41 protein-coding genes and 2 pseudogenes (1 of these 43 running past the window's edge) are annotated in these 57,671 nt (G+C 62.0%); 11 read left to right on the forward strand and 32 right to left on the reverse strand.

Going from position 1 to position 57,671, the window contains the following annotated elements; genetic code table 11:
• Positions 1–428 (reverse strand): LysR family transcriptional regulator (locus MFF62_RS19400; protein ID WP_238264765.1); only part of this gene is annotated, 428 nt, incomplete at its 3' end.
• Positions 429–650: 222 nt separating this feature from the next.
• Between MFF62_RS19400 and MFF62_RS19405 the strand changes: the two genes are divergently transcribed.
• From MFF62_RS19405 to MFF62_RS19420, 4 genes are all read left to right on the forward strand, one after another.
• The gene (locus tag MFF62_RS19405) at positions 651–1,604 is read left to right on the forward strand and encodes a tripartite tricarboxylate transporter substrate binding protein (RefSeq protein WP_238264766.1); all 954 of its coding nucleotides are present in this window, start codon (positions 651–653) and stop codon (positions 1,602–1,604) included.
• A 7-nt stretch (positions 1,605–1,611) separates the two neighbouring features.
• Positions 1,612–2,700, forward strand: a complete 1,089-nt coding sequence (locus tag MFF62_RS19410) for a maleylacetate reductase (RefSeq protein ID WP_238264767.1) — start codon at positions 1,612–1,614, stop codon at positions 2,698–2,700.
• 92 nt (positions 2,701–2,792) lie between these two features.
• Positions 2,793–3,779, forward strand: coding sequence for an MBL fold metallo-hydrolase (locus MFF62_RS19415; protein ID WP_238264768.1), 987 nt, complete (start codon positions 2,793–2,795; stop codon positions 3,777–3,779).
• 380 nt (positions 3,780–4,159) lie between these two features.
• Positions 4,160–4,474, forward strand: a complete 315-nt coding sequence (locus tag MFF62_RS19420) for an H-NS histone family protein (protein WP_238264769.1) — start codon at positions 4,160–4,162, stop codon at positions 4,472–4,474.
• Positions 4,475–4,713: 239 nt separating this feature from the next.
• On the opposite strand, the gene MFF62_RS30915 is transcribed toward MFF62_RS19420, so the two are convergent.
• The 6 genes from MFF62_RS30915 to MFF62_RS19445 form a co-directional block, all read right to left on the reverse strand.
• A complete protein-coding gene (locus tag MFF62_RS30915) occupies positions 4,714–5,508 on the reverse strand; it encodes a competence protein CoiA (RefSeq protein ID WP_404990794.1) in 795 nt (264 codons plus the stop codon).
• A gap of 241 nt (positions 5,509–5,749) precedes the next feature.
• A complete protein-coding gene (locus MFF62_RS19425) occupies positions 5,750–7,336 on the reverse strand; it encodes a hypothetical protein (protein ID WP_238264770.1) in 1,587 nt (528 codons plus the stop codon).
• Between the two features lie 176 nt (positions 7,337–7,512).
• Positions 7,513–8,598 carry a helix-turn-helix transcriptional regulator gene (locus tag MFF62_RS19430; protein ID WP_238264771.1) on the reverse strand — a complete coding sequence of 362 codons (1,086 nt, stop codon included), beginning with the start codon at positions 8,596–8,598 and terminating at the stop codon, positions 7,513–7,515.
• A 323-nt stretch (positions 8,599–8,921) separates the two neighbouring features.
• On the reverse strand, positions 8,922–9,434 hold the full coding sequence (locus MFF62_RS19435) for a GIY-YIG nuclease family protein (protein WP_238264772.1): 513 nt from the start codon (positions 9,432–9,434) through the stop codon (positions 8,922–8,924).
• 84 nt (positions 9,435–9,518) lie between these two features.
• A complete protein-coding gene (locus MFF62_RS19440) occupies positions 9,519–9,836 on the reverse strand; it encodes a hypothetical protein (protein WP_238264773.1) in 318 nt (105 codons plus the stop codon).
• 43 nt (positions 9,837–9,879) lie between these two features.
• Positions 9,880–10,221 (reverse strand): hypothetical protein, encoded by a 342-nt coding sequence (locus MFF62_RS19445; protein ID WP_238264774.1) that lies wholly within the window; start codon positions 10,219–10,221, stop codon positions 9,880–9,882.
• Positions 10,222–10,359: 138 nt separating this feature from the next.
• Here MFF62_RS19445 and MFF62_RS19450 point away from each other — a divergent pair.
• A pseudogene (locus MFF62_RS19450) lies at positions 10,360–11,019 on the forward strand (IS256 family transposase); the annotation flags it as partial.
• 283 nt (positions 11,020–11,302) lie between these two features.
• Here MFF62_RS19450 and MFF62_RS19455 read toward each other — a convergent pair.
• The 14 genes and pseudogenes from MFF62_RS19455 to MFF62_RS19520 all read right to left on the reverse strand — a co-directional run bounded on the left by MFF62_RS19455 (position 11,303) and on the right by MFF62_RS19520 (position 24,349).
• Positions 11,303–12,313, reverse strand: coding sequence for a tripartite tricarboxylate transporter substrate binding protein (locus MFF62_RS19455; protein WP_238264775.1), 1,011 nt, complete (start codon positions 12,311–12,313; stop codon positions 11,303–11,305).
• 27 nt (positions 12,314–12,340) lie between these two features.
• A pseudogene (locus MFF62_RS19460) lies at positions 12,341–12,499 on the reverse strand (3-oxoadipate CoA-transferase); the annotation flags it as partial.
• Positions 12,500–13,420: 921 nt separating this feature from the next.
• Positions 13,421–13,882, reverse strand: coding sequence for a type II secretion system protein (locus tag MFF62_RS19465; RefSeq protein WP_238264776.1), 462 nt, complete (start codon positions 13,880–13,882; stop codon positions 13,421–13,423).
• 35 nt (positions 13,883–13,917) lie between these two features.
• Positions 13,918–14,328, reverse strand: coding sequence for a type II secretion system protein (locus tag MFF62_RS19470; RefSeq protein ID WP_404990795.1), 411 nt, complete (start codon positions 14,326–14,328; stop codon positions 13,918–13,920).
• Positions 14,328–14,852 (reverse strand): type II secretion system protein, encoded by a 525-nt coding sequence (locus MFF62_RS19475; protein WP_404990788.1) that lies wholly within the window; start codon positions 14,850–14,852, stop codon positions 14,328–14,330. Before MFF62_RS19475 ends, MFF62_RS19470 begins: the two co-directional genes overlap by 1 nt.
• Entirely contained in the window at positions 14,853–17,294 is a 2,442-nt protein-coding gene (locus MFF62_RS19480; RefSeq protein WP_238264778.1) for a secretin N-terminal domain-containing protein, read from the reverse strand.
• Positions 17,291–17,800, reverse strand: a complete 510-nt coding sequence (locus MFF62_RS19485; protein ID WP_238264779.1) for a hypothetical protein — start codon at positions 17,798–17,800, stop codon at positions 17,291–17,293. Before MFF62_RS19485 ends, MFF62_RS19480 begins: the two co-directional genes overlap by 4 nt.
• Positions 17,797–18,432, reverse strand: coding sequence for a hypothetical protein (locus MFF62_RS19490; protein ID WP_238264780.1), 636 nt, complete (start codon positions 18,430–18,432; stop codon positions 17,797–17,799). Before MFF62_RS19490 ends, MFF62_RS19485 begins: the two co-directional genes overlap by 4 nt.
• The gene (locus MFF62_RS19495) at positions 18,429–19,040 is read right to left on the reverse strand and encodes a PilN domain-containing protein (protein WP_238264781.1); all 612 of its coding nucleotides are present in this window, start codon (positions 19,038–19,040) and stop codon (positions 18,429–18,431) included. The genes MFF62_RS19490 and MFF62_RS19495 overlap by 4 nt, the downstream gene beginning before the upstream one ends.
• On the reverse strand, positions 19,037–19,807 hold the full coding sequence (locus MFF62_RS19500) for a hypothetical protein (RefSeq protein ID WP_238264782.1): 771 nt from the start codon (positions 19,805–19,807) through the stop codon (positions 19,037–19,039). The genes MFF62_RS19495 and MFF62_RS19500 overlap by 4 nt, the downstream gene beginning before the upstream one ends.
• Positions 19,788–21,392, reverse strand: coding sequence for a GspE/PulE family protein (locus MFF62_RS19505; protein ID WP_404990796.1), 1,605 nt, complete (start codon positions 21,390–21,392; stop codon positions 19,788–19,790). Before MFF62_RS19505 ends, MFF62_RS19500 begins: the two co-directional genes overlap by 20 nt.
• 119 nt (positions 21,393–21,511) lie before the next feature.
• Complete coding sequence (locus MFF62_RS19510; RefSeq protein ID WP_238264784.1) at positions 21,512–22,702, reverse strand: type II secretion system F family protein; 1,191 nt, start codon at positions 22,700–22,702, stop codon at positions 21,512–21,514.
• A 30-nt stretch (positions 22,703–22,732) separates the two neighbouring features.
• Positions 22,733–23,176: a type II secretion system major pseudopilin GspG gene (gene gspG / locus MFF62_RS19515; RefSeq protein WP_238264785.1), complete on the reverse strand. Its 444-nt coding sequence runs from the start codon at positions 23,174–23,176 to the stop codon at positions 22,733–22,735.
• Between the two features lie 45 nt (positions 23,177–23,221).
• Complete coding sequence (locus MFF62_RS19520; protein WP_238264786.1) at positions 23,222–24,349, reverse strand: cytochrome-c peroxidase; 1,128 nt, start codon at positions 24,347–24,349, stop codon at positions 23,222–23,224.
• Positions 24,350–25,183: 834 nt separating this feature from the next.
• On the opposite strand from MFF62_RS19520, the gene MFF62_RS19525 reads away from it, so the two are divergent.
• Genes MFF62_RS19525 through MFF62_RS19535 form a run of 3 tightly spaced genes read left to right on the forward strand, consistent with a single transcriptional unit; the run spans position 25,184 to position 41,078 of the window.
• Positions 25,184–34,816, forward strand: coding sequence for a beta strand repeat-containing protein (locus MFF62_RS19525; RefSeq protein WP_238264787.1), 9,633 nt, complete (start codon positions 25,184–25,186; stop codon positions 34,814–34,816).
• A 26-nt stretch (positions 34,817–34,842) separates the two neighbouring features.
• Entirely contained in the window at positions 34,843–40,605 is a 5,763-nt protein-coding gene (locus MFF62_RS19530) for an RHS repeat-associated core domain-containing protein (RefSeq protein WP_238264788.1), read from the forward strand.
• Positions 40,602–41,078 carry a hypothetical protein gene (locus tag MFF62_RS19535; protein ID WP_238264789.1) on the forward strand — a complete coding sequence of 159 codons (477 nt, stop codon included), beginning with the start codon at positions 40,602–40,604 and terminating at the stop codon, positions 41,076–41,078. The genes MFF62_RS19530 and MFF62_RS19535 overlap by 4 nt, the downstream gene beginning before the upstream one ends.
• Positions 41,079–41,978: 900 nt before the next feature.
• Here MFF62_RS19535 and MFF62_RS19540 read toward each other — a convergent pair.
• The 4 genes from MFF62_RS19540 to MFF62_RS19555 form a co-directional block, all read right to left on the reverse strand.
• Positions 41,979–42,356 (reverse strand): hypothetical protein, encoded by a 378-nt coding sequence (locus tag MFF62_RS19540; RefSeq protein ID WP_238264790.1) that lies wholly within the window; start codon positions 42,354–42,356, stop codon positions 41,979–41,981.
• Positions 42,357–43,813: 1,457 nt separating this feature from the next.
• A complete protein-coding gene (locus tag MFF62_RS19545) occupies positions 43,814–44,119 on the reverse strand; it encodes a hypothetical protein (protein WP_238264791.1) in 306 nt (101 codons plus the stop codon).
• Positions 44,120–45,195: 1,076 nt separating this feature from the next.
• The gene (locus MFF62_RS19550) at positions 45,196–45,420 is read right to left on the reverse strand and encodes a hypothetical protein (protein ID WP_238264792.1); all 225 of its coding nucleotides are present in this window, start codon (positions 45,418–45,420) and stop codon (positions 45,196–45,198) included.
• A complete protein-coding gene (locus tag MFF62_RS19555) occupies positions 45,401–45,970 on the reverse strand; it encodes a hypothetical protein (RefSeq protein ID WP_238264793.1) in 570 nt (189 codons plus the stop codon). The genes MFF62_RS19550 and MFF62_RS19555 overlap by 20 nt, the downstream gene beginning before the upstream one ends.
• Between MFF62_RS19555 and MFF62_RS30920 the strand changes: the two genes are divergently transcribed.
• Positions 45,969–46,328, forward strand: a complete 360-nt coding sequence (locus tag MFF62_RS30920) for a MerR family DNA-binding transcriptional regulator (protein ID WP_404990789.1) — start codon at positions 45,969–45,971, stop codon at positions 46,326–46,328. The genes MFF62_RS19555 and MFF62_RS30920 overlap by 2 nt on opposite strands.
• A 165-nt stretch (positions 46,329–46,493) precedes the next feature.
• Here MFF62_RS30920 and MFF62_RS19560 read toward each other — a convergent pair whose 3' ends face one another.
• The 7 genes from MFF62_RS19560 to MFF62_RS19590 all read right to left on the reverse strand — a co-directional run bounded on the left by MFF62_RS19560 (position 46,494) and on the right by MFF62_RS19590 (position 55,292).
• Positions 46,494–47,603: a CaiB/BaiF CoA transferase family protein gene (locus tag MFF62_RS19560; RefSeq protein ID WP_283205362.1), complete on the reverse strand. Its 1,110-nt coding sequence runs from the start codon at positions 47,601–47,603 to the stop codon at positions 46,494–46,496.
• A gap of 91 nt (positions 47,604–47,694) precedes the next feature.
• Entirely contained in the window at positions 47,695–49,266 is a 1,572-nt protein-coding gene (locus MFF62_RS19565; RefSeq protein WP_238264795.1) for an acetyl-CoA acetyltransferase, read from the reverse strand.
• Entirely contained in the window at positions 49,253–51,412 is a 2,160-nt protein-coding gene (locus MFF62_RS19570) for an acetate--CoA ligase family protein (protein ID WP_238264796.1), read from the reverse strand. The genes MFF62_RS19565 and MFF62_RS19570 overlap by 14 nt, the downstream gene beginning before the upstream one ends.
• A gap of 41 nt (positions 51,413–51,453) precedes the next feature.
• Positions 51,454–51,879, reverse strand: coding sequence for a Zn-ribbon domain-containing OB-fold protein (locus MFF62_RS19575; protein ID WP_238264797.1), 426 nt, complete (start codon positions 51,877–51,879; stop codon positions 51,454–51,456).
• A 3-nt stretch (positions 51,880–51,882) separates the two neighbouring features.
• Positions 51,883–53,052 (reverse strand): thiolase family protein, encoded by a 1,170-nt coding sequence (locus MFF62_RS19580; RefSeq protein WP_238264798.1) that lies wholly within the window; start codon positions 53,050–53,052, stop codon positions 51,883–51,885.
• Between the two features lie 45 nt (positions 53,053–53,097).
• Positions 53,098–54,105 carry a Bug family tripartite tricarboxylate transporter substrate binding protein gene (locus tag MFF62_RS19585; RefSeq protein WP_238264799.1) on the reverse strand — a complete coding sequence of 336 codons (1,008 nt, stop codon included), beginning with the start codon at positions 54,103–54,105 and terminating at the stop codon, positions 53,098–53,100.
• A 116-nt stretch (positions 54,106–54,221) separates the two neighbouring features.
• Positions 54,222–55,292 carry a phosphotransferase family protein gene (locus tag MFF62_RS19590; protein WP_404990790.1) on the reverse strand — a complete coding sequence of 357 codons (1,071 nt, stop codon included), beginning with the start codon at positions 55,290–55,292 and terminating at the stop codon, positions 54,222–54,224.
• Positions 55,293–55,598: 306 nt separating this feature from the next.
• On the opposite strand from MFF62_RS19590, the gene MFF62_RS19595 reads away from it, so the two are divergent.
• A complete protein-coding gene (locus MFF62_RS19595; protein WP_238264800.1) occupies positions 55,599–57,227 on the forward strand; it encodes a long-chain-fatty-acid--CoA ligase in 1,629 nt (542 codons plus the stop codon).
• Positions 57,228–57,338: 111 nt separating this feature from the next.
• Positions 57,339–57,671: the start of an acetyl-CoA C-acetyltransferase gene (locus MFF62_RS19600; RefSeq protein ID WP_238264801.1), read on the forward strand. It continues 873 nt past the right edge of the window; the window shows 333 of its 1,206 coding nt (coding positions 1–333); the start codon lies at positions 57,339–57,341; its stop codon lies beyond the right edge, outside the window.

The raw sequence follows: 57,671 nt of genomic DNA on the forward strand, positions 1-57,671 counted from the left end.
TCGAAGCGTTCCAGAACAGGGTCAACTACCCGCTCTGTCAACTCAATCTCTACCGTCAACTCCGGGTATCGCGAATAAAGCGAGCCTAGGTGGGGGATGACGTGTCGTCGCGTGAACGCAGGAAGGCAAGCGATGCGTAAGCGACCACTGACACCCTGTTCCAGCGCCGTCACGGCATCGCGTGCTTCGTTGAGGTCTTGCAGAATCCGGGCGGCGCGCTGGTAAAGGAGCTCGCCGGCCTCAGTGAGTGCCAAAGCGCGAGTTGATCTCGTGAGGAGCGCCACGCCCATTTCCCGTTCCAGTACATCGATTTGTCGGGACACTGACGAAGCGGCCATGCCCCGCTGCCTGGAGACGGCCGAGAAGCTGCGGGTGCGCGCGACATCGACGAAGAAAGCAAGGTTTTCTGCGAAGTGGATGAAGTCCATGGGAACCCCGTTTTTGCGTCAGGCGCAAGAGCGTTACGCGTGGTGGCCACCTTCTCGTGCGGACGTCCAGAGAATACTATCAATCCAGCTGACTTGCATGGGGTTATCTTTTGCGAACCCCGCAAAGCTCGGAGCGAAAATTGATAAACCTTCCTTGAAAGGTGGTGTGACGTGGAGGCGACTCGAGGTTATGCAGAACGGTTGGTAACAGGTATGGCGAGAATGAGCCTGGCTGTCGGCATTCTGGGATGCTGTGTGGCAGCCAGCGTGCCGGCGAATGCTGAGACCTGGCCTGCCAGGCCAATTGCAGTAGTAGTGCCCTATGCCGCAGGTGGAACCGTGGATCGCGTGGCTCGATTGGTGCAGGACGGTTTGCACACGCGGTTGTCCCAGACCGTCATCGTCGACAATAAGCCGGGAGCCGGCGGCACGATAGGAACGGGTCAGCTTGCTCGTAGCAAGCCGGATGGCTACACAGTCGGCATGGTGTTCGATGGCTTCGCCGCCGAAGGTCATATCTATCCGAAGCTGCCGTATCACGGGCAGAGAGACCTGACCGGCGTGTCCTACATGGTGCGTTCTCCTATGGTTTTGGTGGTGCCAGCCGCCTTTGCCTATCGGAACCTGGATGAGTATGTCGCCGCGACGCGCTCGACGAAGGCAGTGTCGTATGCATCGGTGGGGCCAGGCAGCTCCAACCATTTAGTTGCGGAAGCGTTCTTCGAGGCTGCCGGAACGAATGGCGTGCACACGCCTTATAAGGGTGGTGGTCCGGCAATCAATGATCTGCTCGGAGGGCACGTTGATTCCATGATTGCAAGTTTGCCGCTGATTCTTCCCTACGTGCAGTCCGGAAAGCTCCGAGCGCTCGCCGTTACGTCCCCACAGCGCGATAGCAGGTTGCCGTCCGTACCTGCTCTGGCAGAACGCTATAAGGGCTTCGAGGCGTACTCCTGGGTCGCAATGATCGCGCCGTCTAAGACGCCGCAACCGATTCTCGAGAAGCTCACCTCTGCCGCTACGGCGACGCTGCGCGATCCAGGCGTATCGAAGCAGCTTGGAGATGCGGGGTTCGATGTGGTGGCGGGCGATGCCTCACAAACCAACGCCCTCATCCAGGCTGAATCGGCTCGCTGGGGCCGCCTCATCAAAGCACGCAAGATCACGCTCGAATAACTCGGAAATGGACACCTTTTCATATCGCTCTCGCCCGCAGGGAGTCGTGTTCGGCGCTGGCTCGTTGAAGCGCCTGGCTGAGGAAGCTGACAACCTTGGGATGCACAGGGTGCTGGTGCTGTGCACGCCGGGCCAGCGTCCGCTTGCGGAACTCGCGGCAGACCTTCTCGGTACCAAGTGCGTGGGGATATTCGACAAGGCCGTCATGCATGTGCCTATCGAATCCGCAAGGCAGGCTGTGCAAAGTACTATATCGAAGGATGCCGACGGTGTGGTCGCTATCGGAGGCGGTTCGACCATCGGCCTTGGCAAAGCCATTGCGCTCGAATCGAATTTACCTGTTTTGGCAGTACCCACTACGTATGCCGGCTCGGAGATGACGCCGATCTACGGACTTACGGAGGCGGGCGTCAAAAAGACGGGCCGTGACGCACGCGTCTTGCCGCGCACGGTGATCTACGACCCAGAGCTATCTCAGGAGCTACCTTTGGCGGTCAGCGTTACGAGCGGGATAAACGCCATAGCGCACGCTGCCGAAGGTCTCTACGCGCACGACCGTAACCCGGTCAGTGACTGGATGGCGCGCGAAGGCATCGCGGCACTGGGTAAGGCGTTACCGGTCATTGCTCGTCGCTCGTCCAGCACCAACGAAGCCTATTTCGAGGCGAGGCACGATGCACTCTACGGCGCCTGGCTATGTGGTGCAGTCCTGGGAAGCGTGACAGTGGGCCTCCACCACAAGCTTTGCCATACGCTGGGAGGGACATTCAATCTCCCTCATGCGGAAGTTCACACCATCATCTTGCCTCACGCTCTTGCCTATAACGCACGAGCAGCGTCCGGTGCGATGGCGGATATCGCAACGTCACTCAGAGCAGAAGGATCATTTGCGCCTGCCGCCATGTTTGACTTTGCCGTGTCGCTAGGTGCGCCAACCGCGTTACGGGACTTCGGCTTACACGAACGTGACTTGGCCCGCGCCTGCGAACTGGCGTTGCGCGACCAGTACCCCAATCCGCGCCCGCTCGAAGCTGAGGGAATTAAGCAGCTGTTGAGCGACGCCTACGCTGGACGGCGTCCAGATCGTGCAGACTGAGCAGTGACCGTGCGGTTTTGATGGGACACATTGGAGAGATCATTAGGCTATCCACTATCATTCTTCATCTCCTAAGAGCAATGCAATCAGCCATGCGTCAACTTCTCTCGCCTATCGCCCGTATTCTTGCCTTGACGACCCTTGGGGTTGCAGTTTCCCTCGCGGTTGCGCCAGGCGTCGCAGTCGCTGCGGCACCTCAAGTTCAAACGCAGGGTCCGGGCTTCTACCGCGTGATGGTCGGCGATTTTGAAGTGACGGCGCTTCTCGATGGCACGCATGCTTTCCCAATCGATACGGTCGTGGAGGGTATGCCGAAGGCGGACATCAAGAAGGACCTGGACGATGATTTCCTTCAGCCGCCCGTACAAGGCTCGATCAATGCCTTCCTCATCAACACTGGAAGCAAGCTTGTTCTCATTGATGCCGGCGCCGGTAGTCTGTATGGACCGTGCTGCGGTCGCCTCCAGCAGAACCTCCGTGCGGCAGGCTACAAGCCGGAACAGGTTGATCTTGTCCTGCTGACCCACCTGCACAAGGACCACGCCGGTGGCATCGCGGCGGATGGAAAGATGGCTTTCCCGAACGCAACGGTACGTGTTAGCAAGCAGGAAGCGGCATACTGGCTGGGCGCTGGAAATAAGGCGAAGGCTCCCGAGTTTCTGAGCACTTTTTTCGACGCGGCGGTCGCTTCCGTGCAGCCTTATCAGGCGGCTAAGCAGTTCAGTACTTTTGACGGCGAAGGAGAGATGGTCCCGGGTATCCGGGCGTTTCGCACTCCGGGGCACACTCCAGGTCATTCTTCGTACCTCGTCACGAGCCGCGGTAAGACGCTTGTAGTTTGGGGTGATATTGTCCACGTCGCTTCGTTGCAGTTCCGCGAGCTGGACGCGACGGTGAAGTACGACAGTAGCGCGCAGAATGCGAAGACGTCGCGCTGGGAATTGTTTGAGAAGCTGGCGAAGGACCGAGCACTGGTTGCTGCGGCGCACATCTCGTTCCCTGGCCTCGGTCACATCAGGAAGAAGGATGGCGCCTTCACTTGGGTGCCGGTCAATTATGAAGGTGACCCGGCTGAATGATGCGTCAATTGCGAAGTCAGCAGGACTAGCTAAGCAATGAATCCAAAGCTGAGGTCGCCGCCCACAGGAGGCGGTGACCTCAGCGCGTTCTTCAGTTGGTAGGAGCAAGTCGGGCATGTGCTGCCCTCGAGGATCGGCGAAATCCCTGTAGGTGAGCGGGTGGTCGTTTCGCCAGCTACTGACGCTTCAAAAGCAGGGAGATGGCGAAGTTGGCGATTCGTTAGGTATGGCGGCGAGCACCATGCGCTGCACGATGCGCGAGCCAATGCATACGCTTACTGCTTCTATCTCAAAAATCGTCCACAGATATCCCTATCTTCGCGCTTGGCGAAGCTTTCGGGTCGCCAAGCAATCAATAAGAATTTCAAGGAGAACACTGTATGGCGACCTATAAGCAATTGCTGGCCCAAAAGGAAGCGCTGGAAGCTCAACTCGCAGAAGTACGTGCAAATGAAGTCGCTGGTGTCATCGAGCAGATCCGCACGCTGATGGAGCAATACGGCCTGTCCCTGAAGGACATCCACGGAAAGCGCCGTCGCGGTCGACCCGCGGGAAGTGGCGTGGCGAAGGTAGCCAAGAAACCGGCGCCGCCGAAATATCGTGACCCGAGGACCGGCAAGACTTGGTCGGGCCGAGGCCGTGCGCCGGCATGGCTGGGCAAAAATCCGAATCGGTTTCTGATTGGCGAAGAGTAACGAAACGGCTCTCTGCTTCTGACGCGGGCAGAGCATGCGCCCGGACATAAGTGGCTGGCCGGGAGGGCAGCTCATCCGCGAACCGTCGCGATATAGCACTTCAATTTACACGGGCGACGACCGACGTTCCGGCCAATGAGATCTTCGGGTAGCCGAGCTGGCGCTTTGCCAAATGCGGCCCCGAGATCTGCCATGCGCCGCCTTCTGGAAACTCCGCCCGTTTCGAAGGGGAGCGCATCCTAGTGCCGGCGACCGAGGGAGTACTCGTAGCTCGTGACAAGCTGCCCGAGGTCATTCACGAATGATTGAAAATTGGCCGCCGCCTCGGTAGGGCCATTGCGGTGGATTGCCACGAACTCGGCACGTAAAAACGGTGCGACATAAGCGTACCCACCTGAGCCTTTAGCGAGCAGCCACCAAAGCGGTGTGTCGTCTCCGAAATCAAAGAGGACTGGGGCCGCCGTGTCAACCCACTCTCGTCGTAGGCGGCAAGCGTCGTGCGGAATCCTACGTACGAAGGACTTCGAAGAAAGTCGTAGGCCCTCATTCCACGCGTCATTGAACCGCTTGCGGTCTGTCTCGCGTCTAGAGCCGTTTACTATCCAGGCGAGTTTCTTGTAGAAGGCATTCCTGGACCGACGCTCCTCTGGTTTGAGGTAGGAGTATTGCAGTTCGATTACCCAGCCGGCATCGGTCTTCACATCTGCGATGTGCTTCTCGCCGTCTTCGCTTCGTTGGACGACTTCCTGCCAGCTGCTCGGGAACTCATTCTTCCATGCTCGGTGCCATTCCCCTTCGTTTTCCCAAGGATCGCAGGTGCGTCTTGCCTTGTGAGCCCAGTGCCGGATCTTTACTTCTCCGCACTTCGCGACCATTGGACCCGCACAAACGGGGCATGCTGCGTCTTTCCCCCCGGCCGTTTCAAAATCGACCCAGCCAAAGCTGGGATATTGATGGAGGTGGAAGCGCCGGTTTGTTCGGCCTGTAGTTGAGGATGTTTTTGCATCCTCAGTATAGGTGCGCAGAGCCCTCACGCCGGGGCAAGAAATCAGTGCTAAGGCATTGGGTAGGACTGCCAAGTTGGTAAGCGGCGCGGAATCAGCGGAAGACTGAAATGTGGCGGAACCTTACATTGCCGCTCCCGAGACCTCGAGTATCGGTCTGGATAATCGCCCCATGGATTGAGAGAGTCCGCCCGCGACAAGAACTTGCTGGTGGGGCAGACATGACCCCGACGCGCCATGTATCGCTCAACTGCCGTCCGGAAATGGAAGGTCAATTTTGTGGGCGAAGCAAAACAACGCCCTTGTTGCTCAATGCGACGATTGCGCCGTTGTCACCGACTGCAAGCGCAGTGAACAGGATGATCCCGGATGGGGGATTCACCAATTTGGAGTTGAGGTCGATTGTCCCGTTGGTAGCGCTCCACAAGACTGCCCGCCATTCCCCGCTCGTCGCTTGAGCTGTGCCGACGATATCGCCCCTCTGATTGATGGCAACCGCCGAGCTTCCATTTCCCCCGAGCGTACCCAGGTCCGTGATAGAACCTCCCGTTTGCCAGGAGAATGCTCGGGGTTGCCCAGAGGCATTGGTGGTCGAACCAATTACTTTTCCTGCGTCATTCAATCCCACAGCTAAAGACTGCTTCCCGCCCAGAGTACCGATGTCGACCATGTTTGTCCCCGGTCGCCAATAGAAAGCGTGAGGCTGCTTGGAAGCGGTCAGAGAACTGCCGACTACCGCGCCATCGACGTTCACCCCAATGGCGGCTGATGTCGTACCGCCGAGCGTTCCCAAGTCGACCATGCCTTCTGAGGCTGTCCAGGAGAAAGCGCGTCCTTGGCCAGCTCGGTTTTCCGCCCCTCCAACCACTCGTCCCCCAGTATTGATGGCAACAGCAAATGAGTTCTTTCCCCCGAGCGTTCCCAAGTCCGTGAGACCCCCTGCGGTCCAAAGGAAGGCATGCTGCTGGCCATTGCGAGTCTCTGAGAATCCGACGACCTGGCCGCTAGCATTTGCCGCTAGCGCATCCGAACTGTTCCCACCCAGCGTTCCGACGTCTGTCATCCCCGTACCTACCAACCAGGAGAATGCATGCCATTGCTTCCGGCTAGTTTGCGCCGTACCCAGAATTTGCCCTTGATTCGTGATAGCGTGAGCCATCGACGAGGGCCCACCAAGCGTCCCTAGATTCTGTATGGATGCCCCGGAGATGGTGAACGCCTGGATAACGCCTTGAGCCGTTGTTCCGAAGCCCGCGACTGCACCGGATCCATTGATGCCTTGCGGAAGCACGACGGTTGGGGATTTTCCGAGGGTGAGGGGGATGACGTTGTAAGTTGACTGTGTAGGCGCCCCTATGAATGACAAGTCGTCAATTGCAAACGATGCGCCACCATTATGGATTTGCACCGTCGCGATAGCGGCGGATGACGAGGTCACAGACAAAAGGGTATTTACCGAGGCCGAGGACGTGACTGCTTGTCCCAATAAGTTGTTCGACGAGTCGTACGCAAATATTCCAATGTTGACCGGTCCGGTCATATACGTAGACACCGACTTTATGTCTCCTACCGTTAAGGTGAAGGTCATGAGCCCGCTTGGTGCATAGGCGACTTGGGTCCCGGAATGTGCGCCGAAACCAAGAGCTCCGGCATTGATGGCGTTGGCGCCGGTCACCAGTACCCCGCGCGACTGATACTGGTTAGTTATAGCAATGTCATCGCCGATTTCGTCAAACGACAGTGTAGTCGTCGCTGCATTTGGAGACTGCGAGACTAAGAGACACTGCAGGCACAAATAGAGTGATAGTACTCTCGAGGTGCGTGCGGAAACGCTAGCGCATACTTGGCCAGTCTTCATGGTTCGCTCCCCGAAATTTCTTCGATACCACGCTCTCCGACGCCATATTGGCCACCAACGAGTGGTGTTTCAGATCGACGTGCTTCCTGAAATGTATGCTGGCGCGCCTATCCCGCCATACTAAGAATTGGGTATGTCGATGGTTGGTACCGAGGGGGCGATGCGGCGTCGACTGCTTACAGAAGGGATGCGAGCCTTACGAGTTCGGCTTGGCGACTACATTGCATCTTCTTCATCAAGCCATCGATTTGTTTCCGGACGGTTAGAACTGATGCGGCACGGAGTACAGCGATCTCCGCAGCGCTATGGCCGGCAACAAGGTACGAGAGCACGGCCCCTTCCGCCTGCGTCAGGCCAAACACAACCATCAGCTTTTCCACATTCGGTTCGCAGAATGAGTCTTTTCGACGCATCCGGCCGAGTACCAGTTTTCCACCGAAAAGGCTGAAGCTATCGGGCGCTGGCCCCAAGTCAAACGTCGTTACCTCCCCCCAATTTGTTCGCGTTGCAAGAGAACGGCGCTGCCCGTCTGAAGCTGTGGCTGAACAGTAGGATTCAAATATCGATTGCACGTGCGAGTCTGGGTGCTTCAACTGACCACTTCGCACAATCCAACCGCCATCCTCGGCAAGGTAGCGCGTCGCCAGAGGCGATATCCGTACCACGGTACCCTTCGCCGTGAGAAGAAGTGCCGCTTCTTCCCAAGCGGAAAAGACGGACTCCACCGATTGGATACCGATACTGAGAGCGTACTGTCTCTTGAGCATTTGACTACGCAACGTTCGGAAAAACTCCGCATTTGGCTCTGTTTCCTGCCGGGCCTTCAATCCCGAATCGATAGTTGAGCGTTGGAACCCGATGGCGGCGCGGAAGACCGGTCCAGCTTCCAGGACAAGAGCCAGAATTTGCGCCATTCGGTGCTTGTGCATGAAGTCCGTAAAGAACTCCGTCCGCTGGAGTGCCGCACTGCTGTACATCTCGGTAGTATCCAACCACGTACCGGTTGCGACTGAACGAGAGTTTTGCTCAAGGACATCGAGGCTATGGTAGTAGCCGTTGTAGTCAGCGGAGCACGCGTTGGAAAATCCGGACGCCGTCAGTTGAGCGAGATTTCCAGCGGAATCGAAAGCGATTAGGGTTCCGGTATCGGCGCCGACAAGCTCGCTCGCACATGCGAGTACTTCGCCCCAAGGTGGGGCAGGGTCCGTCAGATGATTTGCTGCATCAATTGCCCTTCGTAAGGCTATAGAGCTGCGAGCCATCAGAGCCCTCCGTACCAGTCAAAAGGCCCATGCATAAAGGTTCACGCGCCCCTTAAGACACATGCGGGCCACGGGACAAATTTTCCAAGCGACCCAATCAATGTAGATCATTACGGCGATGTTTCCCGTCGCACGTTAAGGTTTTGGCGCCCCAACCATTGCTGTTCGCTTTTCTGAATCACCGTCAGTTTCGTGCGGCGCACAGCCACGAAGAGTCATTTGTCCGCGATGGTGGTCGGACGCTCGGATGTCCGCTCCACTCAATCGCCTGTCGTTCAGACCGCCAACCCGACTATCCGGGGGTCGGATAGTGAGCCAACTGGTCAGTGGGTGCGGAAGGTATTCCATGTATCCGTGTCGAAGTGCATTGCCGCCATTACCTCAAACAAATACAACTCGAGATCGTTGTCGATCTGAATGAACGCGACCGACATCTCGCGTAGGCGCCCTTGGGCGGTCAGGAAGACCTCGCGGAATTGGTCGTCCTTCATTGCCTGATCGCGCTTCATTTCGTGCGGGAAGTCCTCGCTGGCCATTTTGTAGACCAAGCTTGCGGTGAAGTGGGATTCGAAGTTGAGATGCTGCACTAGGCGTTTCACTACTCCGCGGGAGATCCCAACGTACACCGGGCGGTCGACGTCGATGAACACATAACAGCCGGGGAAGTCGGTGCTATGCCCGAGCTTAGTTAACAACTCGCGCCGGGCGCTCTTGAATCCTACGAAGTCGATGGCCGGCATCGGCGCTTGCAGCGCGGTGTTCAACTTTTCCAGGTGGGCGGGCAGGATCGTGGCAGCGAGTTCGTCGAATGTGTGGGTGCAGTTGTCGATTGGCATCGAAATATCAAGGGCTGGTGGCGCAGCCGTGGCCGACGAAGGCGGCCTGGCAATAAGAAGTAGGGCGGGAGGTAGCGGTCTGACTCAGCCCACGACGGTACGGGCGTGCTTCGTGTAGGTATGGCTTGGTCCTTTGGATATCGCTCTGCGTGGCCGCCCTCCCAACATCTCAACATGCCAATTGGAGCGCACGAGAAGCGCGGCACGGCCAACAATCTGGTGTACGCGATGCTGCTGTTTTCTGGTCAATCTGAGGTATGCCGGGTTGGCCCGAATCGCCAGCAAGCCAGCGTCGGTAGCATCGGATGAAGCGCTGGTGCGTACGACCTCCAAAGCCAAAACGCAAACTTCGACTACCGACGAGGGCGCATCCGCCCACAAATTTCTGACGATCTTATGCATGGTTTTTTCCTCGCAGTCCCGACAAATCGATGGCCCTCGCAGTTCACTCGAGCGGCATCTTGACTCGATCCGCCCCTCCCAGATGCTTCCACGTGTGGTATCGATTGTCCGCAGAGTTAAAGGCGATACCCATCAAGGCAGCGACTTTGTAGCGCGTGTACCCAGCCTCGAAAAGTCGATAGCAAACCTCGATACCGCGCGCGGTCAGCTTTCCATCTGGGTACTTGTTAGACGGATCCTTGGGATCAAATTCGGGCTTGGGCTCCGACTCGGATAGAAGCGCCTTCAACTCCTGCATCCCACTCATCGCCCGCTCGAGACCCGCGATGACATTGTCGATGGCTTCCGATACCTTAATTCGTTGGCTTTCTGCAGTGGCATTCATGTTATGTTGGTGCTTATCTAGTCATGGTGACTGAATAGTACCTACAAGAGCGTGGAGGTGTCAATGCCCCTATTTGGACAGTCCGCTGGGACGGTGTGCGCCTCCGAGGTCATGAGATGCTTATAAGCAAAATTGACCATGACCGTGTCGATGTCCACCAAGAAGAGCACGAAATCGAAGGCACCCAAGCTCGTTTCCGACGATCTGATTGACCAGTTGCTGGCCCAAGTTAAGATCTCGGCGAGTCAGGCCTGGCCGGCCTGCTCAAGAAGCGGTTGGCCGAGCGCATGCTGGCCGCCGAACTGACGCACCATCTGGCTGTTGAGGCAAAGGGAAGGCGGGAGTGGCAATCACCGCAATGGCACCAGCCCAAAGACCGTCCTCACGCCCAACGGCGAACTGGAATTGGACATTCCTCGCGGCCGGCAGGCCACCTTCGAGCCGCAACTGGTCACCAAGTACCAGCGCCGGCTGCCCGGCTTCAACGACCACGTGATCAGCATGTATGCACGCGGCATGGGCGTGCGAGAGATCCAGGGCCACCTGTAGGAACTGTACGGCCTGCAGGTCTCGCCCGACCTGGTCTCCACCGTCACCGACGAGATACTGGCGGAGGTCGAGCAGTGGCAGCAGCGCCCGCTGGAGGCGATGTACCCCATCTTCTATTTCGACGAGCAGCGCCTGAAGATCCGCGATGAAGGCACCGTCAGAAACAAGGCCGTCTACCTGGCCTTGGGTATCCGCGCCGACGGGCGCAAGGAGGTGCTCGGGCTGTGGATCGAGCAAACCGAGGGCGCCTAGCGCGTTGTCGGAGATGCTCCGCAGCCTGTCTTCAATGATCCGGTCAGTATCACCCTCGAGTTCCCATCCTGCCACGACAATAGAGGCGCCTGGGATGTCCCCGGCAAGCTCGGCTGTTGCCAGCAAGCAAGGCGTAATAAAGGCGAGATCGAGTTCGCGGGGTGTTGAGTTGCATCCAGAACTGACCCCTAGACCCGGTAATTCAATGCAGCACCGCAGCGGCGACGCGTCTAGTTGGCCAGCAGGCCAGCCCAGTCGAGCGCGGCAGATGCCGTCCCGGCTATTCCAGTTTGACCCCCGCGCCAGTCACCACCTTGTTCCACCGCACGAGCTCCGCATCGATATGCGCGCCGAGCGCCGCCGGCGTCGAGCCCACGGGCTCGTAGCCATTGGCTGCGATCTGCGCACGCAGTTCGGGCTGGGCCAGCACGGCGGCAATCTCGGTGCTGAGCTTATCGACGATGTCGCGCGGCGTACCGGCCGGCGCCAGGATGGCGTACCACCCGTTGATATCGAAGCCGGGTACGCCGGCTTCGGCCAGTGTGGGTACGTCGGGCGCCATGGCCGCACGTTTGGCGCTGGTCACGGCCAGCGCGCGCATCTTGCCCGCGCGGATTTGCGGCATTGATGTTGAAATGCTATCGAACGTCAGCTGGATATCGCCCGCCAGCATGGCATTGACTACCTGCGCGCTGCCCTTATAGGGCACATGGGTCATTTTCACACCCGTCATCGAATCGAACAGTTCACCGGCCAAGTGTCCTGTGTTGCCATTGCCGGCTAAGCCGAACGTGATCTTGCCGGGCGCCGCCTTGGCCTGCGCAATCAGATCGGCCACGTTTCGTGCCTGCAATGACGCGCTGCCGGCCAGGATAAGAGGCAGGTTGGCCACCAACGAGACCGGTGCGAAATCTTTGCGCGTGTCGTATGGCAGCTTCGGATACAAGCTGGGATTGATGGCGTGCGCGGCCAATACCATGATCAGCGTATAGCCGTCCGGTTTGCTACGCGCCAGTGTTTGCGAGGCGATCGTGCCGCCGGCACCGGGACGGTAGTCGAGCACGATCGGCTGCCCAAGGCGCTCTTGCAGCTTCGCGCCCAGTGGGCGTGCCAGGAGGTCGGCACTGCCGCCTGGCGGATAAGGAATCAGGAGTTGGATCGGCTTGGCCGGCCATGCGTCGGCAGCGTATGCGATACGTGGTGCGGCCACCACCACCGCCGCCACAGCTAGCAGCGCGCTCAGCATGATAGCCGCCGTGGAGCGCGGCTTGCCAATGGTCCTTGTTGTCATGGTGTCTCCCCTTGGTGAGCGGCCGTATCAGCGGCCCCTGCGAAGCACGCGATGATCGTTGGCCAGCGTCAATGGCGCCGCCGACAATGCCTGAACCGTCTCAAACGAAACGACCTTGACCAGTCCGGTCACCATCAGGCCGCCGCCGGGCTGCACGTCGATCACGGCAAGGTCCGTGTAAATGCGCTACCTGCCATGCCGACCGAGAAAACCGTGGCTGTAAGCCATGCGGCCGCCAGACGGGGTATACCCATCGTCATGGTCATTCATGCCTCCTTGTGCGGCGCTGGCCCACCTGGATACGGTGGCGCTTGTCGTCATTTTTTAATTGTGATGCGTGACCTACGATAGGCCCGAGCCCCGGACAAGGGAATTCATGATTCACAAAACTGGGCTTCGGGTTCGTGGAAGGCGGTGCGCTCGATGTGGGTTGGGGATGGCCGGGACCGGGCTCTATGATCTTGAAGCCGTCCAGAAGCAGACTCATTAGCCCACGGCCTTCTCCGATCTAGATCACGGCTCTCGACAGGAAGAGCCCGATTGCCTAGGTCGGAGAACCCCGCGGCGACAGGCTGTAGGCGACCCATCTGTGACGCTGGCAGCATTCCATTGCGATGGCCGTTCTCGATTCCGATGCGGCCACTGATAAGTCAGCGCGAAGAGTAGACCAACACCCTCGCACGGGGCAAACTGAACTGGCGCCGCGCCTGGCGGCTGGACGGCGCGTAAATACTTGCGAGCTCGGCCTTGCGTCAGCGATCTTTGCAGAGGAAGTACCCAGCGAAGAACGAAGTTTCCGATAGCGGAAAGGCTGTCAGGGAAAGGTGTAGATAAAGCTCGCTGCCGCGTTGGGTTCGGGTATTGCGGAGTAACAGCACAACGGACGAGTTTTGGTCGGGGGACGGTCGAGGTGGCGACCATCGGTGATGGTTCACGAAGCTCTCGGCCATCCCATTGCTCTGCGGGCTGCAAACCAGCGTGGTCAGTGGCTTCAGGCCAATTGCCTACGCAAACGCTTTGGTCTTGTCTGCTGATAGTGGAAGGTGAGGGAGCCTGTCAGCCAGCTTCGCTCAGGTGGGCCGCAACGCCCAGGCGCACGCCACTGTGCTATGGGCGCGGGACGGCAGTCACCTGCACGGCGTCGGGGTAGTAATAGAAGACCCAGTCCGAGTATTTCTTCAGCCGATTGAAGTTCTCGAATGGCGCGGTGAAATTGGCCTGGCGAATCGGCTCCAGCTCCGAGCGACTGTGTATTCCCATGACCCCACCTTCCGGGGATAGCAGCAACACCCAGTCATTGCGCCGCGTGATGGGGTCCGCGTAGAGCGAACGCAGGTAGCGGCGCGGCAGGGGATATCGCGGATCGCGCAGCAATGCCTGCAGGGTCAGAGGAAAGCGTGGCTGTCCCGGCGGTGTGGCATCGACATACAGTTGAAAGGCGCGGCGATACTGTGTGCCCACGTCGAGCAACTGCTCCTCGGCCTCCCGCCGATCGGCCACGGCGCCGAGCCGGGCCGCAGACAGACTCGCCAGGCCCAGTATCGCAATGATGATCAGCAACGCGATCAATGCAAAGCCCGATGGACGCCGGTATGGCATTGAAGTCATAAGGCACCGAACGGTGTGCCGTCGCGTGTGGCCCCGGGTGCGCCGCTACGCAAGTCATAGACCTTGCCGAGTTCCGGATCACTGGGCGCGACCAGCATCCAGGTGGCGGTGCTTTCCGTGATGGGATCGACGGGCAGGGCATGGAGGTATCGCCGGGACACCAGTTCCTGCAGGTCGTTCGGATAGCGCCCGGTATCACGAAAATACTGATCGATGGTCTTGCGCGTGATGCTCAGGTTTTCCTTGAGGATGACTTCCTTGGAGGCATCGATGCTGCGGAAATAGCGCGGCAGTGCCAGTGAAAGCAGCAGCGCCACGATGCTGAGTACCACCAGCAGTTCGATGAGCGTGAAGCCGGCAATGCGGGGCCGTGTCCAGCGGATGCGGAATGGTGTTGTCACGGCCATCACCAGCGCATATAGGGAATGCCGTTGAGGCCGGTAGCGGACGAGCGGGAGTAGACGTCGAAAACATCCCGTCCTTCGGCGGGCGCATCGGGCTCGCTTTCGTAGCTGCGTTTCCCCCATGTCTCGGCGTCTTTGAGCGATGGATCTCGCGCCAAGGGATCCCTGGGGATCCGGCGTATGAAATAGATCTTGCGTTTCTCGGGGCTGCGCACGTCCTCGACGCCATCGACCAGGAGCTCCAGCGTCGCGGGATATCCGCTGTCGCCGACGGAACGCAGCATGTGCCCGGTATCGTAGGCCTGCTTGTAGGCGTCGATGCCGTTGCGGATCTCGCGTAAGGCGAGCCGAAGGTCCTTTTCCCGCGCCCGCTGTACCTCCAGCTGCGTGACCGGGAGCACCAGCATCGCCAGGATGGACAGGATCGCCAGGCTCACCAGGAGTTCCATCAACGTGAAGCCTGCAACGTGGCGCGCCGCATGGTTCATGGCGGGGATGGGGCCGGAACCCGGCGCGGAAATTGCCATCTACTGCCCCCCGCCGGAGATGGTGAGCGTCTGCACTGGCGAAGGCAACGAGACGCTGGCGCCGTTGAATCCGGTCGGTGTGACCGACAGCACCCTGAGCTGCGTCGACGCTGTGGCCTTGAGCGGCATGAACGTCAGCGTGACCAGCGGTCCCTGGCCCGTTGCGCCAGCCGTGGCGCCCGGCGCGCGGGTGTCGCTGACGAAGATCTGGCCAGTGGATGCATCCACGCGGTGCGAGAACGATGTCTGCGTGCCGTCCGCACCGAGCGCGGTGCCCTCCGCAACGTTCAGCAACTGCAAGGCGGCGGGATCGTAGCCAAGCATGAGAGTTGTCCCCCTGAGCGGCTGTTGGGTGCTGAGCATGAGCTGCTGCTGCACGCTGGTGCCCGCCGTGGCCTGGGTGGCACCTGACCATGTCAGTCCCGGCGTGGTGCCCGTGCCCACACCGGTGCCAGCACCGCCGCCGATGCCCGTGCCTGCCCCCAGCGCCGCTGCCGCCGTGCCCGTCATGTTCATCGACCCATTGGCTGCGGCGCCTGCGTTGGTATCGAGCGGATTGCCGGAGAGGTCGGTGCTTCCCCGAGTGCCGGCAGGCGTGACGGGTTCGCTCGTGGCGGCGCCGGTCGGTGGCACTATCACCTCCGCCGCTACCGGCATGGCCGCGCCGCCGACGGGCAGTTCCGACACGCCGCGCAGGCTGGATTCGGTGCCGGATGCGAAGTCGATCAATCGCGCTTCGGGCCGCAATGGGTTGCGGATCAGCCGTGGCGTGATCGACAGCACGATCTCCGTACGCTTCTTGGTGTTGGCGTGATCGGAGAACAGGCGTCCTAGCACGGGAATATCGCCCAGGCCAGGGATCTTGGTCACGGTCTGCGTGTGCTCGTCGCTGATCAGGCCCGCCAAGATCTGTGTTTCACCATCCTTCAGGCGCAACACCGTGGACGCAGACCGGGTGCCGATCTGGTAGGCCACCGTGCCCGTGGAGGTGGTGATCTGGTTCGCGATATTGCTGACTTCGAGGGCGACCTTGATCGACACTTCGTTGTCGATGGTGATGGTGGGCGTGACTTCCACCTTCAGGCCGACGTCCAGGTACTGGATGCTTTCGGAGACGAATCCGGTAGAGGTGGCCGTGGACGTGATATTGGGCACCTTGTTGCCGATCAGGATCTTGGCGGGCTCGCGGTTCTTCACGCGGATCTTGGGGTTTGCCAGCAGCTTCACGTCGGTATCCGTGCCGGTCAGGTTGATTGTCAACGGCGAGATCGTTGCGCCAATCGTACTGGCGGTCAGATTGCGTAGATCGTTCAGCGTCAGGGCGCCGCCGGCTGTGGCGGGCAAGGGCGTCAGGGTCAGCTTGGGCGGATAGGTGATCCCCAACTCATCCAGCCGGTTCTTGTTCACTTCGAGCACGGCAACCTCGAGCATCGTCTCGGGCGTGGGCAGATCCTGGAGCGCCACGACCTTCTCAGCCATCTCGATCACGTCCGGCGTGTCGCGCATCATGATCATGTTCTGCGTCTTGTCCACGACCAGGTTCTGAACTTTCAGGATGCTCTTTAGCGTGGCCGCCATCTGCTCGGCAGTCACGTTGTTCAGGTAGAAGGTGTGAACGCTCAGTGCCTGATAGTCCTTGAGCTTGGCCGGCAGGTTGGGATAGATCAGGATGGCGCTGGCGTTGATGACCTTCTGTTCGAGCTGGTTGGTGGCCAGCACCACCTCGATCGCGCTCTTCACCGTCACATCCTTGAGGAAGACGGAGGTTTTCTGGTCGGCCTTGATGTCCTTGTCCAGCACGAAGTTGATACCCGAGGTCACGGACAGGACGTCGAATACCTGCTTGAGCAGCGCGTCCTTGAACTGGATCGACACCTTGCGCTGCAACGCCTCGGTCGGGGCAAGCTGCGAGGCGGGAATGGCCGACTTGTCCAGGATCGCTCGAATCAGGCCGCGCGCCGCCGCGTTGTTGGGGTCCTCCGCGAGGATCGCCCGCGCCTTGGCCATGGCCGCGCCGTTGTCCTTGGCATCGAAGGCGAATTGGGCGTCCAGTTGCATCTTTGCATAGCGGACTTCACGGTCGACGCGATCGAGTTCCAGCACCGCCCTGGCATTGTTCGGATCGATGGCCAGCACACGCCGCAGCAGTTGCGTACGCTCGCCCGAACCCGCTCCAGGAGCCAGCGCGCGTTCCTGCGCCATCAGATCATTGATGGCACGCTCGCGCAGCGACAGGTAGGTCACCTGCAGTTCCGTGCTGGTGGGGTTGGCGGCCAGTGCCGCGCGCAGTTGTGCCAGGCTTTCCTCGATCTTGCCTTGATCGAATGCCTTGCGCGCATCCTGCGCAACGGGCGGCTGCGCACACGCTGTGGCCAGCGCCAGGCAGGCGATTGCGAAGACGCGCCGCAGAAGCCTGGCGCCGCCGTGAGTTTCGTAGTTCATTCGATCTGCAAGGATTGCCGCTCATGCAGCGGCAGGTATTCGAAGGTCATCGTGGGCGGCGTGATGGAGACCACCTTGTACTGGTCGCCGATGCTGTCGGCGTCTGCAACCACCAGCGTGGTATCTCCTTGCGTCAGGAACACACGCCAGGCCGTGCCGGACTGTTCCTTGCCCAGATAAGTGAAAGGCAGCGCGGGTGCAACGGGTGCTTCCGGTTTCGCCGACGGATCCGCGGCAGCCGGGGGCGGTGCCCAACTGTGTACGGCAAACAATCCCTGTGCGGTGTCGGGGCGGGCATCCCCGATCAATTGGTCGCGCGGCACGAGCGCCATCACCGTATCGGTGGCATTCGACGGGGCGGGTCGTGCCGATCTTGGGAGCGGCTCAGCGCCGCGCGTTCGCGTCGTGCCTTCGACTATGGTCGTGGAGTCGTTGTTGCGGCTCCATATCGAAAGGCATGCGGCGATCAACAGTCCGGCCCCCAGGGCAATATGCCGCGCTTTCACGGAAGCTCCATAGGCGGGGCGACAACGGAGGCCGGTGTGGTTCCGGATGAGATGGTGCCGCGCTGGTAGAACGTGAGGTGCAGCTTGGCCTCCACCGCATCGGCGGAAATCGAGCTGCGCTTGAGCTGGATCGAGTCCAGCGAGACAAAGGGCATACGCAACAGGATCGTTTCGCTGAAGGTACGCAAGGCGCCATAGTTTCCCTTCAGCGGAAGGCCGACACCGTCCAGCGTGAAACCGCCGTTGGCATCCGTGGCATGGTCGTAATTGGCTTGGGCCAGTGTCAGTCCGGCATCCTTGGCATACCCGAACAGATCGCCGAGGTGTTGCTCGAACCTCCGCTCGTCGCCCAGCATCTCGGCGAAAGCTTGCGCACGCTGCGAGGCGCGCTCGCGCGGACCGTCGGCGCGTGGATGCAAACCGGCATCGGCACGCTGCGCAAGGCTGGCCTGGATGGCCCGTGTGGCCGTGCGGTTCTGCTGCGCCAGCCATGGACGCGCCACCCATTGCAGGGAGGCTGCGCCGATCACGAGTGTGGCACCGAGCCAGAGCAGCCAGTTCTGGCGGTGGAAGGCCAGGCCAAGCGCCAGGCCGAGCTGACGCGTTGCGGCGGGGCGCACGGGGTTGCTCATGGCATCTCCTCGCGCGAACTGTCGGCGGTGGATGACGTCGTTAGTGCGGGTTGTACGGGTAGCGAGGGTTGTGCCGCATATCGCCATTGCAGCGCCAGCGAGAAGCGCACCGGATGATAGGGGTCCTTCTCGTCCACTTGATGTTTGTCGAGCCGTACGGCTTCGATGCCGGGACGCGCCTTCAGGCGTTGCACATATTCGATCATGCTATCCACCGTTGCCGCTTCCGCACTGAGCTTGAGCACGGATTGCTCGGCGATGGGTTCGAGCGACAGCAGAGCAACCGTCTGCGGCGTGGTCTGCTCCAGCGTATCAAACAGGTCCCGCCACGGCACGTTCAGGCGCCGCACGGCGCGGTTGATGGCACTCACCTGTTCTGGCGACACGGAGACAACCGGCTGCCGCTGTTGCGCCATGACGACCCGGGTGCGCTCCACGACCCTGGCCAGGCGCGCATCCAGCGTTCGATGTTCCTGGGCCAGCCGAAGCACACCAGGTAGCGCCACGCCACAACCGACCACCCCCGCGATGATCAGCACGAGCGCGGCGGTGGTCGGTACGAAGCGAGGACCCGCACCCGTGGCAAAGTCGATGCGGAGGCGTCTCATGCTGGCGTCTCCCCGGGCATCGAAAGATGCAGGATGCGGCAGCTATCGATACTGTGGCCATGCCAGCGGCGCATCGATTCCCCCTCCGCATAGAGCGTATTCGGCAGCGCCAGTCCCCATTGCAGGCTCGCGCGCCGCAGCATCGTGCGCAACGCGTCGAGCGTCTCCCATGCGGGCGATGCCGACTGCGATACGGCAACCGGTGTTTGTCCGGCGGTGGCCGCGAGGACTACGTAGCGGGCCGATGCATGCATGACCCACGCCAGCGGCTGGCGCATCCGGGGCGGATGCTGGTTCCAGGTCTCCACGAAGCGCGGCGTGATGCCTTCGAGCCGCGTGCGTTGCGGCGTGGCGCTGGTCGTCAACGACCGTACCAGTGGCGTCGGCAACGCGCAGACGAGAAACGGACCCTGCGCGCGCCAATCGCCCGCGCAGATCCAGTCGTCGGCCGCGTCTCCAAACAGCGAAGCGCATCGCAACGCGGCCACCTGCTGCAAGTCGCGCAATCGTCCAATGCCGTCCGGTGCGCTCAGAATGAAGAACCGAGCCAGTTCGTCGGCGATCACAGCTGTCCAGCGCGCGCCGCGCGGCAGGTGCGTCTGGCGGAAATCGGCGAGCGCCGAAGCGAATCCCTCCAATGCCGGGATGCCGGGGTGCTCGCCCGCCGCCACCGGCCGCCATGCGGCGTCGCGCGGCCGGCGGCTGCTCAGCACGAGCGTTTGGCCGTCGATGTCCAGACGGTAACGATCACGACTGAAGCGTGACACGCTTGACCTCCTCCAACGTTGTCACGCCGGTGCGCGCCAGATTGAGTGCGGCGTCGCGCAGACTGCGTGTGCCGTGCCGGGCGGCTGTCTCCTTGAGCTGCCGCACGGGCGCCTTGTTGACGATCAATTCGCGCAATTCATCGTTGAGCGACAGGATCTCCGCAATCGCGGTGCGTCCCTTGTAGCCCGTGCTGCGGCAGTCCCCGCAGCCTGTGCCGGCGCGCAAGCGATAGTCCTGGATATCGTCGAGGCTCAATCCAAGCCGCGCAAGCATGACGGGATCCGCCGTGGTGTCGCTGGTGCAGTGCGGGCAGTTGTTGCGGATCAGCCGCTGCGCCCAGATCCCGTTGAGTGCCGAGACAAAGGCGTACGGGTCGATGCCCATGTGTGTGAACCGGCCGAAGACGTCGAAGACGTTGTTGGCGTGTACGGTGGTGAGGACCAGGTGGCCGGTCAATGCGGATTGCACCGCGATCTCGGCAGTATCCCTGTCGCGGATTTCGCCCACCATGATCTTGTCGGGGTCGTGCCGCAGTATCGAGCGCAAGCCGCGGGCAAAGCTCAATCCCTTCTTGTCGTTGACCGGAATCTGCAGGATGCCGGGGAGCTGATACTCGACGGGATCCTCGATCGTGATGATCTTGTCCCGGCCGTTGTTGATCTCGGTGAGCGCGGCGTATAGCGTGGTGGTCTTGCCCGATCCGGTGGGGCCGGTCACCAGGAGCATGCCGTAGGGTTCGTCACTCAAGCGGCGCAGCGTGACGAGCGAGGCTTCATCGAAGCCCAATGCTTCGAGCGACAACGCACCATAGGATTCGATCATGGCGCGCTTGTCGAGGACACGGATCACGGCATCCTCGCCGTGAATGCTTGGCATGACGGACACGCGCAGGTCGATGTCGCGGCCGTTGGACTCGACCTGGAAGCTGCCGTCCTGTGGCACGCGCCGCTCGGAGATATCCAGTTCCGCCAGCACCTTCAGGCGGGAAATCACTTGCGCAGCCAACTCGCGGCCGGTGATCGAGCGCGCGTGGTCCAGCACGCCGTCGATACGGTACTTGATGGTGAGCCCCGACGCGGTGCATTCCAGGTGGATGTCCGATGCCGTGGCCCGCAATGCGTCATACAGCGTGGAGTTGACCAGCTTCACCGCGGGGCTGGCCGCCACGTTGACCGAGGCGAACGAGAGCACTTCGGTGGCGCGGGCGGCGCGGCCTTCGTCATCGGGCGCAGCCACGACGCTGTCCACCGCGCGGATCGACTGTTCCTGCTTGACCAGGTAGGCGTGGATGTCCGACCGCAATGCCACCCGGAAACTGACGGCTACCCCTGCGCGGGCGGCAAGCCAATCCAGCAGTTCGAGGTCGAAAGGATCCGCTGTGATGGCCAGCATCTCTTCGGCCGATTCCAGCAGTACGGCGTGCCGGCGCATGGCTTCAACCAGCGGCAGCCGATCGAAGCGGCATCGGCCCTGGTCCATCTGCGCGGTTTCGATGACCGGCCAGCCGAATACGTCCGCCAGTCTGGCTGTCAGCGTGCGTAGCTGGCCGTCGTATCGCGCTTCAAGTTCGAGCATGGGAGACATGCCCGCTGCGCGTGCGCGCTCGCATACGGCACGCAGGTCGTTGACGCTGTGATCGGATGCCAGGAGGTGGTCTTTCTCCGGGATGGAGGGCGCCGACGGCGACAGGTACGCGGTCATGTTCATTGGAGCGAGGTCGCCAGGTCGAAGATCGGCAGATACAGCAGTACGACGATGCCGCCTACGACCACGCCAATCAGCAGCATCATGATGGGCTCGAAGGCGCGTGTGAAACGATCGATGAAGCGCGAGATATCGTTGTCGTAGAAGTTGGAAGCCTGGACCAGCATTGCGCCCAGCTTGCCGGTCCGCTCGCCGACGCGCAGCATCCGGAACGAGATGGAAGTCGTCAATGCATGGTCATTGAAGGTGTCCGCGAACGCGGCACCGGATTCGATGGTCTGGCGAGCGCGCGCCAGACTCTCTCGCACATGCCGCGACACCACCCCTTCGCTCATGCGCAGCGCGGCTACCACGGGGATGCCGCTTTCCAGCAGCATCCCGAGCGTCATGTAGACCCGCGAGATCTCGTACAGATGCAGGCGCGGTCCCACCGCAGGCAAGCGCAACAGGCTCCGTGACAGCGCACCGCTCCTGTGCAGGTGCCTGGCGTATGCCGCGGCGATGATCAGCAGGATGATCGTTACAACCGCCGCGGACAGGGCATGTTCGGCCAGGAACTGGCCGCCGCCGAGCAGCCAGGCGGACATCAGTGGCAACTCGCGTCCGGAATCCTTGTAGATGGACGCGAAACGGGGGATCACGTAGCCACCGAGGAAGGTGGTGACCAGTCCGCCCACGACCATCAGGATGGCCGGATAAATCGAGGCACTGACGATCTTGCTGCGTACCACGTCTACGCGTTGCTGATACTCGACATAGCGGGCCAGTGCGGCGGGCAGTGCCCCGGTGGTTTCAGCGGCTTGCATCAGTCCGAAGTACAGCGGCGGAAAGGTCTCGGGCATGGCGGAAAGCACGGCCGAGAATCGCTGGCCTTCGCGGATCATGGCAATCAACCGTTGCAGGACGCCGCGCGCATCGGGTGCCGTCTCTTTTTCGATCAGGCCTTCCAGTGCCTCGATCAATGTCAAGCCGGCCAGTAGCAGCGCATGCAGTTCCTGGCTGAACAGCAGCAACGAGAAGCGTCTGCGGCGCCAGCCGCTTCTCGCGCCGGCCACCCAGACACTTCGAACGCTGAGCGTCTGCAATCCCTGCGCGTGCAGCTGGCGCAGCGCATCCGCCCTGTCTGTCGCCTCGACGCGCAACAGGTGGATGGCATTCGAGCGGGTGAGCACGCGCGCTTCGAAAATCACAGCGATGGTCTCCGGCCGGCAAGAGCCATATCAGGGGCGGACGATGTCGGCGTTATCACCACTGCCGCCGGACTCGCCGTCCTTGCCATAGCTGACCACCTCGTACTCGCCATGGGCGCCCGGCGCGCGATAGATGTATGGCCGTCCCCAGGGGTCGAGCGGCGCTTCGCGCTTGAGGTACGGGCCGTTCCATCGCGTGCCCGCACTGGCAGGGGCCACCATCAGGGCCTGCAAGCCTTCCTCCGTGCTCGGATATCGGCCAACGTCCAACCGGTAGGTATCCAGTACTTTCTCGAAGGCTTCGGCCTGGGCCTTGGCGGTGGTGACTTCGGACTTGCCGATCTGCGAGAAATACTTCGGCCCGACGTAGGACGCCAGCAGCCCGATGATGACCAGCACCACCAGGAGTTCCAGCAACGTGAAGCCCTGCGGGCTCGATCGACGGCTGGCTGAAAGCGTGGTACGTACATGCATGCGTGGTGCGGTAGCCATGGTTTGACAGGATGGAAGGAGGGCGGGTTATCGGTGCGCGGGCTGTGGGGCGGGCTGTGGGGCCGGCGTGAGTCGCGCCAGTGCCTCGCGGCTGGTGGTCAGCGATTCGAGGAACGCCACCAGATCTTGGCGCTCCATGGGCGTGAGCAACAACGGGCGGCCCTGTTCGATGCTGCGGTAGTAGACCTCATACTCCACCGCCTGCATCAGGGTGGGTACGCTGCCATCGTGCATGTATGGGGCGGTCACGGCCACGTTGCGCAAGCTGGGCGTGCGGAACTTGCCAATGTCCTTGGGATCAAGCGTCACGGCAAAACGGCCAAGCTCCGCGAAGTCGTCGTTGGAGAGAATGATCTGGTCCAGTGACAGCCCCTGCAGCTTCTGGCCGGCGAGCTGCGTCGTCAGCTGACCGAGATGCCCGCCGATGCGCTCCATCCCCACCGACAACGCATGGAATTCGTTGTCGGTGAACAGCGCATGGTCCCGCTCGATGGTGTGGCAGGTGGTGCAACGCGCAGTGCCGGTGAACAGGCGCAGCCCCCGTTCCGCGCTCGCACTGAGCGCCCCTTTCTCATGACGAAAAGCGTAGCGGTCGAATGCCGAGTCACCGGCGCGCAACGTGGTCTGGTACGCAGCCAGCGCCTGCGCCAGATGCGCGATGCTGACCGAAGGCTCTCCCGCTGCACCAAAGACGCGCGCGAAGGCTTCCACATATTGGGGATCCTGCCCGACGATCTTGAGTACCGAAGCGTCATCGGGCAATCCCATCTCGCGCGGATTGGTCAACGGACGGGGTGCCTGGATCTCAAGCGTGGCGTCCCGGCCTTCCCAGAACTGCGAGGTGTTGTAGGCAACGTTCAGCAGGCTGGGTGCATTGCGGGTGCCCAGGCGTTCGTTCACCCCTTTGGAGACACGCAGTCCATCGCTGAAGAACTGCTCCGGCGCGTGGCAACTCGCACAGCTGTGCGCCCCATCGCTGCTCAGCTTCGCATCGAAGAACAGGCGTTGGCCCAGCGCGATCAGTTCGGGATTCGAGGGCGCTCCAGGGAAAACGGGCAGCCCGAGCAGATCCGCTGCCGCGGTACTCGCGGCCGGCGCCACCAAGGGGTGTACCGCCCATCCCAGAACGAAAAGAAGGCTTGCAGCCGAAACCATGGAAGCGGCGCGCCTGTATGGCCATCGTAGCAATCGAAAGACTCCCTGAATTTATCTTCGAATTCTTCTTGTTCTGGCTGAATCCTGATGCGGGATTTCACTCACTTCGAGTGTCAATTTCAGATGAATGGCTTATCCCATGCGAGTGGATCGGAGGATATTACTGTGCCTTTTGGATGGAAAGATGTTTGTCACTCGAAAGGGGTAACTGCCGATCAATGTGTTGTTTTTTTAGATACATGGGTGCGTGGAATTCGGTCTGAGATCCTTTTGGATATTGTGATTTAAATAACGATAAATTCTGATCTAATTAAGTCAAAGATCATTTTTGTTATTTTTTGTGGAGAATGCGCGGGCCTGGACAAGGGTCGTCCGGGTGCATTCGAAAAGTAGTGCAAGCAGTGCCTGATGACGAGGAGGCGAGGTGGAGTGGTCAAGTGCCGCCCACCACGCACCAAGAATGAAAGCACCAGTCGGGACGCATAAAAATGCACCAATACAGGGAAATAGAGGGGTTGGGTCGCGGTTCAGGCGACTCGCATGCGTCGGTTCAGACGCGCATCATGAAGCAGCCTGGCGGGAGTCACGCGCCAGCGCGCTGCCGCTTCCCGGCCGTCCGTGGCGGGCAAAAGCGGCGCCCATGCGCATGAAAAATCATCAAAAGTATTAAGACTCAGACATAAAACAATATCAATTTGGCGATCCACTTGTTATTCGGGTCGGGATATTGCCGTTCAAGAACTTAATGAGGGGTTGCGGTCGTCTATACGAATAGGCGCGCATTCCTTTCATTAAGTCAAAACAACGACTGCAATTGTCAGGGAGTGGACCAACATGAAACGGTCCGTCAATCTTTTCGCGCGCCGCGAAGGCGGAGCCGCGCGCGTCGGATTCTCTTTTGTACCCAATGCGATCATCCGCATACTGGGTTCTATTGCCATTTGCAGCGCGTTGTTCGTGGGCGGCCCCGGGCAGGCGGCCAATCATGGATTCGTCTACGACGACCTGGGCCGACTCATCCAGGTGGTGGCCCCCGATGGGACCAGCACCCAGTACGCATACGATGCCGTGGGCAACATCACGGCAGTCAGGGCCGACGCGGCCAATACGCTCACTGTCGCGAGCTTCGCGCCTGCCGGTGGGTCCATCGGCACGAAGGTGACCGTCTACGGCACCGGTTTCAGCACCACCGCCGCCGCCAACGCGGTCAAGTTCAACGGGGTGTCCGCCGTTGTCAACGCGGCGAGTGCCACGGCCCTGCAGGTCACCGTCCCGAGCGGTGCCACCACCGGCACCATCTCGGTCTCCAATGCGAACGGCACGGCCGTCTCCGCCGCCAGTTTTGTCGTGGGCGCAGCCACGGCGGGTCCTTCGATCAGCGACTTCACGCCCGCATTGGGTCTGGCAGGCACGCCCATCACCATCACGGGATCCGGCTTCCAATCTACTGCGGCGGGGAACACCGTCACCTTTGGCCCGACCCAGGGTTCGGTCACAGGTGTCACGGCTCCGAGCCAGATCGTGGCCACCGTGCCGCAAGGCGGATCGGGCAAGGTGTCTGTCACCACGACGGAAGGCACCGCAGTCAGCGCCAATGAGTTCTATGTGGTCCCGGCCGGTGTCGTGCCGAGCACGATTGTGGCGACGCAGCGGATCGTGCCAGATGGTGCGGCGGTCAACGCGAATCTGAGCACGGCGGGAAGTGGGGCGCTGTTGCTGTTCGATGCGGTGGCGGGCCAGCGGCTTGGCTTGGGTATAGCTAGCTTGCAGCCGGTGCCGACAACCGGAAGTCCACTCCTCTCCGTAAATGTCTACTCGCCGTCGGGGTCCGTACTGGTTTCCTGTACGGCCGCCGCTTCGAGCAAGTGCTCGTTGCCGTCCATCCCGAAGACGGGCACCTATCGGGTGCTGGCACGCATCGACAGTGCGCACACCGCAAACGCCTCGCTGCTGCTGACGTCAGACCAGACTGGGGTCCTGACCGCCGATGCGCCGGTGACCACCTTCACCACCACACGCGTTGGCCAGAACGGACGCTACACGTTTGACGCCACGGCCGGGCAGAATCTGAGGTTGGCATGGAGCGGTGCCACGTTCCCGGGAACCTCCGGTTACCTCGACGTGTACGCGCCAAATGGCGTCAGCATTGCAAACACGACGTCTGTCAGTGCCAATTCGCCCACCGGTGTGTTGTCGTTGAGCAAGCTGCAACAGAGCGGAACGTACACAGTGGTGGTCTCTCCGTATCTGGGCACTGTAGGCCAGGTTGGATTGCAGTTGCTGTCGCCGGCTGGCGGCACGTTGGTGGTCGATGGCGACCCGCTGTCGATCAGCCAGGTGGCCGGCGCGGCGGGACGCTACAAATTTGAAGGCGTGGCGGGCCAGCGATTGGGCCTGGGCCTGAGCAACCTGGTCATGCCGTCAGGTTCTTACGTATCGGTGTCGGTGGTATCGCCCGATGACGCCACCACGCTGGTGGGTTGCGGCACGGTGACGTCGGTGGGTGCGAACTGCAATCTCCCGTTGCTGCCGAGCACTGGCACCTACACGGTGGTGATCACGCCGCAGAATGCGAGCGTTGCCGTAAGCGGCAAGCTGACGCTGTCTACCGACGTCCGCGGTACGCTTGCGGTCAACGACCCGGTGACGACGTTCTCGACTACACGTGCCGGCCAGGACGGACGCTACACATTCAGCGCGACCGCCGGGCAGTACTTGGCTGTGGTTTGGAGCGGCGCGACCCTGCCGGGCTCAAACTCCACGATCTACGTGATCGGGCCGAATGGCAGCAATGTCACGAGCCAGTATCTCGGCGCGTCCTCGCCAAGCGGCACGCTGCAATTGAACAACCTGCAGCAGAGCGGCACGTACACCGTTTTCATCGACCCTTATGCCGCCACGGTCGGACAGGTCGGGTTGCAGTTGCTGGCCCCTGCCACCGGGACATTGGCGGTCGGCGGCGAGCCGCTGCCGATCAGCCAGATGGCTGGCGCGTCTGGGCGCTACACGTTTGAAGGCGTGGCGGGTCAGCGACTGGGCCTGGGCCTGGACTCGATGGTCACGACGCCTAGCGGGCGATACGCCACGCTTGCGGTGGTGTCGCCCGACAACGTTACGACACTGATCTCATGCGGCAACGTTTACGCGCCAGGTAGCAGCTGCAATCCGCCTTCGCTGCCCAGCACAGGGGCCTATACGGTAGTGGTGACGCCGGATAGCACAAGCACTGTGTTGAGCGGCAAGCTGACGGTGTCCGCCGATATTCAGGGGACGCTCACGGCCAACGAACCGGAGACCATGTTCGCGACGGCGCGCACCGGTCAGAACGGACGCTATACCTTCACGGCCACGGCGGGGCAGAGTCTGAGCCTGGGCTGGAACGGCGCTACGTTCCCGGGCAACTCGGGTTACCTGTATGTGTACGCGCCGAACGGCACCAGCGTGGCAAGCGCCACCAATGTCAGCGGCAATACGCCAACGGGCATGCTGCAACTGAGCAACCTGCAGCAGAGCGGGACGTACACGGTCTTTGTCGATCCGTACCAGGTGACCACCGGCCAGGTGGCGCTGCGGTTGATGGCGCCGTCAAGCGGGACGTTGACGGTCGATGGCGAACCGCTGGCGATCAGCCATGCGACCGGTGCGTCTGGCCGGTATGTCTTCGCGGGCATTGCGGGCCAACGTTTGGGCCTCGGGCTGGATGCCGTGGTGACAACGCCGGCCGGCGGCTCTGCCACGGTCACCGTCATGTCGTCGGACAACGTGACCACGCTGGTCAGTTGCGACAACGTAAATGCCGCAGGCAATAGCTGCAATCTGCCGGCATTGCCTAGTACCGACAACTACACGGTAGTGGTCACGCCGGCAAGTTCGCGCACCGCGTTGAACGGCAACCTGACGCTGTCCAGCGATATCAAGGAAACCCTTACCGCCAATGCCCCGGCTACCACGTTTGCATCGACGCGGGCGGGGCAGAACGGACGCTATACCTTCTCCGCCACCGCGGGGGACAATATCAGCCTGATCTGGAGTGGCGCAACGTTTGCCGGTTCCTACGGCAATCTCAATATCTACGCGCCGAACGGTACCTCACTGGCGAGCAACTCATACGTCAGCCTTGGCACGCCAAATGGCACGCTGCAATTGAACAACCTGCAGCAAAGCGGCACCTATACCGTAGTCATGGACCCGTATATGGCCAATACAGGCCGCGTAGGGTTGCAATTGCTGGCGCCGGCCAGCGGTACGTTGACGGTAGATGGCGACCCCCTGACGATCAATCAGGTTGCGGGAGGCTCGGGCCGCTACACATTCGCTGGTGTTGCGGGCCAGCGGCTTGGTCTGGGACTGGATTCACTGGCCACTACGCCAAGCGGTGCTGTTGCCACCGTTACGGTTCTGTCGCCTGACAACAGCACCGTATTGGCCACCTGTACCAACGTCATCGCCGGAAACAGCTGCAATCTGCCAACGCTGCCGAGTACCGATACCTACACAGTTTTGGTCTCGCCGCCGAACGCAAGTGTTGCACTGAGTGGAAGATTGATCCTGTCGAGCGATGTCCGTGGCACGCTCACCGCCAATGATCCGGTGACAACGTTCGCGACGAACCGCGCGGGCCAAAACGGCCGCTACACCTTCAGCGCTACGGCTGGCCAAAACGTGACCCTGGCGTGGAGCGGGACGACCTTCGTGGGCAGCTACTCCTACATCTACGTGTACGCGCCGAACGGCGAATCCCTCGCAAGCCAGACCATCAATGCCGCGAGCTATCCGAGCGGTACGGTGCAGTTGACCAACCTGCAGCAAAGCGGGACATACACCGTCGTGGTCGATCCGTACGCGGCAAGCACTGGTCAAGTTGGACTGCAATTGCTGATGCCGATCAGTGGTGCGCTTGCGGTGGATGGCGAGCCGCTGTCGATCAGTCAGACGGCTGGCGTCCCGGGCCGCTATACCTTTGCGGGTGTGGCGGGCCAGCGCTTGGGTCTGGCATTGGATTCGCTGGTCACGACGCCGAGCGGTCGAAACGCGACGGTCTCGGTGATCTCGCCCGACAATCTCTCGGTGCTGCTCAATTGCGGTAGTTTCGCTATGCCGGGTAACAGCTGCATCCTGCCGCTAATGCCGAGCACGGGGACCTACACGGTGGTGGTGACGCCGGATAGCACAAGCACTGCGCTGAGCGGCAACCTGTCGCTCTCCGCCGATATCCGGGGTACGTTGACCGCCAACGATCCAGCAACGACGTTCGTGGCCAGCCGCGCTGGCCAGACCGCGCGCTACACGTTCACCGCCACGGCAGGACAGAGCTTGAGCCTGGCATGGAGCGGTGCCACCTTCCCGGGTAACACGGGCTACCTGTATGTCTACGGGCCCAATGGCAGCACCGTGGCGAGTGTGACGACTGTCACCATCAACACGCCGAACGGCGCACTGGATTTGCCCAACCTGCAGCAGAGCGGTACCTACACGGTGTTCATGAGGCCGTACCAGCTCGGTACCGGCCAGGTGAGCCTGCAGTTGCTGGCACCGGCCACCGGCACGTTGGCCGTGGATGGCGCGCCACTGGCCATCAGCCAGATGGCGGGCGCCTCGGGCCGCTACACGTTCGCGGGTGTGGCCGGACAGAGGCTGGGCCTTGCGCTGGAGTCCTTTGCGAACACGCCGAGCGGCGGGTATGCGACGGTTTCGGTGGTCTCGCCGGACAGCGTCACAACGCTGGTGACTTGCGAAACGGTGAGTGCACCGGGCAACAGTTGCAACCTGCCGGCATTGCCGAGCACCGGTACTTACACGGTGGTGGTGACGCCGTCGAACTCGCTTCGCGCGGCAAGCGGAAACCTGATTCTGTCGAGCGATGTCAGTGCCGAGTTGGGCACGACGGCGCCCACGTTCCAGATCGGCCGACCGGGCCAGAACGGACGATTTACGTTCACCGCGACAGCCGGAGAGAACATCGCTATCAACGTGATCTCGCCGTCCATCAGCCAGAGCACCCTGACCGTCTACGGGCCCACCGGTAATGTGTTGCTGACCCGCTCCGTTCCGGCCAGCAACACGACGACCAGCAGTGCGCTGAACGATCTCCAGCAAACCGGCACCTATACGGTGTTCGTGGATCCCTATCAGCTCGCCACGGGCAGTATCACGCTCTCGGTGCCCAGGAACGGCGTGTTCAATCCGCCCGATGCCGGCAACGACGGCGTGATGGTGGTGGACGGTGCACCGCTGGCGATCAACCTGGCCGCTGGCGTGACGGGTCGCTATATCTTCGAAGGCACCGCGCGGCAGATCCTCGGCCTGGGCCTGGACACGTTCGCAACCGTGCCAAGCGGAGGCTATGCCACGGTCAGCGTGGTGGCTCCGGACAACGTCACGACCCTTACCTCTTGCGGAAGCATCGGCGCCCCGGGGACAGGCTGTAACCTGCCGTCGTTGCCCAGCAGCGGGACGTACACGGTGGTCGTGAAGCCTTCGGGTTCGGGCACCGCGGTCAGTGGCAACCTGATGGTCTCGGCCGATGTCCGCGACACCCTGACCGCCAATGCGCCGGCGATCACGTTTGCAACGACGCGCGTCGGGCAGAACGGGCGCTACACCTTTGCAGCCACCGCAGGCCAGGACCTCAGCCTGGCGTGGAGTGGGGCGACGTTCCCGAATGCCTACTCCACCCTGTATGTCTTTGGCCCCAACGGCAATACCGTGACGAGCCAATCGTTCAGCAGTACCTACATGCCGAATGGCGTGGTACATCTGACCAATCTGCAGCAAAGCGGTACCTACACGGTGGTGGTCGATCCGTACCCGACCAGCACGGGGCGCGTGGGTCTGCAACTGCTGACGCCCGCCAGTGGCACGCTGACCGTGGATGGCGAGCCGCTAACGATCAACCAGATGACGGGTGCCACGGGTCGCTACACGTTCCAGGGAACGGCAGGCCAGCGCCTGGGCCTTGGCCTGGTGCCCACCATTACCGGTAGCGGTTACGCGACGGTCTCGATTGTGTCGCCAGACGACGTGACCACGCTGACCGATTGCGGCCAGTTCTCCGCGGGTGGTAACAGCTGCAATGTGCCCGCACTGCCGAGTACGGGCACCTATACCGTGGTCGTCACGCCGTCTAACGCGACCACGGCACTGGCAGGCACGCTGACGCTGTCAACGGATATCGTGGGCACGCTTGCCGCCAATGCACCGACGACAACCTTCTCCACCACTCGGGTCGGACAGAACGGACGCTATACCTTCAGCGCCACCGCCGGAAGTTCGATGCGCCTCACATGGACCGGCGCCACGTTCGCCGGGTCTTACGGCAATCTGTATGTCTATGGACCGGATGGTTCTTCCGTCGCGAGCAATAGCTATGTCAGCAGCGGTACGCCGAGTGGCGTACTGCAGTTGAACAACCTGCAGCAAAGCGGCACCTACACAGTGGTTGTCGATCCCTATGTCGCCACTACCGGCAAGGTCGGATTGCAACTGCTGGGTTCCGCCGCCGGTACGATGGCTGTCGATGGTGCACCGCTGGCCATCAGCCAGATGGCTGGCGCGGTGGGCCGTTACACCTTTGACGGTGTGGCCGGGCAGCGATTGGGCCTGGGACTCGACACGCTCACGACGACGCCGACGGGTGGCAGTGCGTCAATTACGGTCATCGCCACCGACAATGCCACCACGCTCGTCAGTTGCGGCGGCTTCTCCGCGCCTGGTGGCAGTTGCAGCTTGCCGTCGCTGCCGAGCACCGGCACCTACACGGTGGTGGTGACGCCTGGGACCATTGGCACCGCGCTGAGCGGCAACCTGACGCTTTCGAGCGACATCCGTGACACGCTGACGGCCAACGCACCGGCGACGATCTTTGCAACGACCCGAGTGGGCCAGAACGGACGCTATACCTTTACCGCCACGGCAGGCCAGAACCTTACCCTGGCCTGGAGCAACGCCACGTTCGCCGGTTCCTATACGTATGTGTATGTGTACGGGCCGAACGGCAACAGCCTGACCAGCCAGTATTTCAGCAGCACGACGACGCCGAGCGGATCGGTGCAGTTGGCTAGCCTGCAGCAAACCGGAACCTACACGGTTGTTGTTGATCCGTACGGCTCCAGCATCGGCCAGGTTGGGCTGCAACTCCTGGCGCCGTCCGGCGGCACGCTGGCGGTGGATGGCGAGCCGCTGGCTGTTAATCAGGTAGCCGGCGCATCGGGCCGCTACACCTTCGCTGGCACAGCAGGCCAGCGGCTGGGTCTGGCCCTGGATAGCCTGGTCACGACCCCTGTTGGCGGCGCTGCAACGGTGACGATCGTGTCACCCGACGACGTCAGCACGCTGGTGAATTGCGGCACGGTGTATGCACCTGGCAATAGCTGCAATCTGCCGTCGCTGCCGAGCACCGGTACTTACACGGTGGTGGTCACGCCATCGGCATCGAGCACCGCACTGACCGGCAAGCTGACGCTGTCCGCCGATGTTCGCGATACGCTCACGGCCAACGCGGCGGCGACGATCTTTGCACCGAACCGGCCAGGCCAGAACGGACGCTATACCTTCACCGCCACGGCGGGACAAGATCTGACACTGGTCTGGAGTGGCACGACCTTCGTGGGTAGCTATACCTCCGTCTATGTGTATGCGCCGAACGGCTCGACGCTGACCAGCACGAACACGAGCAGTACCTATCTGCAGAACGGCTCGATGCAACTGACCAACCTGCAGCAGAGCGGCACCTACACCGTCGTGGTCGATCCGTACCAGCTAGCAGTGGGTCAGATTGGCTTGCAACTGCTGGCACCCGTCGGCGGTGCGCTGACGGTGGATGGCGATGCGCTGCCGATCAGTCAAGTGGCAGGTGCCACAGGCCGCTATACCTTCGCAGGTGTAGCCGGCCAACGATTGGGGTTGGGCTTCGATGCCGCGGTGTTGACACCTGTCGGCGGCTACGCATCGGTTGTGGTGATGGCACCGGATGATGTCACCACGCTGGCCACATGCGATACCGTCGCAGCCCCGGGCGGCAGTTGCAACCTGCCTTCGCTGCCTAGCACTGGCACCTACACGGTGGTGGTGACACCGCCTACCTCGCGCACGGCAGTGAGCGGCAACCTCACCCTATCCGCCGACATTCGAGACACGCTGATGGCCAATGCGCCCGCAACGACCTTCTCGACTACGCGGACGGGCCAGAACGGACGCTATACCTTTACCGCCACGGCCGGGCAGAGCCTCAGCCTGGTGTGGAGCGGCGCCACGTTCCCAGGTTCCTACGGCAACCTCTACGTCTATGCGCCGAGTGGAGCCGTCGTGGCAAGCAACACAAACGTCAGCACCAATTCACCGAGCGGTACCCTGCAACTGGGCAACCTGCAGCAAAGCGGCACCTACACGGTTGTCATCGATCCTGTGCTGGTCACCACCGGTCGGGTGGCGCTGCAACTCCTGGCGCCCGCAACGGGTACGTTGACAGTGGATGGCGAGCCGCTGGCGGTCAACCAGATGGCTGGCGCCACGGGTAGATATACCTTCGACGGCGTGGCGGGGCAGCGATTAGGGCTTGGGATGGACGCGCTGGTGTCCACGCCGAGCGGTGGCTATGCGTTGGTGTCGGTCGTGGCACCTGACAATGTCACGACACTGGTCACATGCAGCGCGGTCCGCGCACCCGGCGATAGCTGCGACCTCCCGTCGCTGCCCAGTACCGGGACTTATACAGTGGTGGTGACTCCGAGCAGTCAGAGTACGGCACTGAGCGGCAACCTGTGGCTGTCCGCCGATATCCGGGGCACGCTGACGGTTGACACGCCGGTGACCACGATTGCCATCAATCGTGCTGGCCAGAATGCGCGCTACACCTTCAGCGCCATGGCAGGGCAGAGCGTGTCGCTGGCGTGGACGGGTGCCACCTTCCCGGGCTCGTATAGCTACTTGTATGTGTATGCGCCAGACGGGACCGCGCTGGTCAGCCAGTCTTTCAGCAGCACGTCATCGCCGAGCGGCTTGGCGCTACTGAACAGCCTGCAGCAAAGCGGTACCTACACGATAGTGATCGATCCGTTCGATGTCAGTACGGGCCAGATCGGACTGCAGCTGCTGGCAGCGGCGAGTGGGTCCGTGGCGGTGGACGGCGAACCGCTCGTGATCAACCAGCCGGCGGGGGCATCGGGCCGTTACACCTTCACAGGTACCACAGGCGATTTCCTCAACCTAAGCCTCTCCGGCATGGCGATCACGCCAGCCGGTAGCACCGCGACGGTTTCGGTCATCGCGCCAGACAACGTCACGACACTGGTGACCTGTGGCGCATACAGCAAGGACGGCAGTTGCAGCGTGCCTGCGTTGAGCAGCAACGGCACGGGCAACGTCGGCCTGCCAAGCGCCGGCACCTACACCATCGTCGTCACGCCAAGCAGCTATGCCACGGCTGTGACGGGATCACTGGGCCTGAAGCGATTCAGCATCCGTCCATAGATAGCAGCCAGATACCGACGACGAAGATGACGAACACCATCCGGATGAAGGGAAGAGAAGAGATGTCGAACCCGAACGTTTCTGGTCGCAACACGGCGCAGCGCTGGCGCCGCACGCTGCGCCACATGGTGCCGGCTGTTCTGCTGGCGGCTGGCCTGTTTCATGCGAGGCTCTCCACCGCACAGACCGCAGGTCCGTCCGCGGCGTCCGCAAGCGAAGCGCTGCAGGGGTTGTTGGCAGCGCGGCCGGCGATCCTCGCCGGGCAGAGCGCCACGCAACTTCCCAACGGCCAATGGCTGGTACTGGGCGGTGCCACGGCCAACACGGCGGGAGTGCTCGCGCGGGTGATCGACGGCACCGGAAAGTCCACGGTATTGGCTGCCACGCTGCGCACAGCGCGGATGCACCACAGTGCCACGCTGCTGCCGGACGGCACCGTGCTGGTCTTCGGTGGCACCGATGGCAAGGGCAACACACTCGCCGATGCCGAACTCTTCTCGACCGGTAGCTTCGGTTCGCTGCCCAGTTCGGGCCTCTTGAGCCGCAGCGGCCACAGCGCCACGGTGCTGACCGATGGACGTGTCTTGTTTGTTGGCGGCACAGGCGGTTCGGGCGGAGCGTTGCGTACGGTTGAACTCTACGACCCTGCCACGCGACAGGTGGAACGCGTCAACGCCGCGCTGGACGATGCGCGCATGCGACATATCGCGACGCTCCTGCCCGACGCCAATGTGCTGCTCTGGGGCGGCGTCGATGGCACCGGCCAGACGTCGGTTGGGGGCAGTGTGTTCGATGCAGCTGCCCAGCGCTTCCGTCCGGTGGCGATCGATGCCGCGCGCTCGCTGGCGCAATCGCTCAACCCAGGCACGGTGCCCAAACTGGTGGGCAGCGAACCGACGGACCAGGCCAGGGATGTGCCGGTCGCACAACGGCTGATGGTTCGCTTCAGCCAGCGGATGGCCGTGGCGAGCCTGAATGCCAGCACTGTCACGCTGATCGGACCCAGCGGCGCCGTGGCGATCCAGCCCGTGCCGGTCGAAAGCGGTATGTTGCTTTTCGTCACGCCGAAGCAGGAACTGCTGCCGGGTACCGCGTACACGCTGTTCGTGCAAGGCGCGACGGACCAGTTCGGCCAGGTGCTGCCGCTGACTGCGGTGGGGTTCAAGACGGTGACATTGGGTACGCAGGCTGCAGCGCCATCCACAGCGCCGGGGATGGCGCGCGCTGTGGTCGCCACGACAGTTGGTGCAACACAGTCGGGCGCAACGTCTGCTGCAGTCACCACTACGGCTGCGGGCACCGTTGCCACGCCCAAGATCCCGGCCGTCGTCAGTGCCGCGTTCGCCGCTGCCAATCAAGCGGCTGCTGAAGCCGCCGAAGACAGCGATGTCTGGGTGCCGGGTCCGGGCAACTTTGGAGGCAAGTGGCGTCGTGGCAATCGCGAAGTCTCGCGGCAGTTCGAGCCTAAAAACAAGCACCTGCGCAACGTGCTGTATGGCTATCCGGAGTTGATGAAACTGACGCCAGCCGACGTGGCGCAGCGCAAGATCCCTGACGTGACGCCACCTCCGGACGGCGTGACCGGCGTGGCAGGACAGGTTCTACGCCTCAATGGCCGACCCCTGGTGGGCGCCACGTTGTCGATCGGCTCGCAGCGAGTGGTGACCGACGAGAACGGCGAGTTCCTGCTGGCCGGCGTGCCAGCGGGCCGCCAGATCCTGGTGATCGACGGCGACACCGCCAGCCAAGGCAATCGCCACTACGGACGTTACGAATATGGCGTAAAGATCGAGGAAGGCCGCACCACGCAGCTGCCGTTCGTGATCTGGATGTCCCGCCTGAACCCGCGCACCGTCAAGCTGGATTCGCCGACAGCGACCGAGACCGTGGTGAGGAATCCGCAGATTCCCGGAATGGAGTTGCGTATCCCCGCAGGGATGGTCATCCGCGACGCCCAGGGCAAGATCGTCACCGAAATCAGCATGACGGCAATTCCGGTGAATCAGCCGCCGTTCCCGCTGCCGCACATCGAAGTTCCGGTTTACTTCAGCATCCAGCCAGGCGGCTCCCGCCTGGAAGGCATCAACGCCAACGCCAAGGGTGCTCAACTCATCTATCCGAACTATCCCAACGCCGCGCCGGGGACGCGCATGACGTTCTGGGACTACGACGCCACCAACCGCGGCTGGTTCGAGTACGGCCACGGAACGGTCACCGCCGATGGCAAGCAGGTGGTGCCGGACCCGGACGTGCGCATCTACGAATTCACCGGCGCGATGATCACCACATTCACGCCGGAAACGCAGGCGCCCAACGCGGGGCCTCCTGTGAACTGCGGATGCGATGCGAAGACGGCCGATCCCGTGGACACCTCCACCGGCTTGTTCCTCAATCCCGAAACCGATCTGGTGATCCCCGATGTAGTGCCCATCACCATCGGCAGATCATATCGGCAGGCGGATTTGCTCTCGCGTGCATTCGGGATCGGCACGAACCTGTCCTATGACATCTTCCTCGTGGGCGGCTACGACTCCGCGCGAGACCAGATCAAGCCGTACACCTACCTGATCTTGCCCGATGGCGGGCGTGTCTACTTCACCCGCGTCTCGGGTGGTACGGGCTACACCAACGCCGTGTTCCAGAGCATTGCGGCACCGGGCAGCATCTACTACGGTGCCATCGTCAAATGGGACAACGTCAGCTATCCGGGTGCCAGTTGGAGCATGGTGCTCAAGAACGGCAGCACCTACTACTTCCCCGGCGTGGGCGATGGCGGAGGCAACGCGCGCACGGCGGCGGTGCTCGGCATCAAGGACCGGCTCGGCAACGTCACGCAACTGGTGCGTACCAATGGCAACCTCACACAGATCATCTCGCCCAACGGACGCAACGTCTACCTGACCTACGACACGTCCAATCGCGTCACGCAGATCAAGGACGACCTGCAACGCATCACGAGCTATGCTTACGACACGCAAGGCCGTCTGATCAAGGTGACTGATCCGCTTGGCAAGACGCGGCAGTACACGTGGGCTACGCAGACCGTGCCGGCAGCGCACTCCATCGGCGGTATTACTACGAGCCACAACCTCCTGACGGTACAGGACAAGAACGGCAACATCGTCGTCACCAACACCTATGACGCCAATGGCCGTGTCGCGACGCAGACGTATCCGGACGGCAGAACGTTCTCGTTCGCCTACACGCTGCTTTCAGCCAGCCAGACGATCCCGGCGGGGTCGTTCGATTCTGTGGTACAGACCGATGCCACCAACGAGCGAGGCACCGTCACGCGCTATGTCTTTAACGAAAAGCAGGCTATCACCAGTATGACGGCGGGGTATGGCACCTCCGTTGCCCAGACCCTGACATACACGTGGAATCCCACGACCAACCTGCTGGACAGTCTGAAGGACGCACTGGGCAGGACCACTACCTATCAGTACGACAGCCTCGGCAACACGACGCAGGTGACCGTTGCCGCAGGATCCAGTAGCGCAGCGACTACCAAGACAGTGTGGGACCTGAACTACAGCCGGCCGGCGTCGATCACGGATCCCAACAACAACACGATCACCTTCAGCTACGACAAGCAAGGAAACCTGATCAGGAGCACTGACGCGCTCAATCACAGCGTGACGTTGACGTATGACGAACAGGGCAGACGAATCAGCATTGCTGATCCGCTCAACGCGACGACGACCTTTGGCTACAACGGCGCAGACTTGCAGACGGCAATAGATCCGCTGGGTAACGTGATGAGCCAGTACACCGATGCAGTCGGACGCCCGATCAGTAGTGTCGATCCTTTGGGTCGCCGCCGCTACCTGGCTTATGACGCTCTGAATCGAGTTACCAGTCTGACCGACCCTAAAGGGGGCGTGGCTCAGGTCAGCTATGACAGTAACGGCAATGTGCTCACTCAGGTCGATCAGAGCAACAACATCACCAGTTTTTCCTACGATTCACGAGATCGCCTTACACGTACGACCGATGCACTGTCGCACGTGACCACGCTGGCCTACGAGCCGGGTGGGCGGGTCAGCCAATCTGTCGACAACAAGGGACAGGCTACCAATCTGACCTACGACCCACTGGGTCGGCCGACGCTCATCGGCTTTGGCGCAACCGCCAGCCGCGGCACGCCAGCCAGCACTATTGGATTGACATGGGACGCGGCGAACCGATTAACGCAGTTTGTGGACTCCGCAGGCGGCACCATTGCACGAGACTATGACGTGCTTGACCGCCTGATCAGCGAATCCACCCCGCAGGGCAGCGTGAGCTACACCTACGATGTGGGTGGACGACGCAAGACCATGACCGTGGCTGGCCAGCCGACATTGAGTTACACGTGGGATGCGGCGAACCGTCTGGTACAGATCCAGCAGGCGGCGGGCAGTACGAATGGCAGCGCGATCCAGACCATCGCCTTTAGCTACGATGCGGCCGACCGGCGGACCCAGACGACCTATGCCAACGGAATTGTTGCGAGCTATGCCTATGACTTGGCGAGCCAGCTGGCAAGCATTACCTACAAGAAGGCCGATGGTTCGTTGATTGGAGATCTGACCTACGCGTACGACGCCAACGGTCAGCGCACCATCATGGGCGGTAGCTTGTCCCGGGTCGATCCAGGCACGCCTGTCAGCAACACGCAATTCAACGCCAACAATCAGTTGGTCAAATGGAATTCGCAGACGCTGACTTACGATGCAAATGGAAACCTGATCAGCGACGGTACCAACACGTATACCTGGGACGAACGCAACCAGCTGCGGGGCATCAGCGGCGCCCTTACGGCGAGCTTCCAGTACGACGCGGTGGGCCGCCGCACGGCCAAGACAATCGGTAGTAAATCCACCGGGTACCTGTACGACGGTGTGAACTTCGTGCAGGAGAAAGATGGTGGTGGAGCTGCCGCAAATCTGATCAATGGGCCGCGAATCGATGAGGTCTATATGCGTCAGAGCAGTGCAGGCAACCACAGCATGCTTCCGGACGCGATGGGAAGCATCCTGATGTCCGCAGACTCCACGCAGGCTATCGTCACCAACTACACCTATGACGCTTACGGTGTGACTACGCAGACGGGGACGAATGACAACAGCCAGCAATACACCGGGAGGGAGAACGATCAAACAGGGCTGTACTTCTATCGGGCGCGGTACTACAGCCCGCAGTTGGGGAGATTTATCTCAGCCGACTCTATCGGATGGGGCAGCGGGCAGACGAACAACTACGCGTACGTGGGAGGTAATCCACTAAGCTATGCAGATCCGGATGGTCATATTCCCCTTCCAGTTGTCACTGGCATAATTGGGGCGGGTGTGGGCGCCATAGGAAATATTCTGGGTCAATTGGCGGTCAGCAAGTGCAAGCCATTCAACTTCACAGACCTTGCAGTTGCGATTGGTGGTGGGTTTGTCGCAGGAGCCGTTGGCCCGTACATACCGGGTGGCGCAATGGGAGCGGCGGCATGGGGCGGTGTGTCCAATGTCGGACAGTATGCAGTCGGTTCTTACGTCAAGGGGGAGAGCATCACACTCTCGGGTATCGCCGTCAATGCAGCAACAGGCGTGGCAGGGGGTGCCGTGGGTGGTGCCGTTGCTCGTGGCTCACCTTGGCCTTCTGGCGGCACTGCTGCTTCAAGGGATATGATTGACTCAAGCAACAATGCTATGGATGTCAGACTCAATACGGGTTTGAGCGGTCTGCTACGTAATCTCGGTGGCGGAGTGGTAGGTAACGCCCCGGTTGGCGATATTTGTGAATGCATGGCGCAATGAACACGACTTCTGGTAACGATAAGTCCTCTCCCGTGTATGTGCGTGCTTGGCTCAGGTTGTTCATGTACGGTCTATGCCTGTTTGCGATCGCGCTGATGATCTGGATCGTGCTTGGGCAAGCGAGAGTGCCAAATGGCAACGTGCTACTCGCGGCAATCACTAGCGGCATGATCATCCTTTGCTTTGTGTGGCTGCTCGGACGACTCTATTCGCTCTGCTCCATTGTGCTGGGTGAGGATGGGGTGCGTCAGTCATTCGTCCTGCACAATGGAAAGTTTCGTGAGCATGTGCATCTCGACTGGGATCAAATACAACGCGCGTCGTTCCATAAGAGTTCGTACTTTTTTTATGGCGAGAATGGTGTAAGGCTCGAACTAAACACAACGTTGTTTAACGATGCCGCGGCAACGATTCAAGCCGTGCGGAGGCATCTTCCCAAGCGGCTGCTTTCGCAGATCGACTCAGGCCTCTAGAGGCCGCCGTCGTAGTGCTTCGGAATTTTGATGACGAAGATCGCTTCCGCAAGACCGTGCAGGCTGAAGCGCATCGACAGGGTACAAATCCGTGGATCCGAAATTAGGGAGCCGGCTTACCGGAAGGCTTTGGACAGCGGTCTACCATTGTTCGGCGGTTGATAGGACAGGAAATCACCACGTTTGACCACGAAAGGCATGTCACCAGGCGTGCCGTTCGTGGTTTTTGGAAGGAACATGTTCCTTCCTGCAGGCTGGCTGTCCCCTATCGCGCGTAGGCAAGTCGCAGCGTGGCGCCAGCGCACCGGCATCGTCGACGAGGCGGTTGATGGTTTGGGCCGGGGACTTCTCCCCCAAAGCCTCACCTGACGCCGACCACGCACAGGCCACGCGACGGGCTGCCTTCTCGCCGGGATGCGGGGGCGGCGCCGGCAGATCGATTGCCGTGGCTCGCTGCGCGCGAGTCAGCGCAGGGAATGGATCGATGCCAGAGAAATGCGCTAGCTCGGCAATGCTGATCGTGCTGTACGCCATGGTCTCAGTGCGGGCTCTGACTGCAGACCTCAAGGATTGCATGCACAATGACAAGCCTCGGCAGCCGAGGCAGCGGTTTTCATCCCCTCGCGGCTGGGAGATGCTATCCGACCAAGAATGCACTGAGAGGATGGCACCGAGAGTTCGAGCAGCATCGAGATCTGCCCGTCGGCCACTCTTTCTTTGCTACTCAGGGCTCGACTCCGTCGCTGCCGATGGACGCTGTCCGACCCTTCTGCGACGGACAAAATTTCCACTCAGCCGTCAGAAAACAGTAGGTTACCGGCCGCTTGGCACCAAAGTCATAAATACTCGCCACGCCGCAACAAGTACCGCCCCCACCGGCGTGTAATCCGCCGTGCCTGTTCATTGGCCTGTTCCTTCGAACGCGAAAGGTTCATTTGGCGACAAGGACCAAGCCACCAACTTCCTGCCCATTTCGTTAAGTGACGCGGCCTCTGTTGGAACCGTAAACTTTGCCGACGCCGAAGTGATGGAATTGCCCCGCGATTCCGCTTTGAATTCAACTGCACAATGGCCTACGCCATCGTAGACAAATGCGCGAACGAGCAGGTGTTCGGCGTAGCTTGGGTCAGCAGAACCCAGCTCGAGAATAACTTCATGAGCGACGGAGTTCGGGAAGTCTACTAGCGCTTGACCGAACTGCGAGATTGTCTCTGGATAGCACCAGGCTTCGCCCCACCATTTGTGTCCATTGCCCTCCAATGAGACGCGCACCTCCATGAGGGTATCGTCGTCCGTCCTTAGTAGCGCGATGTGTAGTTGCATCCGAAGCGGCCTAACTCGTTGGTGTACGGCAGAATTGTCGGCCCATCTTGCCGACTTCGCTACATATCCTATCAAGAATATCGAGTGCCTATTGCCAACTCAGCCGAGTAAAGCCCAGCGCCTGCCTATTCCGCGGGCCGCGTCGCACGCGCGCGCGGGTGGCTGCTGCGCTAATGTCGTCGAGTGAGCGCTCTCGGGCGACCTCTACTCTCAACTCATCTTGTCTCGCACATGGTGCCAAGGGGCAATCGCCGATTCGGTGGCCCCGCCATCTCTGGCTACAATCTGACATATTGCAGCCAAACTGATTGTTCAGTTGGTGGCAACAGAAGCGAGCATGTGGATGTCGCTATCAAGCGATGCAGGCTTTTGTATCATGAGGAGAAAGCGTGGTGAACAAGTTCGAGCTTTGGGAGTTCTTTAACGAAGAAGGAAATTCCTATTCCGTTGAGTTGTGCGAAGCGGGAAAATCTGTGAACCTGGATCCTCCGGAATGGAAAAAGCCCCGCTCGTTAAAAGTATTCGAGGCCAGAGATGCGGATGAGGCTACGAAAATGCGCAATGACTACATGCAGCGTGGACGATCCTATAGGGACAATGACAATTCCTTGAGTGCAAGGAGTAGAGAGTCAGCGTCGCTTGATAACGACACAACGGACGTTCGCCGACCAAAGTGCAATGGCCGAGGCTGGCCGGTCTCTGCCGTCCGCCCACGCCAGGACCGCGGCTGTCTCTGATCGACGGACTCGGGCGATGGGCGCCGGGTCTGACCGTTGCCGAGTTTTCTGGGCACTGGATCTGATGCCAACTCTGCCACTTCAGGCCAGCACCACCGCCCTACAGATCCCCATCAACGCTGCACCGCAAAAAACACGCCTGGCGAGCATGTAACCTAGATTCGGTTCGTGCAATTTTCGGCCGCACCCCCGCCGGGTGTATTTGCATCGTTACCAATTGAGCGAAGTCGAAAAGACCCAACTGAATAAGCGATAGGATTGGGCCACTGCATGACGTCATGCAACACAACTGAAGCGTAGCGTGCGTCGCAATCATTGGTTGCAGCGATAGACGATACGAGTTACGATTTTTGCCAACAACTAACCCGCGATATCGGTGTGGCTTGACCACCTGGTGCGCGGGGAAAAAGCCGGCGCAAGCCGGTTTTTTCGTTTCTGGAAACGGGAATCACACAAGGCTGTGTGTGGAAAGAGGCGAGCAGCGCGGGTGTTGCTGCTCGCCTATAAAAAGCGCTGTAGCGGGGTGTGCTCAGCGAGAGTCCTTACTAACGTCGTGCAACTGCGCGACTTGATGCCGGCGGGGCCGTCCGTAGTGCAGACTTTGTGTGAGTTTGATGGGCGTCAAGTTGTTGACCGCCTCGCTCCACCTTTTTGGGGCGAATCTCGGAGTCGGTATCAGGAATCCAGGCAACTAGCCATGCGGATTGCGTTGTCTTCCAGTTGCGATTTCCGTGTCTGATAATCCGCCGGCCTGCGTTGGGCACCACAGTCGGCAACGTCGCGATTGAAGTCGCCGTCGTCTCTGACTTCAGTCGACGGTGGGGGTGCCAAGCGAATGTAGACGGCGCGCGAAGCAATCGCCGCCAGGACAATCAGCGTGATGGCGAAAAGCATTTGGGCGAAGAGCTTGGTCCAGTTCCGCACGGCCTTCAGTTCTGAGAGATGCTGCGACAAAGGATACTCAAACTGCGATGCGGGCATGTTGCGCCGACGACACATGCTCTCGGCCGCTCAGGCTAGCATCAGAGCGAATCGTCGCTGCTAACCGGCTCTGCGCGGTACACCGACCAGAAGTAGTGGGAGTGCCGGTGGTGTCTGGCCTGCTTTCTCTTAGCGAAGAAGCGCACACGGCCAGCTGGGCCGGCATCTAGCTCGATTTCCAAATGCTCATCTGTCGCCGCGCCGGCAGGGGGAAGTCGATTCGTCGCTTCAGCAACGTACTGAGCCTGGATGCGCCCGAGTATCCCGTTTGCTCCAGTGGCCGCTGGTTGTCCCGATACTCCTTCGGGCAGATGGCACTTCGCGGCCAGGCGGCTGTTTCCCATGATGCGATTCCTCACCCCGCAATAGATGCTATTGAAGGCTCGATGTTTAAGCGCGACCAGGACCGACGCGAATGCCGAGCCTGTCTCGCTGTATGAGCGGCAGATGTCCATATGAGCGCAGTCGAGCCACGGATTGGCGGGCCGCTGCAACGGCTTCCAAGTCGGCCAAAACCCCGATCTCTATGCCGAACGCGCCGCACCTTGGACAGGTGTACTTGTAACCCCGCAATAGGGAGGACCGAATCCGCTCAGCGGCTGTGCCGCACAGCGGGCAATTTGCTGGTTCAGGAAGCATGGTCTCGGAGAACGCCTGATACTGTATGGATATACAGTATAGCCGAGTCCGGCCGGAAAAAAAGCCCACGGCGGAATACGCGTGGGCTGATACTGAAAGTCGCGGGTCACAATTACGATGTGAACTATGTCTTGCGTTCTATGAGTGCCGTATTAGCGGCTTAAGAGTGAAGGGTCATACAGTGCCCACGGCCAAATTTCAGTCATCCGTGCATTGGACTTCTCAAAGTCTTCGATCCCCACACGGCTCGCTCGGCCACCTAACCCCGAGCGAGTTCGTCAAAATGAGGTCAGCACAACCCGAAAAGGCGGCCAACGTCTAGTTCAGAATCGTCCGGTTTTCGGGGGAACGTCATGAAAAACACCCCAAAGGTTGAACGGGTGTCCAACTTTTGGGGTGCAGTTCACGAGGGAGGCTTGTCAGTTGGCGGTGCAGTACTATTCAGTGACTGAGTACAGGTCGGATAGTGCAACGCGCAGCTTGCCGGTATAGGCGCTGCGCGCGGGCGTGCGCGCTTTCACGCTGTCGGACTTTTCAACTCGCGACAGCAGCACTTGGACTCCGCGCTTCTGCATGGTCACGACTTCTGCACGCAGCCGCTTGCTCGGCTTGCGCGCGGTCGTCAGACCGACGACTGTCGACTTACCTGCGTTCAAAGCCATAGAAACCTCCTGTGTCTGCACTCGGGCGCGTTACGCATTCGAACCGGGAACCATATGCGCCGGCCTCGAATCGCCTTCCAAGTCTATTGGAAAGTAGATCGAGTTGGCTCGACTGCGTCATATAGAAATACTGGGGGATCTGCGGGAAGAAGCGTGCGTGGATCGATAGTGCCCTAGCAAGCACCTCGCAAAACTGCCAGATCAGCCGCGGATGGGGCAGTGGCCAAGCCTCCGGATCGAACATCGTCTCGGCATCGGCATCGGCATCGGCACGCATGAATTTGACCAGACGAGCATTCGGAGCAGGCTGGAATCCGTTCGCCCATTCGTCGGCTGTCTCCTCCACCCACTCTGGGTCACCCAGCGCATAGACAAGAACATCGGCAAAGAACACGACGAAGCGCAGGCCTGCGAACGAGATCCCAATCACCTCGATACCTTCGTCCAACGCCAGTGGCTCAGTAATGTCGATCACATCGGGCTGGAGACCTGCCGGCGGCTGGCCCGCAAACAGATCCTCAAGGACGTTCGGGGTAATGTAGTGATACATGGTTAATCGGCCCACCGGCGCAGCGGCAGAATTGTTGGGTGTGTCGGTCAAGACGATGCAAAGGTGGGAGCGCGAGCGGCGGCTTATCCCGGCCGCCCGTTCTGACAGCAATCGCCGTGTCTATACCGAATCGCAGCTTGAGGAGTTCCGAGGGCTTCGTGGCACACGGCATAGTGACCCAACACGCCTCGTAGCATATTGTCGAGTATCAAGCGCCGCCCAGAGACCGGACTTGGACTTGTGGCGCATACGTGTTTGGGCCTCCTCATATGGATCGAGGGCGTCTATGCACTTTCCTGCATTTTTTTTGGATGTTCGTACTGTTGGAGCTAACAACTCTCTGTCGAAGAGAAGCTAGAGCGCCGCCACTCGCGGCCGGGCCTTTGGTTGACATGATCGGTGCCAGCTATCCGTGCCCGCCAACGTGGCTGGTCCACGTCCTCCGGACGCCATAGAGGTGTGGCACGACTGCGGCAATACCATGCTGGTCTCACAATGACGCCGAAGGCAGAAATAGTGATTCTCAACACCAGTCCTTCATCGCAGATTCGCCATGTTCACCAGGAACAGGTGGAGGGTGACGGATTGCACCAGGAGTAACAGAGAATCGGGGTGCGGGCATTGCTTGCAGGACGCCGTCGACGATGCCGTACGTCTCCCGCGCCTGCAGGTGGGCATCCCGCGCAGCCTCCTCGTAGCTCAGGACAGGGGCCACGCACGCATCGCTTTCCGCAAAGATTGCCGTCCATTCGTCTCGCGTGCGTGCGCGTATCGCCGATGCCAGTCGGGAACGGAGTGTGGGCCAATGCTTTGGGTCAGCACGCATCGCAAGCGTCTCCGTCGCATCCAGACAAGTCCCTCGTAGCAGTTCGGCATAAAACTGCGGCTCCAGCGCACCTACGGAGAGCCATTGGCCATCGGCGGTAGCGTAGACGTCGTACCATGGACGGCCGCCATCGAGCAGGTTGGTGCCGGGCGCGCCATCCCACATGCCAGCCGCCACCATGCCTTGCATCATCGTCAGCAGCGATGCCGAGCCATCGATCATGGCGGCGTCGACGACCTGTCCCTGTCCAGATGCGCGTGCATGGAGCAATGCGGCTAGCACGCCAAAGGCCAGGTACAGGGCACCGCCGCCAAAGTCGCCAACAAGGTTCAGCGGCGGACGCGGCGCCGCGCCGTCGTGCCCGAATGCATGCAGCGCACCTGAAAGCGCAATGTAGTTGATGTCGTGCCCGGCGCGCTGCGCCATCGGGCCGGACTGCCCCCAGCCGGTCATGCGCCCGTAAACGAGCGCGGGATGCCGCGCCAGCAGCACGTCAGGGCCCAAGCCAAGTCGTTCCATGACGCCGGGACGAAAGCCCTCGAGCAGGATGTCGGCGCGTGCGCACAGGGCCTGGCAGCGTGCCAGGTCGTGCACGTCCTTCAAGTTCAGCACGACCGAACGTTTGCCACGATGGTTGAGGTTCTTGCGCGGCGGCACGGTCTGCGCCGAATGCACAGGGCGATCGATCAGCAGCACATCGGCGCCCAGATCGGCCAGCAGCATGCCCGCAAATGGAGCAGGGCCCAACCCGGCGAACTCGATGACCTTTACGCCTTGTAGCGGTCCGCCCGCTTGCTTGTGGCTCATGACTTGTCCTTTGCGCCCGATGCTGCAGGCGTGTTGCGTATTGCGACAGCAGTAGCGCTGTCGCAATGATGTCCGATGGCGCTTGGCATGCTCATGCGAATTGCCAGTCGAGCAGGCCGTCGTCCTGCATGGCGAGCACGCCACGCGCTCCGACAGGATGTTGCGTGGTGTCCAACAACCGGCCGATGGCGGCGCCATCGCCGCGCGGCACCCGTGCGACGGTGCGTTCGCCCGTTGCGGTACGTGCGACGACCACGCCGTTGTCAGGCGTTCCATCACGGCCATACAGCACGGTGTACGTCTCCACGATGCCGGTACCGGTGACGTGTTCGGCCAGCGGCGGCGGCGCTGCTTGGCGCGCATCGGCGCTCGCTTGCACCGAGTAGTCATCCGCCAGCGCGGCGGCGTGATCCTTCGTCGACGGCTCGGATGCCAGCACGATGGCGTGGTGCTTGGTCAGGTACTCCCCCTGCCCATAGACGAGGCCGGTGGCCCCAGACTCTCCGCGCAGCGCACGCACCATTGCCGCTACCGCGTGGGTCATGTAGTTGTTCAGCGGCGCGCCAAAGAAGCTTAGGCCGCCCGTGACAGTCGGCGTGAGTCCGGCATCGCCGAGTACGCGGAGGGCGAGCTTGGGCACGACGGGGAAGCAACTGTACAGCTCCGCGAACGTGAAGCGGCCGGCGTCCGCGAAGGTCATTGCGGTGCGCAGCACGGCTTCCTGTGCGTGCGATCGATCTAGTTCGGCGCGACGCAGGTAGTCGCGCGGCTCGCTGGCCGCCGCGCCTCCGCGTATGTGGATCATCCGTGCGGGATCGATGCCGGCGGCACGCGCGCGTGCCAATGACATCATCAGTACCGCCGCGCCCTGATTGACCATCGGATTGGCGATCATGCGCTTGGTGTAGGGCCACGCGACCAGGCGATTCTCGGGCGATGGCGTGCCGATCTCCTCCGCACTCCAGGCGCGCGGAATCCACGCATGCGGATTGCAAGCCGCCACCGTCGCGTAGCGCGACCAGAGCGCCGCGCTTTGCGCATTGCCCTCGGCGGGACGCTGGCCAGCACGCGCCTGCATCAGGTTTTCGAACAGCGGATAGACGGTGGCGGGCGTGGCAACGCCATGGCGAACTGCCAGAGCATGCAGGAAATCCTTGCCACGTGGCAGGCGCGTATTGTCGTCGCGCGGCGGCCACGGCAGTGTGACATCGGCCTTGCGCGCCATACCTACCGTATATTCGGCTTCCGCGCCTACCACAAGGGCGACCTCGCTGGCGCCACGCGCGATGCGCTGCGCGGCTTCGTGCACGAACCGCACCGGGGTTTCGCCGCCGATGGGCCCGTACACGGCGCGCGCCGGATGCATGTTCAGCGCCCTGGTCAGCAATTCGGGCGTATTGGCGTAGGGCCACGAGACCTCGCAGACGATGTCGAGCGAATCGACGGCGCCTAGCAGCGCGGCGGCTTCCGTGCGCGGCTGCCACGAGGCATCGCCAAATGCATCGGCAGCCGCAGCGCGGGATGCGTGGGCCATCAGCGTCAAGGGGTCCAGTCCCAACTCGGCGCGCGTCGGACGGTCGCACCATTCACCGACGCCAACGATCACCGGTACGCGTGACGCGTCGATGTCGTCCATCCTCTCGGTGCTCTCAATGGGACGCATCGCGGGCCTCCGTACGGTTGCCAGGTTCGCCAGCGTCCTGCCACTCGGCAAGCGCATCGAGCGCTTCCACGCCGTCGGGCCGCGCGAGCAGAGGATTGATCTCCAGCGTGCGCAACGCCGGGCCGAACGCGAGCGCAGCATCGGAGATGGCGACGACCGCGCGTGCGATGGCGTCACGATCCAGCGCGGCCTGACCACGGAAACCATCTAGTAGACGCGTGCCGCGCAGTTCGTCGAGCATGTCCCGCACATCGGCTTCGCGCACGGGCAGTCGGCGCAGGCTGGTGTCCTTGAGCACTTCCACCCAGATGCCGCCTAGCCCCAGGGCCAGCACCGGGCCCCATTGCGGGTCCACGTGGATTCCGACGAACAGTTCCGTGCCGCCGGTACGCATCGGGGCCACCAGCACGCCGTCGATGCGCGCGTCCGGTGCAGCGCTTCGCACGCTGGTCATGATGCGTCGGAATGCGGCGCGCACCGCGTCATCGCCTTGCACGCTAAGCACGACACCACCGGCTTCGGTCTTGTGCGCGATATCGGGCGAGGCGATCTTGAGCGCCACGGCGCAGCCGAGTGCGGCAGCGACGTCGGCAGCCTGCGCTTCGTCGGTGGCTAGGTGCTGCGGAACTACGGGCACGCCGGCGTCGCCAAGTGTGGTAAGCAGCACACGCTCACCGGTGACGGGCGTCAGCCGCACATTGGTTGATGTCGTTGCGGCGCCGGCCGCCGCAGCGCGATCCTGCACGGCCCGGCGTTGGCGCGCCGACCATTGCACCGTGCGTGCGATGGCGGACAGTCCGTGATGCACGCCGCAAGGCAGATAGTTGATGCCGAGCGCGTCCACCGTTGCGCGCGAGTGGTCCGTCATCGATTGCAGCGTGTGGCTGAACACCAGCGCCGGCACCGGAGAGCCGCCCACGGCGCGCTGGATGCTCTCGAGCGCGGGCCGGCTGTAGGCGCGTTCCTCCTGCTCGGAGATCGGCACGTCGAATGCCGTCACCTGCAGGCCAATGCCGGGATCGCAGCACATGGCGGCCACGGTGGCGCCCAGCAATTCGGGCTTCAGAATCATCGCGCCGGTGACGTCGAGCGGATTGTGGATGGTGCCGAAGTCGGGCAGGATCTCGCGTAGACGCTCGGCCGTCTCGGGCGCGAGCGGAGGCAGCGTAAGGCCTTCGGCCTCGGATCTGTCGCCCATGATTTCGCAGATGCCGCCAGAGATCGACGCTAACCCAATGCCGGGCTTGGCCAGCACGCCCACGCGCGCCATCACTTCGGTGGTGACCACCATGTCCTCGATCGAATTCACGCGCACCACGCCTAGGCTGCGGCACACCGCGTCGAACACGCGATCGTCGCCAACGAGCGATCCCGTATGCGCCTGCGCGGACTTCGCGGTGATTTCGCTCGCGCCGATCTTCAGGACGACGACCGGCTTGCCTGCTTCCAGCGCGCGTCTGGCAGCGGCGGCAAAGCGCTCCGTATCACGCACGGTTTCCAGGAACAGCGCCACCGCGCGTGTGGCGGGGTCGTCCACGAGGAAGTCGATCAGTCGGCCACTGTCGAGATCGGCCTCGTTGCCGGTGGTGATCATGTAGCTCAGGCCCACATGCTGGCGATGGGCGAACTGCGCCGCGAGGTTGGCCACCGCGCCGCTTTGTGAGATGACCGCGATCGATCCAGCCAGCGCGGGCAGCGGCGGCTTGATCGTGAAGACCGGCGTGCGGTCCACGTAGTTCAGATAGCCCACGCAGTTCGGCCCCAGCAGCGTGATGCCGTGGCTGCGTGCCCGCGCCAGCATGCTGGCCTGTTTGCCGGCGCCTGCCGCGCCAGTCTCCGCGAATCCGGAGGCCAGCATCACGGCGTTGCGAATGCCGGCTTCGCGCAGGTCGTCGAGCGTAGCTTCGGCGGCGTCCGCGGGCACCATCAGCAACGCCAGGTCCACGGGCTCGCCCAGTGCGGTGACCGTGGTGGCAGCCCGCTGGCCATAGGTATCCGTGCCACTGCGGTTGACCATGTGCAGGTGCCCGCTGTAGCCGAATGCACGCAGATTGGCATAGGCGGTGTTGGACCACGTCGACCGCTCCGATGCGCCAACCAGCGCGATCGAGCGGGGGCGCAGAAACGATTGCAATGCTGTGCTCATGCTGTCTCCATTGATATTGATTGAGCGGGATGCCCGCGTTATCAGTCTCTGACCGGTGGGGTGGGGCGTGAGGCCGTCTCGCCGGCAAGGCGGCACGCCGGCATCGGCGCGCCAGTGGGGCCCACCTGCACACTGATCCGGACCGTCATGCCTATGAGCAGCGCCGCGTCGGCCTGCGCGAGCAAGGCCACCATGCGGCCACCTTCGTCCAGGTCGACGGTCACCAGCGTGTAGGGCACAGCGTCCGAGAAGCCGGGCAGGATGCTGTGATGCACGACGGTCCAGCTATGGATGCGTGCGCCGCCGTCCAACGATACCCAGTCGGCCTGCATTGCATGGCAGTGCGGGCACATCGGGCGAGGATAGTGGCGCAATTGGCCGCAACCGCTGCAGCGCTGCGCCAGAAGTTGGCCTGCGCGCAGGGCTTCGTGCCATGGCGCGTTGTCGATCGTTGTGATGGCTTGCATCGTTCATCCCCTGCGCAGGATGGCCAGCGCACCGTCGCCCATGTCGCCGTAGCCGGTGACGAGGCCGACTTCCGCGTCCGGTGCCTGGTTGGCGGCCTCGCCGCGCAACTGGCGCGCGAGTTCCACGATATGGTTCATGCCCACCATGTGCGCCTGCGAAAGCAGGCCGCCGTGCGTGTTGACTGGCAGGGCGCCGCCGAGGCCGATGCGCCCGTCGCGCACGAACGCGCCGCCTTCGCCTTTATTGCAAAAGCCAAGGTCTTCGAGCTGGCACAGCAGGATATAGGTGAAGCAGTCATAGATCTGCGCCACGTCAATATCGTCGCGCGTGACGCCGGCCTGCGCGAAAACGCGATCGGCGATGCGGGCGATGCCGAGCCGTGTGATGTCGTCGCGCTGAGTGATGGCCGACGGCGACGGCGGATGGCCTTCGGCAGCCGCCATGACAACCACGGGGCGTTGTCGCATATCGCGTGTGCAGGGCAGTGCGCTGACGACGACGGCGGCGGCACCGAAGCTCTCCAGACTGCAATCGAGCAGGCGCAGCGGATCGGCAATCATGCGCGATGCTAGGTGGTCGGCCACGGTCATGGGCTTTTGCATCAGCGCATTGGGATGTCCCAACGCGTGGCGACGCATCGTGACGGCGATCTCGGCAAGGTCTTCGACCCGGGTGCCGTACATCTCCATGTGGCGACGCGCCATCGGCGCATAGAGCTGCACCGGGGCGAACGCGCCGGTCGGCATCTCGAACTCGGCGACCATGCGGAACTGCGGCATCTGGCGCACGCGCTCGCTGATATTGCCGCCGCGCCCGTCGCGACCAGCCACAAGCAGCACATGACGACAGATGCCGGCTTCGATGACCGCGCACGCCATCTGGATCGACGCCACGGAACTGGCACCGCCCATCGGCACGGTCCCGGAAAAACGCAGGTCGGCGATGCCGAAGTTCTCGATGAAATCCTCGGCCAGCGCGGACCCATTGGCCATGGGAATCACACCGTCGATCTCGGACGGTTGCAGGCCGGCATCGCGAACCGCGGCCAATGCGGCTTCAAGCTGCAGGGCGAGCGCGCTGGCGTCGGAAACGCCGCGCCCGTAGCGTGTTTCGCCGATGCCGCTGATTGCGGCAACCTCAGGACGTTGTTGGGAGCGCAGCGGGCGATTCATGCGGCGGCCCCGAAGATTGTGCAATAAAAGGGATGCATGGCGCGCTCAATCCAGATGTACGCCGCCTTCCTTGATGATGCCGGACCACGTCGCGGTGTCATCGCGGATGATGCGTGCGAAGGTCGTGCCGTCCGTGCCGATCGGCTCCAGGCCCAGTTGCGCGATCTGCTTCTGCATCTCCGGCGTGTTGACCGCCTGTTCGACAGAACGGGAGATCTTCGCGGCAATCTCGGGCGGAATCTTGGCCGGACCAAACAGCCCATACCACCCGACCACGGACATCCCCTGGTAGCCCAGTTCGGCGAAGGTGGGGACGTTCGGCAGCGCGGCGGACCGTTTGGCGCTGACCACCGCATAGGCGTTGAGCTTGCCGGCCTTCACGAAAGGCAGCGCCGTGCTGAGGTCGACGAAGGACACGCCGACGTGCCCGCCGATCATGTCGTTGATCAGCGGCGCGGCGCCCTTGTACGGCACGTGCGTAACCGTGAGGTTGTTGCGGCGATTGAATATCTCAGCATAGATGTGCGACGTGGTGCCCGCGCCGTAGGAGCCGTAGCTGTACTTGCCGGGGCTTGCGCCGGCCAGCCGCACATAGTCCTTCAGGGACTTGACGTCGGAAGCGGGGGGCGCGACGAACACCGACAGCGCGTTGGCCACCTTGGACAGCGGCGTGAAGTCCTTGCCGATGTCATAGGGCAGGCTGTTGTAGAGCGCCGGCGCCTGCACCACCTGCGTGATCGTGAGCAGCAGCGTGTAGCCATCGGGATGCGCGCGGGCGACGTACTCGTTGCCGATCATGCCCGACGCGCCCGGCCGGTTTTCCACGATCACGGTCTGTTTCCACTCCTTCGCCAACTGGTTGGCCAGCAGCCTTGCAAGCGTATCGCCCATGCCGCCGGGAGGAAACGGCATGACGATCTTGACCACCTTGTCGGGGTAGGTGGCGGCCGTGGTGGTATCGGCGGCGAGGGCGGTGGAGCCCAGGCACACCGAGGCGGCAAGGGTCATGCCGGCGCAAGCGCGGATCGCGCCGCGATAACGGAATTCATGCATCGTTGTCTCCTGGTGTTTATCGTTGTCGTTGTGGGGTACGTACGCCCGAATCCGGCAATCCGGCAGCGGGCGCCTCGGCGTGCGTGCCAGGGGTGTGCGTGCCAGGGGTGTGCGTGCTAGGGTGCGCCGTCGCGCCGTGCGCAGCGCCAGCCCAGTTCGGCCAGCGGCCTGACCTTCGCGCCCATCGCGGCCGCTTCGGCGCCGGCCGCATTGCCCAGCGCGGCGCGTGCGGCCACGCCGTGCAGGATCGCGGCCATGCGGAACAGGTTGTAGGCGAGATAGAAATCCCAATGCCGGATGCGATCGATGCCGCGCGCGCGGCAGTAGTCCTCGACGAAGGCGTGCTCCTGCGGAATGCCCAGCGCGGTCAGGTCCACGCCGGCCACGCCGCGCCATAGCTCCGGTGGCACGCGCCAGGACATGCAGTAGTAGGACAGGTCGGCCAGCGGATGGCCGAGCGTGGACAGTTCCCAGTCCAGCACCGCTACCACGCGAGGTTCCGTGGGATGCAGGATCAGGTTGTCCATGCGCATGTCGCCGTGTACGAGGCAGGTGTCGTCCCCATCGGGCACATGTGCCGGCAGCCAGTCAATCAGCGCTTGCATGGCATCAATGCGGGCGCCCCCCGCGCTGCGGTACTGGCGTGTCCAGCGATCGATCTGCCGGGCGAAGTAATTGCCCTGGCGACCGAAGGTCGACAGACCGGCCGCCGCGTAATCGACGTCATGCAGCGCAACCAGCACGCGATTGATATCGGCATAGATGGCCTGGCGCTCCGCCACGCTCAGTCCCGGCAGTGTTGGGTCGACGAAATTGCGGCCCTTGACGTATTCCATCAGGTAGAACGGCGTGCCTACGACATCCGCGTCCTCGCACCACGCCACCATGCGTGGCACAGGCACGCCGCTGTTGGCCAGCGCCTGCATCACGCGGTACTCGCGATCGATGGCATGTGCGGACGGCAACAGCGGGCCGGGTGGTTGCTTGCGCAGGACCAGCGTGGTGCCGTTGGCTTCGAGCAGATAGGTGGGATTGGATTGCCCGCCAGACAGCGTGCGCAAGTGCGCCGGTTCGCCGTGATGGCCCAGTCCGGCGTGATGCAGCCACGCACCGAGCCGATCGACGTCGATGGCGACTGGGTGCGGGGTGGGGTGGGAAACAGCGGTCACGGGCGAGTCAGTGGTCATCACAAGGGTGGGTCAGAAGGCGGTCGTGGCACGGCGATGGGGCATACGGCATGACGTCGTCAGGGAAAACACGGAGTCTGCCGTCGTGCGGCAATCGCATCAGATGTCCCGGCCATTATGGAAAGATGACGGGGCAGGCGCCTCATCCGATCGGACGATTTAAGGGCGCGGTGCGCCGCTTGCACATCGGGCGGCGTGTGCCGCGAAAGAATCGTCCGATCGGACGAGGCGGACTCTGTCACAGGCCGTCCATAATCGATCCGCAGGGCAGCCTTACGACAAAAACGACATGACGGAGACAACACGATGACCGCCGCACCGCTTGACTATTCGATGGATATCCCGTTGCTGCTGCCCGGGATGCTGCAGGCCGCGGCCCGTCATCATCGGCAGTCCGGCATCACGTCGGTCATCGACGGCGTCGTGCACCGCCATAGCTACGCGGAATGCGATCGCCGTGCGCGATGCGTGGCACAGGCCTGCCTGGCACTGGGCGTGCGCGAGGGAGATCGCGTCGGCACGCTGGCATGGAACGACCATCGGCACCTCGAGCTGTATTTCGGCATCGGCGGCATGGGGGCCGTGTGCCATACGATCAATCCGCGCCTGTTTCCGGAACAGATCGTCCATATCATCAACGATGCGCAGGACCGCTTCATCGTGTTCTCGCCGGATTTCCTGCCGCTGGTGACGACCATTGCGCCGCAATGCCCTAGCGTGGAGCGCTGGATCGTGCTGGGCGATGCCGACCCGGACCTGCGCCTGGGCAATGACGCGGTGGTCGGGTACGAGAACTGGCTGGCCGCGCAGGATGGCCACTACGCGTGGCCGGACCTGAACGAACGCCTGCCCGCATTCCTGTGCTACACGTCGGGCACCACGGGCAATCCCAAGGGCGTGGTGTATTCGCACCGCGCGACGGTGCTGCATGCCTATGCCTGCGCGCTGCCGGATTCGCACAACATTTCGGCGCGCGACGTGGTGCTGCCAGTCGTGCCAATGTTCCACGCCAATGCGTGGGAGGCGCCGTTCTCGGCCACGCTGACCGGCGCGCGCCTGGTGTTGCCTGGGCCGAGGCTCGATGGCGAATCGCTCTACAAGCTGATCGAGAGCGAAGGCGTCACGTTCTCGATCGGCGTCCCCACCGTCTGGTTCACCCTGTTGCGGTACATGCAGGCCAACGGCCTGCGCTTCACGACGCTGCGCCGGCTGCTGCTGGGCGGCGCTGCTACGCCGCCATCGATGATCGAGGCCTATGCGGAACTGGGCGTGGAGCTTTACCAAGGCTGGGGCATGACCGAGACCGCCGCGCTGACCACGTGCGCGCAGCCGCTGCAGCATCAGGCCAACCTGTCGCCCGCCGAGCGCCGCGCCGCGATCTTCAGTTCGGCCGGACGCATCGTGGCCGGCGCCGACATGCGCATCGTGGATGGCAATGGGCAGGAACTGCCGTGGGGCGACAGCGCCGGGTATCTGCAGGTGCGCGCGCCATGGGCCATCAGCCGGTACTACGGCGCGAAGAGCAGCGCGCTGCAAGATGGATGGCTGCCCACAGGCGATATCGCGGAGATCGATCCGGACGGCTATATGCGGCTCACGGACCGCAGCAAGGACGTCATCAAGTCCGGCGGTGAATGGATTTCCTCGGTCGAGATCGAGAACATCGCGGCCGGCGTGCCGGGCGTGCAACTGGCGGCGTGCATCGCCGCCGCGCATCCGAAATGGGGCGAGCGGCCGCTGCTGGTGGTGCAGCGCGCGGCGGGCGTCACGCTGACGGAACAGCAAATCCTGTCGACCTACGACGGCAAGGTGGCCACGTGGTGGAAGCCCGACGCGGTGGTGTTCACAGATAGCATCCCGCTGACGGCTACGGGCAAGCTGTTCAAGCTGGCCCTGCGTGAGCGTTACGGCAATCACCTAATGGACCGCCTCTAAGCCTGCCAGGCCTGCGCACCTGACGGGCCCCGCCGGCCCTGCCAGCCTCCCAGTTGCCGCGTCGAACGCACGCGGCTGCACGATCACGCACTTCGCAAGGAACCCGCTGCAATGCATGACGCTTTCATCTACGACGCCGTTCGCACGCCACGCGGCAAGGGCCGCAACACAGGGGCGCTACACGAGGTCACGCCGGTCTCGCTGGCCGCGCAGATACTGACCGCGCTGCGCCAGCGCAACGGTTTCGATTCTCGAGAGATCGAGGATGTTGGCCTGGGTGTGGTGATGCCGCTTGGCGAGCAGGGTGCAGACCTCGCGCGCACGGCATTGCTGGTAGCCGGCTATGACCAGGCGGTGCCCGGCTATCAACTCAACCGGTTCTGCGTGTCCGGACTCGATACCGTCAATCAGATCGTGGCTGGCGTGATGGCGGGGCAGATCGAG

The organism is Cupriavidus pauculus (assembly GCF_022179805.1).
Lineage (GTDB): Bacteria > Pseudomonadota > Gammaproteobacteria > Burkholderiales > Burkholderiaceae > Cupriavidus > Cupriavidus pauculus_E.

Bases quoted from the DNA above. Each gene is read 5' to 3' on its own strand.
- MFF62_RS19405 (WP_238264766.1), top strand. From the start codon at position 651: ATGAGCCTGGCTGTCGGCATTCTGGGATGCTGTGTGGCAGCCAGCGTG.
- MFF62_RS19410 (WP_238264767.1), top strand. From the start codon at position 1,612: ATGGACACCTTTTCATATCGCTCTCGCCCGCAGGGAGTCGTGTTCGGC.
- MFF62_RS19415 (WP_238264768.1), top strand. From the start codon at position 2,793: ATGCGTCAACTTCTCTCGCCTATCGCCCGTATTCTTGCCTTGACGACC.
- MFF62_RS19420 (WP_238264769.1), top strand. From the start codon at position 4,160: ATGGCGACCTATAAGCAATTGCTGGCCCAAAAGGAAGCGCTGGAAGCT.
- MFF62_RS19425 (WP_238264770.1), bottom strand. From the start codon at position 7,336: ATGAAGACTGGCCAAGTATGCGCTAGCGTTTCCGCACGCACCTCGAGA.
- MFF62_RS19430 (WP_238264771.1), bottom strand. From the start codon at position 8,598: ATGGCTCGCAGCTCTATAGCCTTACGAAGGGCAATTGATGCAGCAAAT.
- MFF62_RS19435 (WP_238264772.1), bottom strand. From the start codon at position 9,434: ATGCCAATCGACAACTGCACCCACACATTCGACGAACTCGCTGCCACG.
- MFF62_RS19440 (WP_238264773.1), bottom strand. From the start codon at position 9,836: ATGCATAAGATCGTCAGAAATTTGTGGGCGGATGCGCCCTCGTCGGTA.
- MFF62_RS19445 (WP_238264774.1), bottom strand. From the start codon at position 10,221: ATGAATGCCACTGCAGAAAGCCAACGAATTAAGGTATCGGAAGCCATC.
- MFF62_RS19455 (WP_238264775.1), bottom strand. From the start codon at position 12,313: ATGACAACAAGGACCATTGGCAAGCCGCGCTCCACGGCGGCTATCATG.
- MFF62_RS19470 (WP_404990795.1), bottom strand. From the start codon at position 14,328: ATGGCCGTGACAACACCATTCCGCATCCGCTGGACACGGCCCCGCATT.
- MFF62_RS19475 (WP_404990788.1), bottom strand. From the start codon at position 14,852: ATGGCAATTTCCGCGCCGGGTTCCGGCCCCATCCCCGCCATGAACCAT.
- MFF62_RS19480 (WP_238264778.1), bottom strand. From the start codon at position 17,294: ATGAACTACGAAACTCACGGCGGCGCCAGGCTTCTGCGGCGCGTCTTC.
- MFF62_RS19490 (WP_238264780.1), bottom strand. From the start codon at position 18,432: ATGAGCAACCCCGTGCGCCCCGCCGCAACGCGTCAGCTCGGCCTGGCG.
- MFF62_RS19495 (WP_238264781.1), bottom strand. From the start codon at position 19,040: ATGAGACGCCTCCGCATCGACTTTGCCACGGGTGCGGGTCCTCGCTTC.
- MFF62_RS19505 (WP_404990796.1), bottom strand. From the start codon at position 21,392: ATGTCTCCCATGCTCGAACTTGAAGCGCGATACGACGGCCAGCTACGC.
- gspG (WP_238264785.1), bottom strand. From the start codon at position 23,176: ATGCATGTACGTACCACGCTTTCAGCCAGCCGTCGATCGAGCCCGCAG.
- MFF62_RS19520 (WP_238264786.1), bottom strand. From the start codon at position 24,349: ATGGTTTCGGCTGCAAGCCTTCTTTTCGTTCTGGGATGGGCGGTACAC.
- MFF62_RS19525 (WP_238264787.1), top strand. From the start codon at position 25,184: ATGAAACGGTCCGTCAATCTTTTCGCGCGCCGCGAAGGCGGAGCCGCG.
- MFF62_RS19530 (WP_238264788.1), top strand. From the start codon at position 34,843: ATGACGAACACCATCCGGATGAAGGGAAGAGAAGAGATGTCGAACCCG.
- MFF62_RS19535 (WP_238264789.1), top strand. From the start codon at position 40,602: ATGAACACGACTTCTGGTAACGATAAGTCCTCTCCCGTGTATGTGCGT.
- MFF62_RS19540 (WP_238264790.1), bottom strand. From the start codon at position 42,356: ATGGAGGTGCGCGTCTCATTGGAGGGCAATGGACACAAATGGTGGGGC.
- MFF62_RS19545 (WP_238264791.1), bottom strand. From the start codon at position 44,119: ATGCCCGCATCGCAGTTTGAGTATCCTTTGTCGCAGCATCTCTCAGAA.
- MFF62_RS19550 (WP_238264792.1), bottom strand. From the start codon at position 45,420: ATGGCTTTGAACGCAGGTAAGTCGACAGTCGTCGGTCTGACGACCGCG.
- MFF62_RS30920 (WP_404990789.1), top strand. From the start codon at position 45,969: ATGGTTAATCGGCCCACCGGCGCAGCGGCAGAATTGTTGGGTGTGTCG.
- MFF62_RS19555 (WP_238264793.1), bottom strand. From the start codon at position 45,970: ATGTATCACTACATTACCCCGAACGTCCTTGAGGATCTGTTTGCGGGC.
- MFF62_RS19560 (WP_283205362.1), bottom strand. From the start codon at position 47,603: ATGAGCCACAAGCAAGCGGGCGGACCGCTACAAGGCGTAAAGGTCATC.
- MFF62_RS19565 (WP_238264795.1), bottom strand. From the start codon at position 49,266: ATGCGTCCCATTGAGAGCACCGAGAGGATGGACGACATCGACGCGTCA.
- MFF62_RS19570 (WP_238264796.1), bottom strand. From the start codon at position 51,412: ATGAGCACAGCATTGCAATCGTTTCTGCGCCCCCGCTCGATCGCGCTG.
- MFF62_RS19575 (WP_238264797.1), bottom strand. From the start codon at position 51,879: ATGCAAGCCATCACAACGATCGACAACGCGCCATGGCACGAAGCCCTG.
- MFF62_RS19580 (WP_238264798.1), bottom strand. From the start codon at position 53,052: ATGAATCGCCCGCTGCGCTCCCAACAACGTCCTGAGGTTGCCGCAATC.
- MFF62_RS19585 (WP_238264799.1), bottom strand. From the start codon at position 54,105: ATGCATGAATTCCGTTATCGCGGCGCGATCCGCGCTTGCGCCGGCATG.
- MFF62_RS19590 (WP_404990790.1), bottom strand. From the start codon at position 55,292: ATGACCACTGACTCGCCCGTGACCGCTGTTTCCCACCCCACCCCGCAC.
- MFF62_RS19595 (WP_238264800.1), top strand. From the start codon at position 55,599: ATGACCGCCGCACCGCTTGACTATTCGATGGATATCCCGTTGCTGCTG.